54 protein-coding genes, 1 tRNA gene and 1 pseudogene (1 of these 56 only partly in view) are annotated in these 55,962 nt (G+C 60.4%); 33 read left to right on the top strand and 23 right to left on the bottom strand.

The window, feature by feature from the left end:
• A protein-coding gene (locus ACR0LZ_RS13100; RefSeq protein ID WP_480750255.1) for a Zn-dependent hydrolase crosses the window boundary here: on the top strand, nt 1-1,168 show its 3' portion. Its footprint begins 17 nt before the window's first position; only the last 1,168 of its 1,185 coding nucleotides appear in the window; its start codon lies beyond the left edge, outside the window; its stop codon occupies nt 1,166-1,168.
• A gap of 101 nt (nt 1,169-1,269) precedes the next feature.
• Here ACR0LZ_RS13100 and ACR0LZ_RS13095 read toward each other — a convergent pair whose 3' ends face one another.
• Together ACR0LZ_RS13095 and ACR0LZ_RS13090 are read right to left on the bottom strand one after the other, a co-directional pair.
• Complete coding sequence (locus tag ACR0LZ_RS13095) at nt 1,270-1,974, bottom strand: response regulator transcription factor (protein ID WP_480750254.1); 705 nt, start codon at nt 1,972-1,974, stop codon at nt 1,270-1,272.
• A complete protein-coding gene (locus ACR0LZ_RS13090; protein WP_480750437.1) occupies nt 1,971-3,839 on the bottom strand; it encodes a PAS-domain containing protein in 1,869 nt (622 codons plus the stop codon). Before ACR0LZ_RS13090 ends, ACR0LZ_RS13095 begins: the two co-directional genes overlap by 4 nt.
• 283 nt (nt 3,840-4,122) lie before the next feature.
• On the opposite strand from ACR0LZ_RS13090, the gene ACR0LZ_RS13085 reads away from it, so the two are divergent.
• From ACR0LZ_RS13085 to ACR0LZ_RS13055, 7 genes are all read left to right on the top strand, one after another.
• Nucleotides 4,123-6,096: an AMP-binding protein gene (locus ACR0LZ_RS13085; RefSeq protein ID WP_480750253.1), complete on the top strand. Its 1,974-nt coding sequence runs from the start codon at nt 4,123-4,125 to the stop codon at nt 6,094-6,096.
• An 80-nt stretch (nt 6,097-6,176) separates the two neighbouring features.
• A complete protein-coding gene (locus ACR0LZ_RS13080; RefSeq protein WP_480750252.1) occupies nt 6,177-6,995 on the top strand; it encodes an ABC transporter ATP-binding protein in 819 nt (272 codons plus the stop codon).
• 29 nt (nt 6,996-7,024) lie between these two features.
• Nucleotides 7,025-8,011: a branched-chain amino acid ABC transporter permease gene (locus tag ACR0LZ_RS13075; RefSeq protein WP_480750251.1), complete on the top strand. Its 987-nt coding sequence runs from the start codon at nt 7,025-7,027 to the stop codon at nt 8,009-8,011.
• 3 nt (nt 8,012-8,014) lie between these two features.
• Nucleotides 8,015-8,137: a hypothetical protein gene (locus tag ACR0LZ_RS13070; RefSeq protein WP_480750250.1), complete on the top strand. Its 123-nt coding sequence runs from the start codon at nt 8,015-8,017 to the stop codon at nt 8,135-8,137.
• 3 nt (nt 8,138-8,140) lie between these two features.
• Nucleotides 8,141-9,217 (top strand): branched-chain amino acid ABC transporter permease, encoded by a 1,077-nt coding sequence (locus ACR0LZ_RS13065; RefSeq protein ID WP_480750249.1) that lies wholly within the window; start codon nt 8,141-8,143, stop codon nt 9,215-9,217.
• A 93-nt stretch (nt 9,218-9,310) separates the two neighbouring features.
• Nucleotides 9,311-10,594, top strand: a complete 1,284-nt coding sequence (locus tag ACR0LZ_RS13060; RefSeq protein ID WP_480750248.1) for an ABC transporter substrate-binding protein — start codon at nt 9,311-9,313, stop codon at nt 10,592-10,594.
• A gap of 115 nt (nt 10,595-10,709) precedes the next feature.
• Nucleotides 10,710-11,543 (top strand): ABC transporter ATP-binding protein, encoded by an 834-nt coding sequence (locus ACR0LZ_RS13055; RefSeq protein ID WP_480750247.1) that lies wholly within the window; start codon nt 10,710-10,712, stop codon nt 11,541-11,543.
• Nucleotides 11,544-11,547: 4 nt separating this feature from the next.
• On the opposite strand, the gene ACR0LZ_RS13050 is transcribed toward ACR0LZ_RS13055, so the two are convergent.
• Nucleotides 11,548-12,378 carry a hypothetical protein gene (locus tag ACR0LZ_RS13050; RefSeq protein WP_480750246.1) on the bottom strand — a complete coding sequence of 277 codons (831 nt, stop codon included), beginning with the start codon at nt 12,376-12,378 and terminating at the stop codon, nt 11,548-11,550.
• A gap of 137 nt (nt 12,379-12,515) precedes the next feature.
• On the opposite strand from ACR0LZ_RS13050, the gene ACR0LZ_RS13045 reads away from it, so the two are divergent.
• Complete coding sequence (locus ACR0LZ_RS13045; RefSeq protein ID WP_480750245.1) at nt 12,516-13,736, top strand: phenylacetate--CoA ligase family protein; 1,221 nt, start codon at nt 12,516-12,518, stop codon at nt 13,734-13,736.
• A gap of 84 nt (nt 13,737-13,820) precedes the next feature.
• Nucleotides 13,821-15,488, top strand: coding sequence for an ABC transporter permease (locus tag ACR0LZ_RS13040; RefSeq protein WP_480750244.1), 1,668 nt, complete (start codon nt 13,821-13,823; stop codon nt 15,486-15,488).
• Nucleotides 15,489-15,569: 81 nt separating this feature from the next.
• Here ACR0LZ_RS13040 and ACR0LZ_RS13035 read toward each other — a convergent pair whose 3' ends face one another.
• The 8 genes from ACR0LZ_RS13035 to ACR0LZ_RS13000 all read right to left on the bottom strand — a co-directional run bounded on the left by ACR0LZ_RS13035 (nt 15,570) and on the right by ACR0LZ_RS13000 (nt 21,093).
• Nucleotides 15,570-15,914, bottom strand: a complete 345-nt coding sequence (locus tag ACR0LZ_RS13035) for a DMT family transporter (RefSeq protein ID WP_480750243.1) — start codon at nt 15,912-15,914, stop codon at nt 15,570-15,572.
• Nucleotides 15,911-16,426, bottom strand: coding sequence for an N-acetyltransferase family protein (locus ACR0LZ_RS13030; RefSeq protein WP_480750242.1), 516 nt, complete (start codon nt 16,424-16,426; stop codon nt 15,911-15,913). Before ACR0LZ_RS13030 ends, ACR0LZ_RS13035 begins: the two co-directional genes overlap by 4 nt.
• Nucleotides 16,423-16,977, bottom strand: a complete 555-nt coding sequence (locus ACR0LZ_RS13025) for a helix-turn-helix domain-containing protein (protein WP_480750241.1) — start codon at nt 16,975-16,977, stop codon at nt 16,423-16,425. The genes ACR0LZ_RS13030 and ACR0LZ_RS13025 overlap by 4 nt, the downstream gene beginning before the upstream one ends.
• A gap of 120 nt (nt 16,978-17,097) precedes the next feature.
• Nucleotides 17,098-18,114 carry a Fe(3+) ABC transporter substrate-binding protein gene (locus ACR0LZ_RS13020; protein ID WP_480750240.1) on the bottom strand — a complete coding sequence of 339 codons (1,017 nt, stop codon included), beginning with the start codon at nt 18,112-18,114 and terminating at the stop codon, nt 17,098-17,100.
• Between the two features lie 116 nt (nt 18,115-18,230).
• The gene (locus tag ACR0LZ_RS13015) at nt 18,231-19,838 is read right to left on the bottom strand and encodes an arylsulfatase (protein WP_480750239.1); all 1,608 of its coding nucleotides are present in this window, start codon (nt 19,836-19,838) and stop codon (nt 18,231-18,233) included.
• A 78-nt stretch (nt 19,839-19,916) separates the two neighbouring features.
• The gene (locus ACR0LZ_RS13010; protein ID WP_480750238.1) at nt 19,917-20,669 is read right to left on the bottom strand and encodes an SDR family NAD(P)-dependent oxidoreductase; all 753 of its coding nucleotides are present in this window, start codon (nt 20,667-20,669) and stop codon (nt 19,917-19,919) included.
• A gap of 131 nt (nt 20,670-20,800) precedes the next feature.
• Nucleotides 20,801-20,926 carry a type B 50S ribosomal protein L36 gene (gene ykgO / locus ACR0LZ_RS13005; protein WP_068338904.1) on the bottom strand — a complete coding sequence of 42 codons (126 nt, stop codon included), beginning with the start codon at nt 20,924-20,926 and terminating at the stop codon, nt 20,801-20,803.
• Between the two features lie 92 nt (nt 20,927-21,018).
• Nucleotides 21,019-21,093: transfer RNA gene (locus ACR0LZ_RS13000), tRNA-Val, on the bottom strand.
• A 148-nt stretch (nt 21,094-21,241) separates the two neighbouring features.
• Between ACR0LZ_RS13000 and ACR0LZ_RS12995 the strand changes: the two genes are divergently transcribed.
• Both ACR0LZ_RS12995 and ACR0LZ_RS12990 read left to right on the top strand, forming a co-directional pair.
• The gene (locus ACR0LZ_RS12995; RefSeq protein WP_480750237.1) at nt 21,242-22,102 is read left to right on the top strand and encodes an N-formylglutamate amidohydrolase; all 861 of its coding nucleotides are present in this window, start codon (nt 21,242-21,244) and stop codon (nt 22,100-22,102) included.
• A gap of 90 nt (nt 22,103-22,192) precedes the next feature.
• A complete protein-coding gene (locus ACR0LZ_RS12990; RefSeq protein WP_480750236.1) occupies nt 22,193-23,338 on the top strand; it encodes an adenylate/guanylate cyclase domain-containing protein in 1,146 nt (381 codons plus the stop codon).
• Here ACR0LZ_RS12990 and ACR0LZ_RS12985 read toward each other — a convergent pair.
• The gene (locus ACR0LZ_RS12985; protein WP_480750235.1) at nt 23,327-24,580 is read right to left on the bottom strand and encodes a DNA polymerase IV; all 1,254 of its coding nucleotides are present in this window, start codon (nt 24,578-24,580) and stop codon (nt 23,327-23,329) included. The two genes, ACR0LZ_RS12990 and ACR0LZ_RS12985, sit on opposite strands and share 12 nt — an antisense overlap.
• Nucleotides 24,581-24,947: 367 nt before the next feature.
• The gene (gene pyrF, locus ACR0LZ_RS12980) at nt 24,948-25,652 is read right to left on the bottom strand and encodes an orotidine-5'-phosphate decarboxylase (protein ID WP_480750234.1); all 705 of its coding nucleotides are present in this window, start codon (nt 25,650-25,652) and stop codon (nt 24,948-24,950) included.
• 152 nt (nt 25,653-25,804) lie between these two features.
• Between pyrF and ACR0LZ_RS12975 the strand changes: the two genes are divergently transcribed.
• Entirely contained in the window at nt 25,805-26,125 is a 321-nt protein-coding gene (locus ACR0LZ_RS12975; protein ID WP_480750233.1) for a hypothetical protein, read from the top strand.
• 125 nt (nt 26,126-26,250) lie between these two features.
• Entirely contained in the window at nt 26,251-28,869 is a 2,619-nt protein-coding gene (clpB, locus tag ACR0LZ_RS12970) for an ATP-dependent chaperone ClpB (protein WP_480750232.1), read from the top strand.
• Nucleotides 28,870-29,218: 349 nt separating this feature from the next.
• Here clpB and ACR0LZ_RS12965 read toward each other — a convergent pair whose 3' ends face one another.
• Complete coding sequence (locus ACR0LZ_RS12965; RefSeq protein ID WP_480750231.1) at nt 29,219-29,545, bottom strand: hypothetical protein; 327 nt, start codon at nt 29,543-29,545, stop codon at nt 29,219-29,221.
• 192 nt (nt 29,546-29,737) lie between these two features.
• On the opposite strand from ACR0LZ_RS12965, the gene ACR0LZ_RS12960 reads away from it, so the two are divergent.
• The 3 genes from ACR0LZ_RS12960 to ACR0LZ_RS12950 are packed head-to-tail and all read left to right on the top strand — an operon-like array spanning nt 29,738 to nt 32,789.
• Nucleotides 29,738-31,009, top strand: coding sequence for an alpha/beta hydrolase (locus ACR0LZ_RS12960; protein ID WP_480750230.1), 1,272 nt, complete (start codon nt 29,738-29,740; stop codon nt 31,007-31,009).
• 33 nt (nt 31,010-31,042) lie between these two features.
• Nucleotides 31,043-31,987 (top strand): ornithine cyclodeaminase family protein, encoded by a 945-nt coding sequence (locus ACR0LZ_RS12955; RefSeq protein WP_480750229.1) that lies wholly within the window; start codon nt 31,043-31,045, stop codon nt 31,985-31,987.
• Nucleotides 31,988-32,027: 40 nt separating this feature from the next.
• Nucleotides 32,028-32,789 (top strand): nuclear transport factor 2 family protein, encoded by a 762-nt coding sequence (locus ACR0LZ_RS12950; RefSeq protein ID WP_480750228.1) that lies wholly within the window; start codon nt 32,028-32,030, stop codon nt 32,787-32,789.
• 423 nt (nt 32,790-33,212) lie between these two features.
• On the opposite strand, the gene ACR0LZ_RS12945 is transcribed toward ACR0LZ_RS12950, so the two are convergent.
• A complete protein-coding gene (locus tag ACR0LZ_RS12945) occupies nt 33,213-34,160 on the bottom strand; it encodes a LysR substrate-binding domain-containing protein (RefSeq protein ID WP_480750436.1) in 948 nt (315 codons plus the stop codon).
• A gap of 144 nt (nt 34,161-34,304) precedes the next feature.
• Here ACR0LZ_RS12945 and ACR0LZ_RS12940 point away from each other — a divergent pair, with 144 nt between their 5' ends.
• From ACR0LZ_RS12940 to dacB, 7 genes are all read left to right on the top strand, one after another.
• Complete coding sequence (locus tag ACR0LZ_RS12940) at nt 34,305-34,790, top strand: TRAP transporter small permease (RefSeq protein ID WP_480750227.1); 486 nt, start codon at nt 34,305-34,307, stop codon at nt 34,788-34,790.
• Nucleotides 34,791-34,792: 2 nt separating this feature from the next.
• A complete protein-coding gene (locus tag ACR0LZ_RS12935) occupies nt 34,793-36,091 on the top strand; it encodes a TRAP transporter large permease (RefSeq protein WP_480750226.1) in 1,299 nt (432 codons plus the stop codon).
• A 37-nt stretch (nt 36,092-36,128) separates the two neighbouring features.
• Nucleotides 36,129-37,121 carry a TRAP transporter substrate-binding protein DctP gene (dctP, locus tag ACR0LZ_RS12930; RefSeq protein WP_480750225.1) on the top strand — a complete coding sequence of 331 codons (993 nt, stop codon included), beginning with the start codon at nt 36,129-36,131 and terminating at the stop codon, nt 37,119-37,121.
• Between the two features lie 76 nt (nt 37,122-37,197).
• Nucleotides 37,198-37,509, top strand: a complete 312-nt coding sequence (locus ACR0LZ_RS12925; RefSeq protein ID WP_480750224.1) for a (2Fe-2S)-binding protein — start codon at nt 37,198-37,200, stop codon at nt 37,507-37,509.
• Nucleotides 37,496-38,893: an FAD/NAD(P)-dependent oxidoreductase gene (locus tag ACR0LZ_RS12920; RefSeq protein ID WP_480750223.1), complete on the top strand. Its 1,398-nt coding sequence runs from the start codon at nt 37,496-37,498 to the stop codon at nt 38,891-38,893. The genes ACR0LZ_RS12925 and ACR0LZ_RS12920 overlap by 14 nt, the downstream gene beginning before the upstream one ends.
• Entirely contained in the window at nt 38,890-40,005 is a 1,116-nt protein-coding gene (locus ACR0LZ_RS12915; protein WP_480750222.1) for an NAD(P)/FAD-dependent oxidoreductase, read from the top strand. Before ACR0LZ_RS12920 ends, ACR0LZ_RS12915 begins: the two co-directional genes overlap by 4 nt.
• A 231-nt stretch (nt 40,006-40,236) precedes the next feature.
• Nucleotides 40,237-41,715 carry a D-alanyl-D-alanine carboxypeptidase/D-alanyl-D-alanine endopeptidase gene (gene dacB, locus ACR0LZ_RS12910; protein WP_480750221.1) on the top strand — a complete coding sequence of 493 codons (1,479 nt, stop codon included), beginning with the start codon at nt 40,237-40,239 and terminating at the stop codon, nt 41,713-41,715.
• A gap of 6 nt (nt 41,716-41,721) precedes the next feature.
• Here dacB and ACR0LZ_RS12905 read toward each other — a convergent pair whose 3' ends face one another.
• Nucleotides 41,722-42,144, bottom strand: a complete 423-nt coding sequence (locus ACR0LZ_RS12905; protein ID WP_480750220.1) for a tellurite resistance TerB family protein — start codon at nt 42,142-42,144, stop codon at nt 41,722-41,724.
• A 143-nt stretch (nt 42,145-42,287) separates the two neighbouring features.
• On the opposite strand from ACR0LZ_RS12905, the gene ACR0LZ_RS12900 reads away from it, so the two are divergent.
• The 5 genes from ACR0LZ_RS12900 (at nt 42,288) to ACR0LZ_RS12880 (ending at nt 48,480) form a co-directional block, all read left to right on the top strand.
• Nucleotides 42,288-43,664, top strand: coding sequence for a S8 family peptidase (locus tag ACR0LZ_RS12900; RefSeq protein WP_480750219.1), 1,377 nt, complete (start codon nt 42,288-42,290; stop codon nt 43,662-43,664).
• 7 nt (nt 43,665-43,671) lie between these two features.
• Nucleotides 43,672-43,896, top strand: coding sequence for a hypothetical protein (locus tag ACR0LZ_RS12895; RefSeq protein ID WP_480750218.1), 225 nt, complete (start codon nt 43,672-43,674; stop codon nt 43,894-43,896).
• 132 nt (nt 43,897-44,028) lie between these two features.
• Complete coding sequence (locus tag ACR0LZ_RS12890) at nt 44,029-45,603, top strand: lysine--tRNA ligase (protein ID WP_480750217.1); 1,575 nt, start codon at nt 44,029-44,031, stop codon at nt 45,601-45,603.
• Nucleotides 45,604-45,652: 49 nt separating this feature from the next.
• Nucleotides 45,653-46,054, top strand: coding sequence for a DUF4864 domain-containing protein (locus ACR0LZ_RS12885; protein WP_480750216.1), 402 nt, complete (start codon nt 45,653-45,655; stop codon nt 46,052-46,054).
• Nucleotides 46,055-46,194: 140 nt separating this feature from the next.
• Nucleotides 46,195-48,480, top strand: a complete 2,286-nt coding sequence (locus ACR0LZ_RS12880; RefSeq protein WP_480750215.1) for a glycosyl hydrolase family 28-related protein — start codon at nt 46,195-46,197, stop codon at nt 48,478-48,480.
• A gap of 35 nt (nt 48,481-48,515) precedes the next feature.
• On the opposite strand, the gene ACR0LZ_RS12875 is transcribed toward ACR0LZ_RS12880, so the two are convergent.
• Entirely contained in the window at nt 48,516-49,181 is a 666-nt protein-coding gene (locus ACR0LZ_RS12875) for a hypothetical protein (protein WP_480750214.1), read from the bottom strand.
• A 106-nt stretch (nt 49,182-49,287) separates the two neighbouring features.
• Nucleotides 49,288-51,027: an adenylate/guanylate cyclase domain-containing protein gene (locus ACR0LZ_RS12870; RefSeq protein ID WP_480750213.1), complete on the bottom strand. Its 1,740-nt coding sequence runs from the start codon at nt 51,025-51,027 to the stop codon at nt 49,288-49,290.
• A 230-nt stretch (nt 51,028-51,257) separates the two neighbouring features.
• Between ACR0LZ_RS12870 and ACR0LZ_RS12865 the strand changes: the two genes are divergently transcribed.
• Together ACR0LZ_RS12865 and ACR0LZ_RS12860 are read left to right on the top strand one after the other, a co-directional pair.
• The gene (locus ACR0LZ_RS12865; protein WP_480750212.1) at nt 51,258-51,578 is read left to right on the top strand and encodes an antibiotic biosynthesis monooxygenase family protein; all 321 of its coding nucleotides are present in this window, start codon (nt 51,258-51,260) and stop codon (nt 51,576-51,578) included.
• Between the two features lie 72 nt (nt 51,579-51,650).
• The gene (locus ACR0LZ_RS12860; protein WP_480750211.1) at nt 51,651-52,058 is read left to right on the top strand and encodes a universal stress protein; all 408 of its coding nucleotides are present in this window, start codon (nt 51,651-51,653) and stop codon (nt 52,056-52,058) included.
• Between the two features lie 47 nt (nt 52,059-52,105).
• Here the strand turns inward: ACR0LZ_RS12860 and ACR0LZ_RS12855 are convergent, their stop codons facing one another.
• Both ACR0LZ_RS12855 and ACR0LZ_RS12850 read right to left on the bottom strand, forming a co-directional pair.
• Nucleotides 52,106-52,576 carry an aminoacyl-tRNA deacylase gene (locus ACR0LZ_RS12855; RefSeq protein ID WP_480750210.1) on the bottom strand — a complete coding sequence of 157 codons (471 nt, stop codon included), beginning with the start codon at nt 52,574-52,576 and terminating at the stop codon, nt 52,106-52,108.
• Nucleotides 52,577-52,693: 117 nt separating this feature from the next.
• Nucleotides 52,694-53,320, bottom strand: coding sequence for a HugZ family pyridoxamine 5'-phosphate oxidase (locus ACR0LZ_RS12850; RefSeq protein WP_480750209.1), 627 nt, complete (start codon nt 53,318-53,320; stop codon nt 52,694-52,696).
• On the opposite strand from ACR0LZ_RS12850, the gene ACR0LZ_RS12845 reads away from it, so the two are divergent.
• A complete protein-coding gene (locus ACR0LZ_RS12845; RefSeq protein ID WP_480750208.1) occupies nt 53,313-53,645 on the top strand; it encodes an excalibur calcium-binding domain-containing protein in 333 nt (110 codons plus the stop codon). The two genes, ACR0LZ_RS12850 and ACR0LZ_RS12845, sit on opposite strands and share 8 nt — an antisense overlap.
• A 27-nt stretch (nt 53,646-53,672) precedes the next feature.
• On the opposite strand, the gene ACR0LZ_RS12840 is transcribed toward ACR0LZ_RS12845, so the two are convergent.
• Nucleotides 53,673-54,461, bottom strand: coding sequence for a formate/nitrite transporter family protein (locus ACR0LZ_RS12840; RefSeq protein ID WP_480750207.1), 789 nt, complete (start codon nt 54,459-54,461; stop codon nt 53,673-53,675).
• A 63-nt stretch (nt 54,462-54,524) separates the two neighbouring features.
• Complete coding sequence (locus ACR0LZ_RS12835; protein ID WP_480750206.1) at nt 54,525-55,055, bottom strand: ORF6N domain-containing protein; 531 nt, start codon at nt 55,053-55,055, stop codon at nt 54,525-54,527.
• 124 nt (nt 55,056-55,179) lie between these two features.
• Between ACR0LZ_RS12835 and tnpB the strand changes: the two are divergent.
• Nucleotides 55,180-55,317 (top strand): annotated as a pseudogene (tnpB, locus tag ACR0LZ_RS12830) (IS66 family insertion sequence element accessory protein TnpB); the annotation flags it as partial.
• 193 nt (nt 55,318-55,510) lie between these two features.
• Here tnpB and ACR0LZ_RS12825 read toward each other — a convergent pair.
• Nucleotides 55,511-55,962 (bottom strand): IS5 family transposase (locus ACR0LZ_RS12825; protein ID WP_480750205.1); only part of this gene is annotated, 452 nt, incomplete at its 5' end.

The following is a 55,962-nucleotide window of genomic DNA, read 5'->3' as shown; positions in this document are numbered from 1 at the left end:
GCGGTTTCTGACTGACCTTCACATGCTGCGCGGTTTCGGTGCGTCCGGCGTCGGCAAGGGCGTGGTGCGCCCGGCCTATTCCGAGGCCGACATCGCCGCCCGGAAGTGGCTTGCGTCCCGGATGGAAGAGGCCGGGCTGCAGGTGCAGGTCGACCCGGTGGGCAACCTGTTCGGTCTGGCCGAAGGCCCCTCGTTGTTGATGGGATCGCATTCCGACAGCCAGCCCGAGGGCGGCTGGCTGGACGGTGCACTGGGCGTGATCGCGGCGCTTGAGGTGGCGCGGGCGGTGGATCGCCCGGTCTCGGTCGTGAGTTTTCAGGATGAGGAGGGGCGGTTCGGCGTCACCACCGGTTCGGCCATCTGGTCGGGGCATCTGTCGCTGGATCGGGCCGACACGCTGACCGATCACTCTGGGATCGCCTTTGGCGCGGCGCGGGCGGCAATCGCCGATCTGGCCGGAGATTTCGTGGACCCGGAACGATTCACCGGTTTTGTCGAGATGCATATCGAGCAGGGGCCGACACTGGATGCCGAGGGCGAGCAGATCGGCGTCGTCACCGATATCGTGGGTATCCGCGACATGAAGATCACGTATCAAGGACAGCAGAACCACGCGGGCACCACGCCGATGCACTTGCGCCGCGACGCCTTTCAGGCGATGTCGCTGTTCAGCGCGCGGATCAACGACCGGTTCCGAAATGTGGTCACGCCGCGAACCGTCTGGACCATCGGGCATGTGTCGCTGCATCCCAATGCCTCGTCCATCGTGCCGGGCAGGGCCACCTTTTCGATGCAATGGCGCGACGGCGAGGCCGGACGGCTGGCGCGGATGGAGGAGATCATCCGGCAAACGGCGCAGGAAGTTGCAGGTGAAGCCGGTATGGAGTTGGAGTTTGGCCCCCTGCTGGGACTGGAACCGGTGCCGATGGATGGCCGCCTGCGTTCGGCGCTGGAGAGCGGGGCCGAGGCGGTTGCGCCGGGGCGCTGGCGGACGATGCCGTCGGGCGCGCTGCATGACGCCACCAATGTCTCGCGCCTGATGCCGGTGGCGATGCTGTTCGTGCCCTCCATCGGCGGCATCAGCCACGATTTTGCCGAGGATACCGATGAGGCCGATCTGGTTGCGGGCCTGCGGGTGCTGGAACAGGCGGTGTTGGCGCCGGACTGATCGACCGGAGAAGGCCGGCCCTGACCAGCCCGACTGACGGCCCAACGCTGTTCCTGTTTCGGACCAGAAAGAAGCAGCGGATGCTTTATGCGTGTTTTGGGTTATCGCCAGCTGACATCGCCCAGAAAGATGTACCCGGCCCCGTAGATCGTCTTGATCAGGCGCGGGTTCTTGGGGTCTTCGCCCAGTTTGGTGCGCAGACGCGAGATGCGCACATCCATCGCCCGGTCGAAGCTTTCACCGGCGCCGCCGCCCAGCATTTCCTGCATCTGGGCGCGGCTGATCAGGCGTTTGGGGCTTTCCAGGAACAGTCGCAGCACCTCGCCTTCGGCGTGGCTGAAGGGTGTTTGCGTGCCGTTGTCGTCCTCGAGGATGTAGCTGTCAAAATGGGCGGTCCAGCCGTTGAAAAGCGCGGTGTTGCCGCCCGTTTGTAAGGTGGCGCGCGGGGCGCGCAGGCGGGCGCGGATGCGGGCCACCACCTCGGCGGGGTCGAATGGTTTGGTGATATAGTCATCTGCCCCCAGTTCCAGCCCGGTCACCCGGTCCTGTACCTGGGCGCGGCCCGAGATGATGATCACCGCCGCGCCCTGTTCCAGCGCCAGCCGGTGCACCAGCGCCAGCCCGTCGGTGTCGGGCAGCGACAGGTCGACCAGGCAGACATCCGGAGTGACCCGTTTCAGCGAGGCTTCGAATTCGCGGGCGCGCGAGAAGCTTTGGGTGCGAAACCCGGCTTCTTCCAGCGCGTCGGTCAGGATCTGTCGGATCTCGGGTTCGTCGTCGAGAATGGTCACCAGCGGTTGTGTCATGGGGCGGCCTCGGGTCGGATCAGGGCAGAGAGTTGCGCCCGCGAAAAGGGTTTGCGCAGAACCGGGCCCAGCGCAAGGGCCTGGCGGTGCAGCGGATCGGTCAGCGGCAGCGAGGTCATCAGGATACAGGGCAATCCGGGTTGCAGGCGCTTGATCAGGTCGATGCCGGTGGCGGAACCTTCGAGTTTGATGTCGGAAAGTACCAGCGAGATATCCTCGATATCGGCGGTGAGCGCGCAGGCCTCGTCAACCGAGGTGGCCTCGATCACCGACAGGCCGAGATCGATCAGAAGGTCGCGGAACTGGCTGCGCAGGTCGTCGTTGTCCTCGACCAGCAGGGCCAGCCCGCCCTGCACCTGCGGGGCGGCGCGATAGGGCAGGCGCAGGATCACCGCCGCGCCCGAAGGCGAGTTGCGCAGCTGCAGGTCGCCGCCTGCCAATTTGACCATGTCATAGACCATTGGCAGGCCCAGCCCCGACCCTTCGCTGCCCTTGGTGGTAAAGAACGGGTTCAGTGCCTTGTCCAAGGCATCGGGCGAAAAGCCGGGGCCGGTGTCTGTAACAGTGATCTCGACCCAGATAGAGCCGATGGCGTGGGCGCTGATGGTGATTTGCCCGGTCGCACCACAGGCGTCGCGGGCATTCAGGACCAGGTTCAGCAGCGCATCCTGCAACATGCCGGGATCAAGCAGCAATGCCTCGTCGGGCAGGGTGTTCACCACTGACAGACCCATTCCGCGCGGCAGCGAGGGAGAGGCGAGGATCTTCATGTCTTCCAGCAGTCCGCGCATGTCGGTGGCCTGCGGATGCAGGGTGCGGTTGCCGGTCATGTCGGCGATCCGGTTCAGCAACTGCCCGCCCCGGCGCGCGGTCTGCTGGGTGGCGGCGACCAGTTCGGCGGCCTCTTCGGGCAGGGCCATCTTTTCCAGCTTGCCCTGCATGCCGAGGATGATGGTCAGCAGGTTCGAGAAGTCATGCGCCAGCCCGCTGGTCATTTGCGCCGCCATCGCCCGCCGGCGCGATTGCTGCAGCGCGACGCGGGCCTGGGTTTCCTCGGTCACGTCCATCGACAGGATATAGACGCCGCCTTCTTCGTCCGGCGTGAACGAGACACGGATGCGGCGCTGGTCGTGATCCTCGGTGAATTCGAAGACGGACGTGCGCCCGCCATAGGCCTTTTGCAGATGTGGCGCGACGCGGGCAAAGGCGGAGGGGCCGAGCGCCTCGGAGATGTGCAGGCCCAGGATTTCCGAAGGCCGTCCCGGCATCACCGAACTGAGGCGGCGATTGGAATAGGTATAGTGCCCTTTGGCATCGACATGCGCGATATGGGCGGGCATCATTTCGGTGGTCAGGCGGGTGCGCGATTCGATTTCGGTCAGCTGCCGCTTGGCCTCTTCCAGCGCGGTTATGGTGGCGGCGAGTTCGCGGTTGGTGGCCGAGAGTTCCTCGGCATGGGTCAGCAACTGATCGGACAGCTCCTCGGACCGCGAGCGCAGCATCTCTTCGACCCGCTTGGTGCGGGAAATGTCGGTATAGACCGCCACCCAACCGCCCTGCGGCAGCGGCGCGCCCTCGACCGAGATGACCTGACCGTTGGGGCGGATGCGTTCGATATAGTGCGGCGCGAACGCCAGCGCCTGTTCGACGCGGCTGCGGATGATGTCCTCGATATTCTCTTCGGGCGCGTATTCGCCGTTTTCGGCCAGATGGCGGATCGTGTCGGCGAAGGACGCGCCGGGCTCGACCAGACGATCGGGCAGTTCGAACATTTCCTGGAAACGGCGGTTGCTCAGCACCAGTTTCAAGTTGCTGTCGTAGATCGACAGCGCCTGTCCGATCAGGTTCAGACCGGCGGTCGTCATTGCCTTGATGCGCTGATCGGAATTGCCCAATGCCTTCCTCCTTGCAGCCCATGCCTATCACCGGACGGATGCAGGGTGTAGAGCCTTTGCCGCCGTTCCCGCCGGTGTGGCCAAATGTAACAAGGCATACCCGGATTTTCGCAACTTGTTACAATTCGTAAGATTTGGGAAAACATCAGGAAAAAGTTACCGATCAACCTTTGAAGGTCCCACATCGGGACAGATTCGCAGCCGCGGACGTTTCCGGCCATTAGACGGGTCGGGATGGGGAGGAGAAAAGACATTGGCTCAGACGCAGTCTGGCGCTGAAGGGTATGTATCCCTTCCGGCGCTGCTTCATCGCAACGCAACCCAAATCGGGGATGCCCCGGCCTATCGCGAAAAGGAATTCGGGATCTGGCAATGCTGGACCTGGGCCCAGGCTGCCAAGGAAATCAGGGCCATGGCGCTTGGCTTCATGGAGATCGGCGTTGAAAAAGGCGACCATATCGCGGTGATTGGACGCAACCGTCCGGCGCATTACTGGTCGATGGTTGCGGCCCAGATGGTGGGCGCGGTGCCGGTGCCGCTCTATCAGGATTCGGTGGCCGAAGAGATGACCTATGTGATGGAGCATTGCGGCGCGAAATACGTCGTCTGCGGCGATCAGGAGCAGGTCGACAAGGTCATCGAGATCCAGGAGACGGTGCACCAGATCAAGCACATCCTGTATACCGACAAGCGCGGCATGCGGAAATACGACCACAGCCAGATGAACGCGCTGGACGATATCAAGGCCGAGGGCCGCGCCGGTCATCAGCGTTTCGACGCGGAACTGGATCAGCGCATCGCGGATATCACTTATGACGACACCTGCGTGATGCTGTATACCTCGGGCACCACGGGCAAGCCCAAGGGCGTTGTGCTGTCGAACCGCAACGTGATCGAAAGCGCCAAGAATTCGGCCGATTTCGATCATCTGACGCGCGGCGAGGACATTCTGTCTTATCTGCCAATGGCCTGGGTAGGCGATTTCATCTTTTCCATCGGTCAGGCCTATTGGTGCGGGTTCTGCGTGAACTGCCCCGAAAGCGCCGACACGATGATGACCGATCTACGCGAGATCGGGCCGACCTATTTCTTTGCTCCGCCGCGTGTGTTCGAGACCCAGCTGACCAACGTGATGATCCGGATGGAGGATGCGGGCAAGCTGAAGAAGCGGATGTTCGATTACTTCATGGCCCACGCCAAGAAGGTCGGCGGCCGCATTCTGGACGGCAAACCAGTCAGCTTTGGCGACCGTTTCAAATATGCGCTGGGCAATGTTCTGGTCTATGGCCCGCTCAAGGATACGCTGGGCTATAGCCGGTTCCGCGTCGGATACACTGCGGGTGAGGCGATCGGACCCGAGATTTTCGACTTCTACCGCTCGCTCGGCATCAACCTGAAACAGCTTTACGGCCAGACCGAGGCGACGGTGTTCATCACCGTGCAGCCCGATGGCGAGGTGCGCGCGGATACAGTTGGCGTTCCGGCGCCGGATGTCGAGATCAAGATCGACGAGAAGGGCGAGATCCACTATCGCTCGCCCGGCGTTTTCGTCGAGTATTACAAGAACCCCGAATCCACTGCGTCGACCAAGGATGCCGAGGGCTGGGTCGCGACTGGCGATGCGGGCTTCATCGAGGAAGGTTCGGGCCACCTGCGGATCATCGACCGGGCCAAGGATGTGGGCAAGATGGCCGACGGGTCGATGTTCGCGCCCAAATATGTCGAGAACAAGCTCAAGTTCTATCCCGATATTCTGGAGGTCGTTCTGTTCGGCAATGGCAAGGACCGTTGCGTCGCCTTCATCAACATCGACCTGACGGCGGTGGGCAACTGGGCGGAACGCAACAACGTGGCCTATGCGTCTTATCAGGAACTGGCGGGTCATCCGCGTGTGTTAGAGACGATAAAGGCCCATGTGGAAGAGGTGAACAAGTCAGTGGCGGCAGATGAAATGCTGTCGGGCTGCCAGGTGCATCGCTTTGTTGTTCTGCATAAGGAACTGGACGCCGATGATGGCGAGATGACCCGCACGCGGAAGGTGCGGCGCGGGTTTGTCGAAGAGAAGTTCCACGACATCATCACCGCGCTATACGACGGGTCGGACACGATCTCGACCAAGACCGAGGTGACCTATGAGGACGGGCGCAAGGGATCGATCAGCGCAACGCTGAAGATCATAGACGCGCCGGTTGTCCCGGTGGCGCAGCACAAGGTGGCGGCGGAATGAGGGCCGCGCGTGCGCCGCTCGCCCGTTCCGGGCATCGCCCCGCCCGCCGCCCCGTAACCGCGAAGTTCAGGGAGTAGCCGATGCTGGATGCATCCGAAGGATATGTCACCGAGGACGGCCGCAAGATCGGCGGCGTGGTGATGGAAATGAAGAACATCACCCTGCGCTTTGGAGGCGTGGTGGCGATCAAGGATATCTCGTTCGACATCCGCGAGGGCGAAATTCGCGCCATTATCGGACCGAACGGCGCCGGCAAGTCGTCGATGCTGAACGTGATCTCGGGCTTTTACGTTCCGCAGGAGGGCGAGGTTTGGTTCCATGGAGCCAAACGTCCGGCCATGCGCCCCTATGAGGTGGCACGCCAGGGCATCGCCCGCACCTTCCAGAACATCGCGTTGTTCGAAGGCATGAGCGTGCTGGACAACGTGATGACAGGCCGTCTGAACTACATGAAGACCAACCTGATCCAGCAGGCGCTGTGGAAGGGCAAGGCCGAGGCGGAAGAAACCAAGAACCGCGAGGCGGTCGAAAAGATCATCGACTTCCTCGAGATCCAGCACATTCGCAAGACCCCGGTGGCGCGCCTGCCTTATGGCCTGAAAAAGCGGGTGGAACTGGCCCGTGCACTGGCGGCCGAGCCCAAGCTGCTGCTGCTGGACGAGCCGATGGCAGGCATGAATGTCGAAGAGAAGGAAGACATGAGCCGTTTCATCCTCGACGTGAATGACGAGTTCGGAACCACCATCGCCCTGATCGAACATGACATGGGCGTGGTGATGGACCTGAGCGACCGGGTGGTCGTGATGGATTACGGCAAGAAGATCGGCGACGGCACCCCCGACGAGGTGCGCAACAACCAGGAAGTCATCGACGCCTATCTGGGCGTGGCACATGACTGACCGCCTGACAAAGATGAGGGGAGGCATACATGCCTGATCAGTTGATTTTTGCGATGGAGGTCATCCTGAACGGCCTGATGGCCGGGGTGCTCTATGCGCTGGTGGCCCTGGGGTTCGTGTTGATCTACAAGGCGTCCGGCATTTTCAACTATGCGCAGGGCGTCATGGCGCTGTTTGCGGCGATGACGCTGGTCGGGATCATGAACGGGCAGGTTCCGTTCGCACACCTGATCAATGCGATCTTTGGCGGGCACATTACCCATTTCGGCTGGAACATCCCCGGTGCGCTGGCGATCTTGCTGACCATGGCGGTCATGGTGCTGCTGGCGTGGTGCGTGCAACGTTTCGTCATGCGCCACCTGGTCGGGCAGGAGCCGATCATCCTGTTCATGGCGACCATCGGCCTGGCCTATTTCCTTGAAGGTGTGGCCGACCTGATGTGGGGTTCCGAAATCAAGACGCTGGATGTGGGCCTGCCGCAGGGCATCAACCTGTGGATCGATGAGGCGACGTTCAACATTTTCGGCTATGGCTTTTTCATCGACAACCTCGACATTGTGGCGACCGTGATTGCGGCGCTTCTGGTGGCGGCGCTGGTGGCCTTCAGCCAATACACCAAGCAGGGCCGGGCCATGCGCGCGGTGGCCGACGACCATCAGGCAGCGCTGTCGGTGGGTATTTCGCTGAACTTCATCTGGGTTATGGTCTGGTCGGTTGCAGGCTTTGTCGCGCTGGTCGCAGGCATCATGTGGGGCACCAAGTCGGGCGTGCAGTTCTCGCTGAGCCTGATCGCGCTCAAGGCGCTGCCGGTGCTGATGCTGGGTGGCTTCACCTCGATCCCCGGCGCCATTGTCGGCGGGCTTATCATCGGCGTGGGCGAGAAGCTGTTCGAATTCTCGATTGGCCCGCTGGTGGGTGGCGCGACCGAGAACTGGTTCGCCTATGTGCTGGCGCTGATCTTCCTGGTGTTCCGTCCGCAGGGGCTGTTCGGCGAGAAGATCATCGAAAGGGTGTGATCCGTGCAAGAGCTGGTCGCCATCAACAAACTGGTGCGTTTATCCGAGGCAACCGGCTACGCCAGATCATCGAAACAACTGGATGCCGCGACCCGCAAACGGGCGCAGGAAGAATGGGGAAAGTGAGCCATGTTCTATCGTGAAGCCGGGGATTTCAAAGTCTCCTATCAGGACGACAGCCAGACCTTTCCGATCAAGTTCGACCGCTATCGGTACTATGTCGTTCTGGCGGTGGCCTTTGGCATCATCCCCTTCGTCATCAACGACTATTGGGCCAACGCGCTGCTGCTGCCGTTCCTGATCTACGCTATTGCGGCGATCGGGCTGAATATCCTTGTGGGATATTGCGGTCAAGTTTCGCTGGGGACCGGCGGTTTCATGGCGGTGGGGGCCTATTCCTGCTACAAGCTGATGACTGCCTTCCCCGAGGTGTCCATGTTCATTCATGTGCTCCTTGCGGGCGGCATCACCGCCTTTGTCGGTGTCCTGTTCGGCCTGCCGAGCTTGCGTATCAAGGGGTTCTATCTGGCAGTTGCGACGCTGGCGGCGCAGTTCTTCCTTGTGTGGCTCTTCAACCGGGTGCCGTGGTTCTACAACTACTCGGCCTCGGGCCAGATCAACGCGCCGGAACGTGACGTGTTCGGCATCATCATCACCGGCCCGAACGCACCGGCCTGGGCGACCTATCTGTTCTGCCTGATCTTTCTGGCCGTTTCGGCGCTGATCGCGCGCAACCTGACGCGCGGCACCACGGGCCGGACCTGGATGGCGATCCGCGACATGGATATCGCGGCGGAAATCATCGGAGTGAACCCGCTCAAGGCCAAGATGAGCGCCTTTGCCGTCTCGTCATTCTTTGTCGGAATCTCGGGTGCGCTGTTCTTTTCGGTCTATCTCGGCGCGGTCGAGGTCGGCGAGGCATTCGGCATCCAGAAATCGTTCCTGGTGCTGTTCATGGTCATCATCGGCGGTCTTGGCTCGATCTTTGGCTCTTTCGCCGGCGCCGCCTTCCTGGTGTTGTTGCCAGTGGTGCTGAAGGTTCTGGGCGTCGATGTACTGGGCTGGCCCACCGATATCGTGGCGCACCTGCAGCTGGTGATCGTGGGCGCGCTGATCATCATGTTCCTGATCCTCGAACCGCACGGGCTGGCCCAGCTCTGGCGCGTTGCGAAGGAGAAACTGAGACTTTGGCCCTTCCCCTATTGACGAAGGGCCGGGCGGGGCGACCCGCCCTACGGATGGCCCCGGCCGGATTTGCGGGGTGGATACATCGGTCAAAACCAAGGGAGGACTAACCCGATGAAGACAAAACTGGCAACCCTGGCGCTGGGCGCCATGATGGCCGCAGGCCCGGCGATGGCAGACCTCGTGTTTCCGTCGCTCAGCTATCGGACCGGCCCCTATGCGGCGGGTGGCATTCCGTTCGCCGATGGTTATGCGGATTATTTCACCCTGCTGAACGAGCGCGACGGCGGCATCGGTGGCGTACCGGCCAAGGTGATCGAATGCGAGACCGGCTATAACACCGAGAAGGGTGTGGAATGCTATGAATCGACCAAGGGCCAGGGCGCGCTGGTGTATCAGCCGCTGTCGACTGGTATCACCTATCAGCTGATCCCCAAAACCACTGCAGACGATATCCCGATGCACACCATGGGCTATGGCCGCACCTCGGCCAAGAACGGCAAGGTGTTCAGCCATACCTTCAACTATCCTGCAAACTACTGGGATGGTGCGTCGGGCGCGATCAACTATCTGCTGGATGAAAACGGTGGCGATCTGAACGGCAAGAAGATCGCGCTGGTCTATCACAACTCGGCCTATGGTAAGGAACCGATCCGCACGCTGGAAGAGCTGTCCAAGAAGCACGGGTATGAACTCATCGCCCTACCGGTCGACCATCCGGGTCAGGAGCAGAAGTCTCAGTGGCTGCAAATCCGTCGCGACCGTCCCGACTATGTCCTGATGTGGGGCTGGGGCGTGATGAATCAGGTTGCGGTTCAGGAAGCTGCCAACATCCGCTTCCCGATGGAAAATTTCATCGGCATCTGGTGGTCGGGCGCAGAGCATGACGTCATGCCTGCAGGCGAGGCCGCCAACGGCTATAAGGCGCTGACCTTCCACAACGTGGGCTCTGATTATCCGCTATACGACGATCTGCAGAAATATGTGATCGATGCAGGTAAGGCCGCCGGTGCTGGCGATCAGGTTGGTTCGGTGCTCTATAACCGCGGTCTTTATGCTGCCATGCTGGCTGCTGAAGCGGCCAAGAAGGCTCAAGAGATTTCGGGTAATGCGGACATCACCTCGTCCGACATGCGCGCGGGCATGGAAGCTCTGGAAATGAGCCAGGAGAAGATGACCGAACTGGGTCTTCCGAACTTTGGCCCGGCCTTCTCGGTCAACTGCGAAAACCATGGTGGCGACGCCTTGGTAGGTGTGACCCAGTGGGATGCGGCCAACAAGACCTGGTCTCTGATCTCGGACTTCAAACCGACCGATGGCGAAGTGATCGGCGCGCTGATCGAGGAAGACTCGGGCGCTTACGCTTCGGAAAACAACATCGAAGCGGGCTGCAACTAAGCCGAACGTGCCCCGGCATGGGCCGGGGCGCGGATCAACAGGGGGCGGCGGCTGGCCCGCCGCTCCGTACCGGACAAGTCTCGCGTTCGCGGGACAGGCATGAGGACAAGCGCTGATGCTGGATGCGGCAACACCCACCGAAGTGCAGGCTGATACCCTGCTTGAGGTCAATAATATCGAGGTGATCTATAATCACGTGATCCTCGTGCTCAAAGGCGTCAGCCTCACCGTTCCCAAGGGCGGCATCACAGCGCTGCTGGGCGGCAACGGCGCAGGCAAGACGACCACGCTCAAGGCGGTGTCGAACCTGCTCCATTCCGAGCGCGGCGAGGTCACCAAAGGGTCGATCAAATACCGCGGCGAGAGCATCCACGAAAGCGACCCGGCCGATCTGGTGGAAAAGGGCGTGATTCAGGTGATGGAAGGGCGTCATTGTTTCGAACACCTGACGGTCGAGGAAAACCTGTTGACCGGCGCTTATACCCGCAAGGACGGCAAGGGCAAGATTCAGCAGGATCTTGAGCTGGTCTACAACTATTTCCCCCGCCTCAAGGAACGCCGCCGCAGCCAGGCGGGTTATACATCAGGCGGTGAACAACAGATGGTGGCGATGGGCCGGGCGCTGATGTCGCGACCCGAAACGATCCTGCTGGACGAGCCCTCGATGGGCCTGGCGCCGCAGTTGGTCGAAGAGATTTTCGAAATCGTCAGGGATCTGAACCAGAAGGAAGGCGTGTCTTTCCTGCTGGCGGAACAGAACACCAACGTGGCGCTTCGGTTTGCCCACTACGGCTATATCCTGGAGTCGGGCCGTGTGGTGATGGACGGCCCCGCCGCCGATCTGCGTGAGAACCCCGATGTGAAGGAGTTCTATCTGGGTATGTCCGACGAGGGCCGAAAAAGTTTTCGCGACGTGCGTTCGTACCGTCGCCGCAAGCGGTGGCTGTGAGGGGTCAGGCGTGTTCGCTTTCCGCTTTCATCTCGGCAATCCGCTCCAGCGCCTCGTCGCGCGTGTTGCGGATGTTGGGGCGAAATCCCTGGGTTTCGGCACGCAGACGGATGTCGGCCTCGGTCTCGGACCCCGCGGCGAAGCGGACCGATCCAAGGGAATGCGCGGTGTTCAGCTTTTTGCCCCGATGGGCATATTGCACCCACGCCGCAGGCAGGATTTCGCAACCGTTGAGGTCGACCAGAAAGTACCATTTGCGACCGGTCTCGGCGATGCGTTCCTCGATATAGTCGTAAAACTCGTTCACGTCGCGCGAGTGATGAAAGACAAAATGAGAAAAATTCACGTCCATGATCCCGGCGTCAGCGTCGAACGAAAGTCTGCGCACGAAATCGCTCAGAACATAGTTCGGATCGTGCTGCACCCGCTTGCGGCGCGTGCTGGGCAACTGGGTGATTCGGTCCAGCGCTTCGTCACGGCTGGCAAACAGGTTTGGGTCGAAGTATTCGGTGTTGGCCGCGCGCTCGATCTGGGTCCGCGTTTCGTCCGAGGGATCATAGCGGACCGAGCCCATGGAATGCGCCAGGTTCAACGCCTTGCCCCGGCGGGAATAGGCCAGCCAGGCCTCGGGATCGATCCGGGTTCCGTGCAGGTTGACCAGAAAAAACCATTTCTCTTCACCGGTTTGCGCGATGCGCTCTTCCAGCCGGTCGTAAAATCGGTTGACGGTTTCCGAAGTGTCGAAGTGAAAGCCCGAAAAATCCGCCTCCATGGTTTGCAGCGTGTCGTGAAAGGCGATCCTGCTGTCCAGGTCTGCGGTGTCGAAATCGGTCACGTCGGTCTCCTCTCTCAGTCGTCTCAATGTGGTCGGGTCAAATTGTATGCGATGGCATGCAGTCAATTGCCCCAACGTCAATACAATCTCAATCAGGCAAGCTGTCGCGCCCCGCGCGGCGCATGGAGGGCTTATCCATGACACAGCATTTCGATGCTCTCGAAACCCGGTCCGCCGACGAGCGCGCGGCCGATCTCTCCAAAGCGTTGCCGCAACAGATCGCCCGCGCGCAGGGCGCTGCCGGGTTTTCTGCCTCGCTGGCTGGCATCGATGCCGACGCGGTCACGTCGCCCGAGGCGCTGGCGAATTTGCCCGTTCTGCGCAAGTCCGAGTTGAGCCGCGCACAGGCTGAGCATCCGCCCTTTGGCGGCTTCACGGTCAAGCCTGCACATGGCTTTGCCCATATTTTTCAGTCGCCGGGTCCGATCTATGAACCGGGCGGTGTCGATCACGACTGGTGGCGTATGGGACGGTTCCTGCATGCTGCCGGGATCGGGCAAGGCGACATCGTGCAGAACTGTTTCGGCTATCACCTGACGCCCGCTGGCATGATCTTTGAAAACGGCGCCCGCGCCGTGGGCGCGGCGGTGCTGCCTGCCGGGACGGGGCAAACCGAATTGCAGGTGACCGCCGCCCGCGACGTGGGGTGCACCGCCTATGCCGGGACGCCGGATTACCTCAAGGTGATTCTCGACAAGGCCGACGAGATGGGCGTCAGCCTGAAGTTTACCAAGGCCGCCGTCGGCGGCGGCGCGTTGTTCCCCAGCCTGCGCCAGGAGTATGCCGATCGGGGGATCACCTGCCTGCAAAGTTATGCAACCGCGGATCTGGGCAATATCGCCTATGAAAGTTCCGCGATGGAGGGGATGATCGTCGACGAGCATGTGATCGTCGAGATCGTCACTCCGGGCACCGGAATGCCGGTGGCGCCGGGCGAGGTGGGCGAGGTCGTTGTCACCTCCCTGAACCCAGACTATCCGCTCATCCGCTTTGCCACCGGTGACCTGTCCGCCATCCTGCCGGGGCAGTCGCCCTGTGGCCGCACCAACCTGCGGATCAAGGGATGGATGGGCCGCGCCGACCAGACCACCAAGATCAAGGGCATGTTCGTTCGGCCCGAACAGGTGGCGGCGCTTGTTGAAAAACACTCCGAGATCGTCAAGGCGCGCGTCATCGCCGCGCGGGATGGGGAAATGGACACGATGACCGTGCGCATCGAAAGCCCCTGCCAGGACAGTTCCGCCTATGCCCGGTCGGTGGTTGAGGTGCTCAAGCTGAAAGGTGCGGTCGAGATCGTCGCACCCGGCACCCTTCCCAAGGATGGTTTGGTGATCGAGGATCAGCGGGTTTACGACTGAGCATTGCCTCTGGTAATTCCGACTGAATTGGTCGAATAAGGGCGGGGCGCGTCACGACGCCCCGCTTTGCTGTTTTTTGGGACCATGGCTCAGATCGAATACGCAGAACACGGTACACGGCACCGCAACGCGCTGGGCACGCGCGTACTGGGCGGGCTTGCCTACGCTATCGCGCTGGCCTGTCTGCTGCCGATGGTCGCGGTCGCGCTGGCGGCGCTGACAGGCGGCACAGACACGATCACCCACCTGATCCAGACGGTTTTGCCACGCTATCTGGGAACGACCGCCGTTCTGGTGGCGTTGGTCGCGGGCGGTACCTTTTGTCTGGGCGTCGGTGCCGCGTGGCTGGTCACGATGACCCGCTTTCCCGGTGTGCGCCTGATGGAGATCGCGCTGGTGCTGCCGCTGGCCTTTCCGGCCTATGTTCTGGCCTATGCCTATACATTCGTGCTGGATCACCCCGGCATCGTACAGGCGACCCTCAGACAAGTGACGGGCTGGGGGCCGCGCGATTACTGGTTCCCGGAAATCCGCTCGACCGAGGGCGCGGCAGTAATGTTGATCCTTGTTCTGTATCCCTACGTTTACCTGCTGGCTCGCGCCGCGTTCCTGCAGCAAAGCGCCACCGCCTTTCTGGCGGCCCGCGCGCTGGGTTCAAGCCCCTGGGCTGCGTTCTGGCGGGTGTCGCTGCCAATGGCGCGCCCGGCAATTGCTGGAGGCGTCCTGCTGGCGGTGATGGAAACTATCGCCGATTTCGGAACGGTCGCCTATTTTGGGGTGCAGACTTTTGCTACCGGCATCTATACCAGCTGGTTCTCGATGGGCGACCGTGCGGCGGCGGCGCAAATGGCGCTGTGCCTGCTGGGGATTGCATTGGTCATGGCCGTGGCCGAACGTACTCAGCGCGGCAAGGCGAAGTACTATCAGGCCGGCAAACGTCACGCGACGATGCCCGCGGCAGAGCTCAAGGGATGGCAGTCGGTCGCCGCCTTTGTGCTGTGTGCGATACCGGTGCTTCTGGGCTTTATGTTGCCGGTCGTGATCCTGATCCAGATGGGGCTGGAATCGGAACAGGACCTGCTTTCAAGACGCTACGTCGGGTTCATCCGCAACTCGCTGACTCTGGCTGGAACGGCGGCTTTCGTTACGGTCAGCGCCGCAATTTGCGTGGGCTTTTTCCAGCGCCTGAAACCGGGACGCAAGGCGGCCGGGGCGGCCTATCTGGCGCGGCTGGGTTATGCGGTTCCAGGCGGCGTGATCGCGGTCGGGCTGATGGTGCCCTTTGCCGCCTTCGACAATGCGCTGGACGCCTGGATGCGCGAGACCTTCGGGATCTCAACCGGGCTTTTGGTCACCGGTTCCATCTGGCTTTTGGTCGCGGCCTATATGGTGCGGTTCCTGGCCGCCGCGCTCAGCGCCTATGAGGGTGGCCAGAGCATGGTGCATGCCAATATGGATGCGGCGGCCCGGTCGTTGGGCCAGACGCCGCTGGGCACCCTGCGGCGGGTGCACCTGCCGATCCTGACGCCCTCGCTGCTGACCGCGCTGCTGATCGTGTTTGTCGACGTGATGAAGGAATTGCCCGCAACGCTGATCATGCGGCCCTTCAATTTCGACACTCTGGCGGTGCAGGCCTATCGGCTGGCTTCGGATGAGCGGCTGGAGGGCGCGGCGGTGCCGTCGCTGGTGATCCTCGCCGTGGGCCTGCTGCCGGTGATCCTGATCTGCCGTCAGGTCGGACGCAACCGTTAGGTGTTGGCGAAAAAAGCGGTTGAAAATGCCTTGAAGCGGTTTGGGAACCGCTTAAGCCGCTTGCAAGCGGCTTTGCCCGCCTCACTGCCAGATCACCAAAACGGCCCCGGCGCCAACCATCGCCAGCCCCGCCAGATTGGCCACCGAGAACTCTCGCGCCGCCATGCCGAAGGCGCCGACCCGGTCATAGGCGTAGCTTGCCGCAAGCTGCCCCAGGATCACGCAAACCATGTATGACGCCACGCCCAACCGCGGCCCGCCAAGGCCCGCGAGCAAGGCCAGCAACGCCACCGCGCCCAAGGCAAAGGCCAGCACCGCCGCCTGCACCGGCCCGCCCAGCATCCCGGCCATCCGTGTATAGATCGGCCCCTGCGCCGCGATCAGCGCGCCGCCCGCGATCACGGCCAGCACCAGAACCCCGATCATGCCAGCACCTTGTAGAGATAGGTGGTCGGTTCGTAGACCTCCTCGAACGGGTTGCGACAATAGTTCGGGATCTCTCCGGCCACTTCGAACCCCAGCCCCTGATACAGCACCTGCGAAGGATCGCCGCTGCGCGTGTCCAGCACCAGCAACGTCCTGCCTAGCGCCCGCGCCCGCGCCTCCAGCGCCTGCATCAGAGCCCGGCCCAGCCCCTGCCGCCGTGCGTCGGGATGTACCAGCAGCTTGGCCACATCTGCCCGATGCGGCTGGTTCGGCATCGCCGCCAGGGCCAGATGCACCGTTCCCACGATCCGTGTTCCGTCACGGGCAGCAAACAGCTCGACCCCGCGCCCCACCGACGGAAACACCCGATCCGCCCAATAGGTCCGCGCCTCGGATGCCGGGAAGGGCAGGATGAACCCCAAGCTGGCGCCCGCCTGCACGCAATCCCGCAACAGGCCGGTCAGATCCTCCAGCGCCCCGGGCAGCGCCGCGCGCTCCAGCCGCCCGATCAAATCAGCACCAGCATGTACCGCGCCCCGCGCGCCGGAGCTGTGACGAACTCGCTGGCACCAGACAGATGATAGCGCAGGCAGTCGCCGCCGTTCAGCGCATGCGGCACGCCGTCCACGGTCAGGGTCAGCGCCCCGTCAAGCATGATCAGATGATGTTCCTGCCCCGGTTTCGGCGGCGCGTCATAGGTGATCCGCGTGCCCGGCGGCAGATGGCATTCCAGCACCTCGCCACTCAGCCCCCTGGCGGGCGGCGACACCGAGCGGCGGGTATAGCCGGTCTCGGGATCGGTCCACTCGGTCTGCCGCTCATAGGGCACCTTGGGCGCAAAGGTTTCCTCGACCATCATCAGCAGCCGTGACATCGGCAGGCCAAAGGCCGCGCACAATCGGCCCAGACTCTCGGCGGTGGGGCTCACCTCACCCTTTTCCATCCGCGACAGGGTCGCCCGGCTCAGCCCGCTCTGCGCGGCAAGCTGATCCAGCGACCAGCCGCGCCCCCGCCGCAGCTCTCTCAGGTGCTGTGAAAGGCGGTGAGACAGGTCGTCCAGCATATCTCATTTCCGAAATATTCTCTCATTTTCGGAAATTCTGCACTGAACATGAAAGGAAAGTAAACAGAAAACGGCGCAGAGAACCCCTCTGCGCCCCATTCGGCCCGATTTTCGGGCAGATTACTTCCAACCGACCTCGTTAAAGATCTTTTGCGCCTCTGGAATGTTCTTTGCAACCTCCGACAGGTTCACCTCATCGGCTTTGAATTCGCCAAGCGCCGCCACGTTTTCAGCCAGCGGGACACCTGCCACCGCGGGGAATTCGTCATTGCCGCGCGAGAAGTAGACCTGTGCCGAGTCGCTGGAGAGATATTCCAGGAACCTGATGGCATTGTCCTTGTTCGGAGCATGAATTGCGACGCCGGCGCCGCTGAGGTTCATATGTGCCCCTTGCGCGTCCTGCGCCGGGAACTGGATGCCGATCATGTCGATATCGGCTGTCAGTCCTTTGATATCCTTGCGCAGGGCGCGGGCGAAGTAATAGGAGTTCGACACGGCGATCTCGCATTCACCCGAGATGATGCCGCGCAACTGGTCGGTATCGCCGCCTTGCGGGTCGCGGGCCATGTTGTCAACGACACCGGCCGCCCATTCACGGGCTACGTCTGCGCCGTGGTTGGTGATGATCGAGGCCAGCAGGGTCTGGTTGTAGGTGTTGGTCGACGAACGGATGCAGACCAGGCCTTTGTATTCCGGTTTGGCCAGATCCAGATAGGTGACGGGCGGATTGGCGACCTCGGCCTTGTCGAAAAAGATGATGCGCGCGCGCTGCGAGAAACCGAACCATTGGTTGTCTGCGTCTTGCAGGTTGGCGGGAATGCGCTCTTCCAGAACCGCGCTGTCGACCGATTGCAGAATGCCGGCCTCCTTGGCGCGGGCCAGACGCGAGGTGTCGACGGTCAGGAAGATGTCGGCAGGCGAATTCGCGCCTTCGGCCTGCATCCGGGCCATCAGCTCGTCGGCATTGCCCTCGATCCTGTTGACTGTGATACCTGTGGCCTCTTCGAATTCGGAATAGAGCTGTTCGTCGGTGTCGTAATGGCGCGAGGAGTAGATGTTCAGCTCTCCCTCGGCCGCAGCCGAAGTGGCAACAAGGGCTGTCAGCGCAGCGGCGATACAGGTGGACGACTTGATCATGACGGGTTCCAACATGGTTCGGGTGAATTTTATCTGACTGATTTTATCAATTACCAGAGTCGGCGGGCGATGCAAGGTATTCCGACTGAATTAGTCGGAATAAATCGTCGCAGGCTTCACCCTTCGGGATTGTCCATGTCCCAGGCTGCCAGAAGCCGGGGCAGGGCGATGTTCCAGTCCAGAACGCCTGCCTTGTCTGCCCAGTCCTGATATTGCCGGGTCAGGTCGCGCGCGCGCCGGGCTTCGCCGTGTATCAGGTCGTTGAGCTCGGTACGGTCGCTTTCCATATCGTAAAGCTCCCAATCGTGCCCATGCAGGCGCACCAGCTTGAACTGACCCAGCCGGATTGCGGAGTTGCCCTCGTGCTCGAAATAGATCGGCTGCTGGCGTTCCCACGCCTTGCCGCTCAACAGCGCGAGCAGGCTTTCGCCCTGACAGGGCTGGATCTGATGCCCGCCCAGATCAGACAGATACTGCGCCCCGGTGACTTCGAGAATGGTGGGCAGGATATCGACCACATGACAGGGTGCATGCACCGGCTGCCGCGCCCCGATCCGGTTGGGCCAATGTGCCACCAGCGGGGTCGAGATGCCGCCCTCGTGTACATAGTGCTTGAACAACCGGAATGGCGCATTCGAGACATTGGCCCAGGGCTTGTCATAGCTTTGATAGGTCAATGCGTCGCCCGGCATTACATCGGGCCGGTTGCCCATCGCGATCCTGCGCCCGTCATGGGTGGTGTCGGGAAAGAATTTGGCCCAACCGTCCTCGGCCATGAATTCGGCGCAGCCGCCATTGTCGCTGAGAAAAAGGATCAAGGTATCTTCGAACTGACCCAGCCGCTTCAGGGCTGCGATCAACGTGCCGATAGACTGATCCATCCGGTCCACCATCGCGGCATAGGTTGCCATCTTGCGTGCTTCCCAGTCGTGGTTCTGTTCGGCGTCCCACGGGATCACGTCCGGGTCGCGGGGGCTGATCTGCCAGTTGGTTTGAAACAGCCCCATCGCGTTCATTGTTTCATGCCGCGTCGTGCGGGTGGCATCCCAGCCTTTTTCATAAACCCCGTCATAACGGGCGATATCCTCGGGGTGGGCATGCAGCGGCCAATGCGGCGCGGTATGGGCGAGGTACAGGAAGAACGGCTGCTCCATCGCCACCGATTCCTCGATCATACCGATGGCTTTTTCGGTAATCGCATCGGTGAAGTAGAAATCATCGGGAAAGGTTTCGACGCGGCTGTCATCTTCCAGCATGAAATGCGGTGAAAAGAAATGGGTCACGCCATCGACGATGCCATAGAAGCGGTCGAACCCGCGCTGGCGCGGGGTAGGGTGGTCGATGTCGCCCACCCGCCAACTGTCGACCTCGCGCGCCATGAAATCTCCGCCCACGTGCCACTTGCCCGACATGCAGGTGCGATAACCTGCGGCGCGCAAATGCTCGGCGATGGTGGCGGCGTCGTTGCGCAGGAATCCCCGATAGGCGGGCGTGCCCAGATCGGCCCCCATATGTCCGATCCCGGCATTGTGCGGGTATAGTCCGGTCAGCAACGAGGCGCGCGTCGGGCAGCAGCGGGCGCAGTTGTACATCGCCGTAAGCAATGCCCCGTTCGCGGCCAGTGCGTCGATATTCGGGGTGCGGATCTCCGACCCTGTGCAGCCAAGATCGGCAAAACCCATATCGTCGGCGAGGATCAGGATCACATTTGGTCGGATTGACATGGCGGTCTCCAATGTGCTGGGCACAGGAAAGCGCGATGCGGCAAAGCGAGCAAGAGCCTTGCGCTTATTCCTGGTATGTCATTTTAGCAAAAGCCCGCCATCGACCGGCATGTCGATCCCCGTGACATAGGATGCGCCATCCGACAGCAGGAACACCGCGACATTCGCCAGTTCCTCGGGCGTGCCGACCCGGCCCATCGGTACATAGCCGCCTGCTTCGCCCACCTTTTCATCGCTATCCCAGCGCGCCTGCAACGGCGTCAGGGTAAGCCCCGGATATATCGCATTCGAGCGGATGTTCTCGGCCGCCAGTTGCATCGCCAGCGAGCGCGACAACGCCCCGACGCCGGCCTTTGAGGTCGAATAGGCGTCCTGCGGTTTCGGATCGCCGCGCAGGCATTGCGTGGTGGCGAAATGCACCATCGCGCCCCCACCAGTGCGCCGCATATGCGGCACCGCAGCCCGCGCGGTGTGCACCATGGATTTGAGGTTGATGGCAAAGACCCGGTCCCAGACCGCAAGGTCCATGTCGAGAAGCGAGGCGTCGCGGTCGAACCACAACACGCCCGCGACATTGGCCAGATAGTCGATTCGCCCGAACCGTTCGGCGCCGGCGTCGATGGTCCGGGTGACGAAATCGGCATCGGTCAGATCGCCTTGGGCATACAGGCGGTTGCCGGTGTCGCCTTCCAGCCCTTTGGGTTCGGGTTTGACGTCGATGAGGATGGCGCGGCCGCCCGCCCTCAGGATCCGGTTGGCGATACTCAACCCCATGCCGCCGCCCGCGCCGGTCACGACCGCCACGCGGCCCGAAAAGTCAAAGGTGATCATTTGCCGGCACTCCTTTCCCGATACTTGTATGCGTCGGAGCAATTGAAAGGAGGTTTCCGGCCATGGGCAAGCCGCAAAAGAAAAACCGCGCCCGAGAGCGCGATTTTCAGAAAAACAGATGTGCGAAATTCTCAGCCCTGGCGAGCTTTGAACTTGCGCTGCGTCTTGTTGATCACATAGACGCGGCCTTTGCGACGCACGACCCGGCAGTCACGGTGCCGGTTCTTCAGCGAGCGGAGCGAGTTCCTGACCTTCATGGTCTGTCTCCAATCTGCGGCGCCTTCATCAAGGACGTGGCCAGCGCCTGGGTTAGCGGGTGCCTCGGGTCGGACCCGAAACAGTGAATAGATGGTGGGCGGTACAAGGATCGAACTTGTGACCCCTTCGATGTCAACGAAGTGCTCTACCGCTGAGCTAACCGCCCACTTTCCCTTTGCGTGACCTGCCCCATAACGAAATGGGGCGCGGAACCCCGCGCCGGTGGAGGGGTCTATAAAAGGAGTCGCAGGGGGGATCAAGGGGTTTGGCGGAACAATTTTCCGGTCTATGTTCGTTCCTGACAAGGAGAATCCATGCAGAACGTCGCCTATCATCTCAGCACCCCTGCGAATCGCACCTCTTGCGTGGTGTTTTCCTCGCCGCACAGTGGTCGCAGCTATCCCCGGGAGCTGCTGCGGCGTTCGGTTCTGGACCGCCATGTGATTCGCTCGTCCGAGGATGCGTTTGTCGATCTGTTGTTCGAACCGGCGGTGGAGTTCGGCGCGCCGCTTATCAAGGGGGCCGTTCCGCGTGCCTTTCTGGACCTCAACCGCAGCGCCGAAGAGCTTGACCCGGCGGTGATCGAAGGTGCCCGCCAGTACGGGCATAATCCGCGTGTGGCCTCGGGCTTGGGTGTGATCCCGCGCGTTGTGGCCAACGGGCGCGCGATCTATCGCGGTAAGCTTACAATGAACGAGGCGCGGCATCGGATCGACGCTTTCTGGCGGCCCTACCATGCCCGCTTGCAATCGCTGTTGGACGAGTCGCATCGCGCCTTTGGGCAGGCAATCCTGATCGACTGCCATTCCATGCCTCACGAGGCGGTGGCGAATATCGATCGCAAGTATTCAGGCCGCCCCGAAATCGTTCTGGGTGACCGTTTCGGTGCGTCGGCCGCGAACGAAGTGGTGGATCAGATCGAATCTGCTTTTGCCGAGGCTGGCTTCAGGGTGATGCGCAATACGCCGTTTGCAGGGGCCTATGTGACCCAGTCCTATGGTCGCCCCTCCCGTCAGCAGCACGCAGTCCAGATCGAGATCGACCGCTCGCTTTATATCGACGAAAAACAGATCGTGCCGAACGAGCATTACCGTGATTTCCGCAAAAGGCTGCGCGGGGTCATCGCGCAGATCGCCGCCATCGGTCAGGAATCCGTGCCTCTGGCCGCCGAGTAATTCCAGAAAGTTCGGGCCAGCGCCGATCCTGAGTTTTGACCCATTTCAAAAACCCGCCTAGTCTGATCGAAAAGGACGGGCTGTACGGTCATGACACATCGCGATTTACCGGGCATCACGGTTTCGACACTCGCGCGTTCCGCCCTATCGCTCGGTGGGGCGGCAACGATGGCGGCCTTTGCCTCGCTGATCGCGTGCTATGTCGGCTTTGTGCTCGAAGCCCTGTTCAGCCTGCCGGAGGTGCCGTTCAACCCGCATGTGCAGGCCGTGCTCATGTGGGGGTTGGCGCTGGTCGCCACCTATTTCGTGTGGTGCGATTACGAGCGCCACCACCGGACCCTGCCACTGGTCTTTGCCGTCGCAGCCGTCGTCATCCTGATCGCCACGCTCTACATCAGCTATGACCACCGGGTCGAAGCGCTGGCCTATGTGCTTTTGGTTATTGCGACCTTGCTGAACCAGAACTTTCTGCTCGCCGATCTCAACCGAACCGTCCAATCGCAGACGTCGGAAATTTCGGCCCTGAACGCCCAGCTGGAATCCCGCGTCGAACAGCAGGCGGGAGAAATCGGGCGTCTGGAACGGCTCAAGGAATTCCTCGCCCCCCAGATCGCCGAAGCCGTGGTCGAGGGCGGGCGCGAGGACCTGTTGCAGATCCACCGCCGGTACATCGCCTGCCTGTTCTGTGACATCCGCAACTTTACCGCCCTGTCCGAGGCGCTGGAACCCGAGGATGTGATCGACATTCTGCGCCGGTTCCATGACCGCGCAGGCGCATTGGTGGCCGAACGCGGCGGCACCATCGGCTATCGCTCAGGCGACGGGCTGATGGTTTTCTTCAACGACCCGGTTCCCTGCGACCAGCCGGTGCATCAGGTGGTGTTGCTGGCCCTGGATATCCGCGATGCGTTTTCCGACATCTGCGCCCCCTGGCGGCGCATGGGGCACAGCGTCGGCCTTGGGGCCGGCATCGACAGCGGCCACGCGACCATGGGGCTGGTCGGGCAAAAGGGCCGCGCCGATTACACCGCAATTGGCGGTGTCGTGAATATCGCGGCTCGGCTGTGCGACGCGGCGGGCGAGGATCAGATCCTCATTGGCCAGCGCGCCTATCTGGAGGTCGAAGACCAGGTAGCTGCCCAATCCATCGGTGCGCTGAATTTGAAAGGGTTGTCCAACCCTGTTGAAGCCTTCAGCATAACCGGATGGAACGGTGCGGGCGGACTATCTCAGTGACCGCCCCTTGACGATGGCGTCGCTGCCGAACCGTTTGCGGATTTCATCGGTGGCGCGTTCGGCCTTTGACCGACGCGCTGCGTCCGGATCCAGCAGATCGCCTGACATGTCCGCCTGTTCCGCGTCGCACAGGTCGGACAGACCGCAGCCCAGTAGCCGGTAAGGCCCCTGGTCTCCGACCTGATCGAACAGCCCGCGCGCGGTGCGATAGATCCGGTCGGCCATCTGGGTTGCATCCCTCAACGACACGCGTCGGGTCAGGATCTTGTGATTGGCCTTTTTCAGCTTCAACGTCACCACCCGCCCCGCCAGACCCTTGGCCTTGGCACGGTCGGCCACCTTTTCCGCCATCCGCCACAGGTGTCCGTCCAGAATATCGGCGTTGGCGGTGTCTTCGAAAAACGTGGTCTCGTTGCTGATCGACTTCATCGGCTCGTGCGCCGAGACGCGACGCTTGTCCTGTCCTCGCGCCAGATGCCACAGCCGATATCCCATCGAACCGAACCGCGCGGTCAACGCCTCCTGATCCCAGCGCAGCAAATCGGCAAAGGTCCGGATGCCTGCCCGTTCCAGCGATTCCTGCGCCGCTGGGCCAATACCCCAGATCAACCGCACCGGTTTGTTTCGCAGAAACGCTGCCGTCTCGGTCTGGCCGATCACCGAAAAACCTCGCGGCTTGTCGAGGTCTGAGGCGACCTTGGCCAAAAATTTGTTGTGACTTAATCCAATTGAGCCGGTCAGCCCCAGTTCGTCCTTCATCCGCCTGACCAGCCGCGCCAGCATTATCGCGGGCGGCGCACCATGCAGCCGCTCGGTGCCGGACAGATCCATGAACGCCTCGTCCAGTGACAGGGGTTCCACCACCGGGGTTAACTCGTCCATCATCGCGCGGATATGTTTCGACACCTCGGCATAGAGAGACATGCGCGGTTTGATCACCACCGCGTCGGGGCAGAGTTTTAGCGCCTGAAACATCGGCATGGCCGAGCGCACGCCGCGAATCCGGGCCACGTAGCAGGCGGTTGACACTACGCCGCGCTTGCCGCCGCCGATGATCACCGGCTTGTCCGCCAGTTCGGGATTGTCGCGCTTTTCCACCGAAGCATAGAATGCATCACAATCCATATGCGCGATGGTCAGATCGAAAAGCTCGGGATGCAGCCTGACCCTCGGGCTGCCGCAGGACGGGCAACGCCGGGCGTCCTCGAAACGGCTCAGGCAGTCGCGGCACAGGCCCGGCATCCTAGATCCTCAGGCTGGTTTGTTTCTGGAATGTCCAGTGCTGACTATACCACAAGCGGAACCAATCAAAGTCCCGGATTGCGGCAGAAGGGCTCTGTTAGAAAAAGAAATCCCCCCGCGAAGCTGAAGCGGGGGGAGAGGTAACGAACTTCAGGAAGAGAGAGTTCGTTGGGGAGTGTCTCGAGCTTAGAATCGCTCAAAACTTGACGTAGGGGCAAGCTTGCGCGAGCAGTTGTGAAAACTTGAGGGTTTCATGTGTTTTTGCGGGCACAGAGACAATATGGCGCGACAAGCCGCGAAAAAGGCCGCTGTTCAAACGTTTACGCTGCTATTTTGTGCGTTCCGGGACGGATTCCGTGCGATAAGTTCAATGCACACGCAACGCGCTCAACTCGTTTAGCACCGCTTCGGCGGCCGCCTTGGGGTTGGCGGCACGATAGATCGGGCGGCCAACCACGATGTGATCGGCGCCGTCGCCGACAGCGCTGGCCGGGGTGGCTACCCGTTTCTGGTCACCCAGATCGGCGCCGGCAGGGCGCACACCGGGGGTCACGATCAACCGCCCCTCGGACTGCGGCAGAGCGCGGATCAACGCCGCTTCCTGCGGGCTGGAAATGACGCCGTCGGCGCCGGCTTCGAACGCTTTGGCCGCGCGTTCCACGACCAGATCCTGTACATTGCCCGGCTTGATCAGCGCTGCATCCAGATCGGAGCGTTCCAGCGAGGTCAGGATGGTCACCGCCAGAATCTTCAGGTCCTTGCCCGCCGCACCTTCTTTCGCGGCCCTCACAACATGCGGATCGCCATGTACGGTCAGGAAATCCAGATCGAACTGCGCCAGCCCGCGCACGGCGTTTTCCACCGTGTTGCCGATATCGAACAGCTTCATGTCCAGAAAGATGCGCTTGCCGTAATCGTGCTTCAGCTCATTGGCCAGCGCCAGCCCGCCACCCGTCAGCATGCCCAATCCGATCTTGTAGAAATTCACCGCATCGCCCAGCTTTTGCGACAGGGCAAGACCTTCGAGAGCGTTGGGGACATCGAGGGCAACAATCAGGCGGTCGTCGGACATCGGGAAGGCTCCTTTTCGCAAGCGCCTGCGTCCTAGCGGGTTTGCGACGGTCTGTCCATGATCGGCGTAACTGGTCAAATGTCACAGAGCGGAAACCGGGCTATGTTATCGTATCCGCAATCACACCGAACAAAATGACAGTGGGACAGAAGATGAAGAAACGGTTTGCATTTGGATTTCTCGCAACAATTGCGGCATGTGGTGAATTACCGCAAGGTGGTGCGTCCGATGTCGGTGTTGCCCCGGCCCCGACCAATGACGATCTGCGGCTGGTGCGCGGTTACAGGTCTGAGGATGACTGGTGTCAGTTGACCGGCGAGACCGCCTTTACCGTCGATTTCCTCGATCACACTGCCGATCTTGTTTCGTGCCCCTCGGGCAGTGAGGCGGTTCGGTCGCTGGTCGACACGTTCGATGCGCGGCTGGTGGCCCAGACCGGCGGCTATTCCGTTTATACGATCCCGCGCGGATAAAACGGATTTCTGGTCTTTAGCTCTTGAAGCCACAGCGATATTCCCCAGATTGAATGCGAGGCCCAGACCAAAGCGTGCCGCCGAGCGGGCGCAAATATCCCGGGCGCTTGGAAAAGGAGAGAATGATGGACTTGTCGAAGTTCACTGAGCGGGCACGAGGCTTCGTGCAGGCAGCGCAGACAATTGCACTGCGCGAGGGGCACCAGAGACTGGCTCCCGAGCATATTCTGAAAGCACTGATGGACGACGAGCAGGGGCTGGCAAGCAACCTGATCAGCCGCGCCGGCGGCGCGCCGGCCCGCGTGGTCGAAGCGCTGGACGCAGCGTTGTCCAAGATCCCAAAGGTCAGCGGCGATGCGGGTCAGGTCTATCTTGATGGCCAGACCGCCAAGGTACTGGACGAGGCCGCCAAGATTGCCAAAAAGGCGGGCGACAGTTTCGTCCCGGTCGAGCGTATTCTGATGGCGCTCTGCATGGTGAAATCCAACGCCAAGGAGGCGCTGGAGGCCGGTGCCGTATCCGCGCAGAAGCTGAATGAGGCGATCAACGACATCCGCAAGGGCCGCACCGCCGACAGCGCCAGTGCCGAAGAGGGCTATGACGCACTGAAGAAATATGCGCGTGACCTGACCGAGGCTGCGGCTGCAGGAAAGATCGACCCGATCATCGGGAGGGACGAGGAAATTCGCCGCTCGATGCAGGTTCTGTCGCGTCGGACCAAGAACAACCCGGTTCTGATCGGTGAACCAGGTGTCGGCAAAACCGCGATTGCCGAAGGTATGGCCCTGCGCATCGTCAATGGTGACGTGCCAGAGTCGCTGAAGGACAAGAAGCTGCTGGCGCTTGACATGGGCGCACTGATTGCCGGTGCCAAATATCGTGGCGAGTTCGAAGAGCGGCTCAAGGCCGTGCTGACCGAGGTGACCGAGGCGGCAGGCGAGATTATCCTGTTTATTGACGAGATGCACACGCTGGTCGGTGCTGGCAAGTCCGAAGGGGCGATGGATGCCGCCAACCTGATCAAACCGGCGTTGGCGCGCGGCGAGTTGCACTGTATCGGTGCCACAACACTGGACGAGTACCGCAAGTATGTCGAAAAGGACGCGGCCCTTGCCCGCCGGTTCCAGCCAGTATTGATCGCTGAGCCGACGGTCGAGGACACGATTTCGATCCTGCGGGGCATCAAGGAAAAGTACGAGTTGCATCACGGCGTTCGCATTTCGGACAGCGCGCTGGTGGCGGCCTCGACGCTCAGCCACCGCTACATCACCGACCGGTTCTTGCCGGACAAGGCGATCGACCTGATGGACGAGGCCGCCAGCCGCCTGCGTATGGAGGTGGACAGCAAACCCGAAGAGCTGGATCAGCTGGACCGCAACATCCTGCAGATGCAGATCGAGGAAGAAGCGCTCAAGCTTGAGGATGACGCCGCCTCCAAGGATCGGCTTGCCACCCTGCAAAAGGACCTGGCCGAATTGCAGGAACGCAGCGCCGAGATGACCGCGCAATGGCAGGCCGAGCGTGACAAGCTGGCCAGCGCCCGCGATCTCAAGGAACAGCTCGACCGTGCCCGCGCCGAGCTGGACATCGCCAAGCGCGAGGGCAATCTCGCCAAGGCAGGCGAGCTGAGCTATGGCATCATCCCTGAGCTCGAGAAAAAACTGACGGTGGCGGAAACGCAGGAAGACAGCGGCCTGATGGCCGAGGAGACCGTGCGCCCCGAACAGATCGCCGCGGTGGTTGAACGCTGGACAGGCATCCCGACCGCCAAGATGCTGGAAGGCGAGCGTGAAAAGCTGCTGAGGATGGAAAAGGACCTGCATAAACGGGTCATCGGCCAGAACGCCGCCGTCAACGCGGTGGCCAATGCCGTACGCCGTGCGCGTGCCGGTCTGAACGACGAGAACCGCCCGCTGGGCTCGTTCCTGTTCCTCGGCCCCACCGGTGTCGGCAAAACCGAACTGACCAAGGCCGTGGCCGAGTTTCTGTTCGACGATGATGCCGCGATGGTGCGCATCGACATGTCCGAGTTCATGGAAAAACACTCGGTCGCCCGTCTGATCGGTGCGCCTCCGGGCTATGTCGGCTATGACGAGGGAGGGGTGCTGACCGAAGCTGTGCGCCGCCGCCCCTATCAGGTAGTGTTGTTCGACGAGGTTGAAAAGGCGCATCCGGATGTGTTCAACGTGTTGTTGCAGGTGCTTGACGACGGCGTTCTGACCGACGGTCAGGGCCACCATGTCGACTTCAAGCAGACGCTGATCGTGCTGACCTCGAACCTCGGTTCACAGGCGCTCAGCCAGTTGCCCGAGGGTGCCGACAGCGCGCAGGCGCGACGCGACGTGATGGATGCGGTGCGGGCACATTTCCGCCCCGAATTCCTGAACCGGCTGGACGAGACGATCATATTTGACCGGCTCAAGCGCGAGGATATGGACGGTATTGTCGATATCCAGCTTGCCCGCCTGAAGAAACGTCTGGCCAGCCGCAAGATCGAGCTTGCGCTGGACGAGGACGCACGGGAATGGCTGGCCAACGAAGGCTATGATCCGGTGTTTGGCGCACGGCCTTTGAAACGGGTGATTCAGCGCGCGCTGCAAAACCCGCTGGCCGAGGCGTTGCTGGGTGGCGAGATCAAGGATGGCGAAACCGTCCCGGTGACCGTCGGACCCGAGGGCCTGATCATCGGCGACCGGATCGGCACATCAGATCGCCCCCGTCCGGACGACGCGGTCGTGCATTAAAGGGCAGGTGACTGTCTTGAAGACTTCAAAGCCCGCCGGACATGGCGGGCTTTTTCGTAACAGCACGCGGGAAGCCTTTAGTTCAATAGATGCGTTTTGCACCTGCGCAATCTGAACTTGGGTGAAACCTTTGCCTTCTTAAGCGCCCGCACCAACCGATCGCTCAGGAAAAAGATGTTTTCTTTGAAATCCGGATCAATCCAAATGTCAGGGCCTGAAGACGCAGAGGGCAGAACCATCAACTCATCATCCTGCAGAACTGGGCTTGCAAACCAGAGATTGGCCACTTCAAGATACTTCAAACCCGACGAAATCTCCGGAAGCGCAGTTTTTTTCGTGTTCCCGATATTCAGGCAAAATACTCGCCTTCAACGGGCGTTTTCCGGTCGAACTGAAACAGCCGCGTGGGATACAGCCCCCCCTGCCCAAGGTCGAATTGCCACAAGACATCAGCACATTGCGAAGAGACAACCCAAAAAGCGTTAATACGAAACAGGTGCGGCTGCCGCTTGTAAATTGTGTCATTGTAGTCGCCGTACATCTCCTTGGCGAAGTTTTCCGGGGGCAGGGGTTCGCCTCGGTTGATACGATGCAGGATGTCAAACGAAAGCTTCTCATCGCGCAGCTTGATGTCGCTGGTAAAGGACTTGTAGATGCACGAATCGAACCCCGCCAAGCTCGCCCAGATACTTGAATTCTCTTCTGACACTAATTTTCCATGCGATTACTAAAACGAACTCTGCCCGACGATAGTTCAATCAAATCCGTCATTCAAACCAGACAATTCGTCTGATCCGACCACTACGTCAACGCGCGCTTTTTTCGACCCGGCAAATGTGCTGTAGTCCCTCACATGATCGGGGGAGATATGCGGCGCAGCAAGGGTATCAACAGATGGTTCACCGGCCTCTGCCTCACCTTGGCGTTGGGGGCCTGTGGAGAGAAATCCTATAACGAAATTGCCATCATGCCGCCGCCAACGGTTTATGAGGGCGGCACGCTTGATCCTTTCACCACCGCCACCGCGCGTCAAAAGGCCGAGCGGGCCAAGCTGTTCTATGCCACCGACCGCCGCGTCGCCGGACCCGATGACGCCTCGGATCATTATGCCAACGACCGTGGGATCGTGCTGCGCACCGGGACGGTGGATGTGGCGATGACCCCGCCTGCGGGCGATTGGGAGACCCTGCGCCGGATCTCGACCGGGCAGGACGACACCCAACGCACGCTTTCCGTCGTTTCGGCGCAGGAATTCGGGCCGATGTCGTTTTCCATCTCGGACGATACGGGGGAGGAGATCGACCCGGCCGAGGCCGCCCGCGCCGCGCGCGATTTTGCCCGCGCCATCAATCGGCAACTGTCGCTGTCGGGCAGTCGCGATGTGGTGATTTATGTGCACGGCTATAACGTCGATTTCGAATACCCCACGCTGGTGGCGCGCGAGTTGCAGCACTATCTGGGCTATCGTGGCGCTTTTCTCAGCTACAACTGGCCCGCCACGCCCAACCGTCTGGCCTATTTCCGCGACCTTGAGACCGCCAGCGCCACGCGTCGAAACCTGCGCGAACTGATCGAGTTCCTGACCACCCAAACGCAGGCGCGGCGGGTGCACCTGATCGGCTACAGCGCCGGATCGCGGCTGGTGTTCGAAGCCGCCTATCAGATCGCCCTATTGGATGACGGGCGCGCCCGGCTGGGGCAGGTGGTGCTGATCGGCAGCGACCTCGACCGGCTCTATTTTACCAACGCATTGGCCGACGGCCTGCTTGACGGCATGGACCAGTTGTCCATTTACATGTCCGGCAGCGATGCGGCATTGGGCATGTCCGAGTTCGTCTTTGGTCGGAATCGCCTTGGGCAAACGGCAGGGAACGAGGCTATGCCAGACTGGCTGAGGCAGAAACTGCTTGCCGAAAACCGCCTTGCCCTGATCAACGCTTCTGACGCTCCGGGGGCGGACGCGGGTAACGGGCACTGGTATTTCCGCTCGGCCCCCTGGGCCAGCAGCGATATCCTGCTAACCCTCAGCAGCGGCGCGCTGCCGGCATCACGCGGCCTTGTCCGGCCACGAGGCAGCGCGGTCTGGCAATTCCCGCAGGACTACCCCGACCGGCTACGCGCCCTACCGCTCCTCAACTGACACGCATCCGGACTTCAAGAGAGACCATCCGCCATGTCTGATACGCCGCTACCTTTTGACTATCTGTCCGACGCACACCTTGCCACCCTGAACATTCCCGCAAACGAGATTGCGGACTGTATCGAACAGGCCTTGCGGGATCAGGCCAAGGGGCAACTGTGGACCGCGCCCAAGGCGGCGATTATTCCCGGCGACGGGCGTTACGTGATGGCGACGCTGGCCGTCGCGGACGCACCGCCGGTCATTGCCGTCAAGGCGGTGATGGTCAGCCCGGACAATCCCGGGCGCGGCCTGCCTGCGATCAACGGCTCTATCATGCTGCTCGACAGCCAGACCGGTGCGTTGCGGGCGGTGACTGATGCGGGATGGGTGACGGCGGTGCGTACAGCAGGTCTTAGCGCCGTGGTGGCGCGCCGATTGGCCAACCCCGCCTCGAAAACCGTGGCCTTTGTCGGCGTCGGGGTGCAGGCGCGCAGCCACATCGACGCCTTTGCCGAGCTGTTTCCGCTGGCCGAGGTGCGCGCCTTTGGCCGCACCCCGGCCAACGTCGAGGCGTTCTGCGACTACGCCCGCGGCAAGGGCCTGACTGCACAGGTCGCCACCAACCCGCGCAAGGCGTTGGAGGGGGCGGATATCGTCGTCACATCGGTTACCCTGAACTACGAGATCGAACCCTTTCTTGATGCGAACTGGCTCAAGCCCGGCGCCTTTGCGGCTGTCACCGACCTGGCCTTGCCGTGGCAACCCAGTGGGATGTCCGCCTTTGGCGCGATCTATGTCGATGACCAGCAGCAAGAGGCGGCGATGGAAAAACCGATGGTTGCACCCGGCCTGATCTCGGGAGATCTGTCTTCGCTGGTTGCAGGCATTACTTCGGACGGCTTCGATCCGGCGCGCCGGACCGCATTCGTGTTTCGCGGATTGGCCATAGGCGATCTGGCCGTGGCCGCATTCGCGTATCAATGCGCGGCGCCCTAAAACGCCTGAAATCGCGAGACCAGCCGATGGGGAACACACTATGACCTTCAGCAACAAGGACAAGATCCGCGCTCTGCTCAAAAGCATCAAAACCGGCGATCCCGGACCTGTCGCCGTGGTGAACGAGAAGAAATACATCCAGCACAACCCGCAGACCCACGAAGGCAGCGAAGGGCTTGCAGCACTGTTCAAGCGGCTTTCCGAAACTTCGCCCCGCGTCAATGTCGTGCGCGCATTCGAGGACGGGGATTTTGTGTTCGGGCACACCGAATACGACTTCGCCACCTCCCGGGTCGGGTTCGAGGTGTTCCGCTTTGAGAGCGGCCAGGCGGTCGAGCATTGGGACAATATCCAGCCACGGCAAGGTCCCAACCGATCTGGCCGCAGCATGGTGGACGGCCCGGTCGAGGCCACGGATATCGATCGGACCGAGGCCAACCGCGATCTGGTCCGGCGCTTTGTCGATCATATCCTTATTGGCCGCAATCTCGCTGATCTGGTGGATTATGTCGATAACGCGTTGATCCAGCACAGCCCGGTGATGGATGATGGCTCAGCAGCCCTGCGCGCCGCACTGAACGAGCGCGCAGACGGCGCGCTTGCAATCCAATACTTCCGTAATCACCGCCTGCTCGCCGAAGGCAATTTCGTCCTGTCTGTCTGCGAAGGTTATTTCCGGGGCGAGCATACGTCTTTCTATGATCTGTTCCGGGTCGAAACGGGCAAGATTGCCGAGCATTGGGACACTATTGAAACCGTTCCACCCCGCGAGGCCTGGAAGAACGACAACGGCAAATGGTGAGTGTTAGAGGTTTTGACTGTCTATAGAAAACTGGTCTGACGGAGGGCCTGAGATTGTATTGATGACAAGACACGCTGTCATTGCCGCGTTTCCGGCGTTTCTCGCACCTCGCGCTCGGCCTGCACACGTGCTTTGAACTTGCCCAAGATGACGTCCAATATGCGGAGCCGCAGACGGCCCGGTGATGCGCCCCTCCTTGAGTTGCCTGATCCGCACTGTGCTTATTGACGGAAATCGCAAATGCCTATGCGTCTCATGACTGGATAGGTTTTCACCCGTTTTTTGTTGCTGGCTTGGGAGTAAAAAGCGACAGCGGATTGCCAGTGATCCGCCGCCTTGTACGTGTGTCACAATTCAGCCGACCGGGGACCCTTGGAAACAAGTTTCCACGCCATCGCTCAGACTGCGTGCCAAACTTGGCCATCATGGTTTTGCGGCACATTCCAGGTCGCGGTCGGAAAGCATATTTCCTATTTGTTGCAGTTCTGTGGCTAGCTGGTCGACAAACGCTGCCGCCAATGCCGAAGGCGGCCGGTGGGCGGGTTGCAGAATTGAAACTGCCAATGAAACTCGTGGACGAAAAGGCCGGAATACAACTGGCCTGACGACGGGGTGAGCAAGAAAATAACCGGCGGCTGTTATCGGATCACATACACAATAGCACAAACCCTTCTCAACAAGGGCGAACGCAGGGTTGAATGTTCGCAGTTCGAAACGGTGCACAAACTCCGCCTTTTGCGACTTGAAAGCAGATTGAGTGGCCAGCAGGTTCGGGTGCCCTTGCTGAAGCGCGGCCATCGGTTTGCCCGACAGCGCCCGGGCTTCAATTGCTGGCATGCGTGCCAACGGGTTGTCCGCCGGTAAGGCACAAACGCATTCGAGATCGAAATCCCGTGTAATCAGGGCAGGCGAAGGTGAAGGTGTTTCCGCCAGGCCAATGTCGTATTGCTGCGAGGATATCCACTCTTCAATGACGGAGGAAGCGCGCATCATCAGTGACGCGCTCACATCGGGCTTGTCGGCCAGAAACCGGGCGAGCAATTGGGGCATCAAAAGGCTGGAAGCCGCCGGCATGCAGGCAATGTTAAGACGGCCCTTTGTCAAAGCACCGATTTCACGCATTGTTCGTGTGGACAATGCCAGTCGGTCCAAAATGGCTTCGGCCTCGTCAGTGAAGTATCGAGCCTCGGGTGTTGGAACCATCTTGCCCCGCTGTCTGTGAAACAGGGCGATTTGCATTTCAGCCTCCAGATTCGCGATCAAGGCGCTAACGGCGGGTTGTGTGCGCCCCATCGTCCGCGCTGCTTCGGTGACAGAACCGCTGCGCATGACTTCTCGAAAGGCCTGAAGCTGGCGAAAGCTGATATTCATGGGCGTTGATTTTCCTGATATTTGCTTGAAGATATAAAGTAACTTTATTCTATTATCAATTTTATCGTTTTGACTTGATGATCTGTACTCGCAAGGTTCGCCCCCACGGAAGCACAGAATGCGCTTCGCGTTACGGAGGGGGAGATGGACCGTTTTTCGAGTATAGTTCTGACAGCGCTGATCTGTCTGGTGGCTCTTGGTCAATTCGTGCAGGTGATCACCCGTTATGTGCTGGAAATTCCAGTGATGGGGCTGGAAGAAAGCCTGCTTTATCCGACGCTCTGGCTTTATATGCTTGGGGCGGTCAACGCGTCACGCGAGAACACACATATCCGGGCCAATGTGCTTGAGATCTTCCTCAAGACCGAACGCCAGCACAAGATTCTCGCCATCGTAGGCGAGATCATCAGCCTGATCGTGGGGCTGTGGCTGACCATGTGGGCGTGGGACTATGCAAAATACTCGATTCGAGTCTGGCGCGAAAGCCCAACGCTGTATTTGCCGACCTTCTATGTCGATATCGCTCTGTTTGCAGGGATGGTGTTGATGATGCTGTTCACAGTCTGGCACCTGGCGATGCATCTCAAGGCTGTCCTTTCGCCCGATTTCACTCCGCAAAAGGACTCCTGAACATGATTGAGATTGCTCTTTTTGCGGTGCTGGTTCTGGTCATTCTGCTGACACTCGGTGTACCGCTGCCTTACTGCTTTGGTGCCGGGTTGATGGTGATGTATTACGCCGGCGATGTGGTGATGAAAGGCAATATGCTTTGGGGATTCCAGCAACTGGGCAACCCTGTTCTGTTGGCCATCCCGTTGTTTGTACTGGCCGGAACGATCATGAGCGTATCTGGTATCGCTGCCAGCTTGCTGAACTTCGTGAACATCTTCATCGGTCACCTGCGTGGTGGTCTGGGCGTCGTTGCAACCGTGTCTTGCGCGCTGATCGGGGCGATTTCCGGCTCGGGCTTGACCGGCGTTGCCGCCATCGGCCCGCTGCTGATCCCCGAGATGGAAAAACAGGGCTATCCTCGCGCATACGCAACCGCCTTGATCGCCAACGCGTCTCTTTTGGGTCTGTTGATCCCGCCTTCGGTGACAATGATCGTTTATGGCTGGGTCACGGACACCTCGATCCTTGCCTGCTTTCTGGCTACGCTGGGCCCCGGCCTGCTAATCATGACGAGCTTTTCGATCGTCAACATTCGCATGGCGCGCAAGTTTCCGTTGCAACTGAACGAACCGCTGAAAGGGCAGGAGTTCGTTTCCGAGGCCACGCAGCGCGGCCTGAAAGCCACACCTGCGCTACTGATGCCAATTATCATTCTTGGTGGCATCTATGGCGGCATAATGACCCCGACCGAAGCTGCTGCGGTAGCTGTAATCTATGCGATACCTGTGGGTTTCCTGATCTATAAAGGACTGGATATGCGTACCTTTTTGGGTGCGGGCAGGGAAGCCGCCACATCCGTCGGCGCCATCATGCTGATGATCCTGTTCTCGATGATCCTCAGCCAGATGTTCGTTCTGGAAAGCGTGCCGCAGGCGATTGTGCAGGCGATCTTCTCGATCACTGAAAACAAGGCGCTTCTGCTGATCCTGATCAATATCCTGTTGTTTCTGGTCGGCATGGTCGTCAATGACGTCACCGCCATCATCCTGATCGCGCCACTGCTTCTGCCGTTGATGCAGGCCATCGGCGTCAGTCCGATCCAGTTCGCGGCGATCATGGGCGTCAACACGGCCATGGGCGGCGTGACGCCACCCTATGCTTCGATCCTCTACCTTGGTGCACGTATCGGACAGGTCCCTGTGACCCGCGTGATCCGTCCTGCCATGACTCTCATCCTGCTGGGCTATCTGCCGGTGGTGTTCCTGACCAGTTTCTGGCCGGACCTGTCGATGTGGCTGCCCCGCTTCTTTGGCTACTAAGCCGCAAATTTCATCACTCACGGAGGAGCAAAACCCAATGATGAATTTCCTGAAGTCCACGGCGATGGTCGCCGCCGTACTGGCCACCGCCGGCATCGCCGCCGCCGATACTCTGAAGGTCAGCCATATTCGACCTCAAGGTGCGACTATCGACAACGAACTGCGCGCTTTCGCCGAAGAGTTGAAGACGGCGACCGACGGTTCGCTGGAACTCAATCTGTTCCCGGCCTCGGCGCTTGGCGACTATACCTCTGTTCAGGAACGGATTTCAGTTGGCGCCATCGACATGGCGGTGCAGCCTGCCGCGACTGCCGTCGATCGCCGCATGCAGATTTCGGCCTTTCCATATGTCGCTGCAAACTGGGCCGAAGCGAAAAATATCTACGGGCCCGGCGGCGCGATCTATGACGCGATGAAAGAGCTCTATGCCAAGCAGGACATCACCATGCTGGCCGCCTATCCGGTGTATTTCGGCGGTGTCGCGCTGAACACCGAAGCGGTCGATCCCGGCAACCCGACCTCGGCCAAGGGTATCAAGGTGCGTGTGCCCGGTATCAAGAGCTTCCAGCTGACCGCCGACGCGCTTGGCTACATCTCCTCGCCGATCCCCTTCTCCGAGGCCTTCACCGCCGTGCAGACCGGTGTGGTTGACGGCGTCGTCGGTTCGGGTGCCGAAGGCTACTATGCCTCGTTCCGCGATGTGACCACCACCTATGTGCCGGTGAACACCCACTTCGAGGTCTGGTATATGATCATCAACACGGAAGCCCTGGCCAACCTCAGCGACGCAGACCGTGCAGCGTTGGAGAGTGGTGCCAAGGAATTCGAAGCGAAACGCTGGGAAACCGCCGAGGCCGACCAGTCTGCGTTTGAGCAGACGCTGGCCGACAATGGCGCCACCATCGTCAAATTGAGCGATGAAGAACTGGCCGCAACCGCCGCTCATGTGCGCGAAGCGGTCTGGCCGCAGGTCCTGGAAGACGTTGGTCAGGAATGGGGCCAGTCCATTCTGGACAAGATCGGCAACTAGGGGCCCTCAGTCGCTCGTCGGGAAAAGGGCCGTCTCCCAGCCCTTTTCCCTTTTCATGCATAAAACGGAGCCTCCCATGTTTCAGTCGCTGCGTCAGCCCGATGGCGTACGGGTCCGAATTGTTGTGAACGGGCGTGAGGTCGAGGCCGTGCCGGGACAGTCGGTCTGGTCGGCCATGGCTCTGGACGGCCAGACCGTGACACGGCATGCCGCATTGTCCGGTGAAATGCGCAGCGCCTATTGCGCCATGGGTGTGTGTTTTGAATGCATGGTCGAAATTGACGGTCTTCCCAATCAGCAGGCCTGCTTGCGGCAGGTGGCCGAGGGGATGGTGGTGACAACGCAAAATATTACCGAAGAGTCCGAGGTCGGCGATGCGGGCGTTTGATTGCGCGATCATCGGTGCTGGTCCTGCTGGCATGGCAGCAGCCATTCGACTGGCGGAAAGCGGTGCCAATGTTGCTGTTTTAGATCGCGCATCGCGGCCTGGCGGCCAGATCTATCGGTCCGTCGCCGATAGCCCGTTACCGGAAGCAAGCCTGTTGGGCGCGGACTATACTGACGGGGCTGGCCTTGTCGCCGCGTTCGAGCGCAGTTCCGTCACTTATTGCGCGAGGGCGGATGTCTGGCACGCGGGCGATGACGGTCGAATTCTGTTTTCACAAGAAGGCAAAACCAAGGAACTGAATTGCCGCGAGATGTTGCTTTGCCCCGGAGCGATGGAACGACCGATGCCAATTCCCGGATGGACCCTGCCAGGTGTAATGACCGCAGGTGCTGCACAGGTGATGCTGAAATCGGATGCAATGGTGGCCAATGGCGCAATCTTCGCGGGTTCCGGCCCGCTACTTTATCTGATCGTCGCGCAATATCTGCGGCTTGGTGTGCCGGTGGTGGCATTGGTCGATACCACGCCACGCGATCATTTCCTTGAGGCACTTCCACGTTTGCCTCGGGCCTTGCGCAGCTTTCCAATGCTGCAAAAGGGGATTGGGCTGCTGCGCGAGATACGGCGTAGCGGTATCCGAACATTTCGCGGTGCGCGTGATCTTTGCGTACTGGGTGATCAGCGGGCATCGGGCCTGCGTTTCTCCAGCGGAGGAGGTAGCCGCGAGATTGCCGCCGGCACCGTTTTTCTGCACCACGGAGTGCAGCCGAACCTGAACATAACCCTCGCGATGGGATTGAAACATCGCTGGAATTCCGACCAGCTTTGTTGGCAGGTCGATACAGATGCCTTTGGCCAAAGTTCGGTGCCACATGTTTCCGTTGCAGGCGACGGCGCGGGCATCATTGGCGCCGACGGCGCGCGTCTGGCGGGTCGTCTGGCGGCGCTCAACATCCTGTGCCGGTTGGGTCTGTTGTCGGAGCCGCAAAGAGACCGCGCGGCAGCTCCGGATCTGGCCGCGTTGGCCGTACTGCGCCCCTTCCGTGCCTTCATTGACAAGCTTTATCGCCCGTCGAACGCGTTGCGCCTGCCACAGGACCCGGACACACTTGTCTGTCGGTGCGAAGAGCAAAGCCTCGCCCAACTCCGGGCGGGGTTTGATCTGGGCGCGCGTGACCCCAATGCCTTGAAATCATTAACTCGATGCGGGATGGGGCCGTGCCAGGGCCGTCAATGCGGTCATACCGTGGCGGGGCTGCTGGCAGAATGGCGCGGGGCGCCACCGGAAGACGTGGGTTACTATCGTTTGCGCAGCCCGCTGCGTTTGCTGACCCTCGACGAACTCAGCCATTTTGGCACTCTTCAGGCGAAGGGCAGCAAATGAAAGCGGATGTTCTGATTGTTGGGGGTGGCATTCAGGGGTGCGCTACCGCTTTTCATCTTGCCCGTTCCGGCGTGTCTGTCATCGTCGTTGAAAAGGACTATGTCGGTCGGCATGCATCTGGCGTGAATGCGGGCGGTGTCCGGCTATTGGGTCGCGACATGGCCGAAGTGCCGCTGTCCATAGCCTCGATGATGATGTGGCAGACATTGGATGAGGAACTTGGCCATGACACCGGGTTTCGCCGCCAGGGCCTGATCAACATTGCGGCGGACGACGCCGACATGACCAAGCTTCGCATTCGTGAAGACAAAATGCGCGCGGCGGGTTTTAGACACGAGCGGATCATTTCCCGCCAGGAGTTGATGGATCGTTTGCCGAACGTAAACCCGGATTGTGTCGGAGGGGCGACGTCAGATTTTGACGGTTACGCCATCCCTTACAAGGCGACCAGCGGTTTCCGTTTGCGCGCGGAACACCTTGGTGTCCGATTTGTCGAAGAAGAAGAATTGCTTGGCTTGCGTCGTGTCGGTGACGTCTGGCTGGCGCAAGGGTCAACCATTCGATTCGAAGCCGATACTGTCGTCAATTGTGCCGGAGCATGGGCCGACCGTATCGCTTTGATGATTGGCGACAACGTTCCGCTTAGCCATGCCGCGCCGATGCTGATGATCACGGCGCGTATGCCGCAATTCGCCAAGCCGGTTGTTGGGGCGGTCAGTAGACAGTTGAGTTTCAAACAGTTTGAAAACGGCACCGTCCTGATCGGGGGTGGGGCTAAGGGGTTTGCCGACCGTTCTGCAAACCGCACTCGTCTAGATTATTCCAAACTGGCCGAGGCTGCCCGAACCACGGCGGAGTTCTTTCCGATCATGCGCCGCGCCGCGATCAACCGCATGTGGGCTGGGTTGGAAGCGTATATGCCAGATAACTTGCCGGTAATTGGAGCTGCGGTGAATGCTGATCGCGCGTTCCACGCCTTTGGGTTTTCGGCCCATGGATTTCAGCTGGGTCCCGTGATCGGCAAGGTCATGTCGGATCTGGTTCAGACAGGCAAATCGGAGTTTCCGCTCGATGCTTTCCGAATCGACCGTTTTGACCGAAAGGTCTTGTGAGGTGGTTTCGAATTCTGCATCTTGCGCCACGCGATCATGGCGGTGCTAAAGCCACGCGATAGTCATGCCGACGTGCTGAATAACAACATCATTCTGTCACAACCATACAATGCCGTCGCAAGCGAAAAATGAGTGGCGCCCCTTAGAAACCTGTCGACAAATTTACCCGAGCGCGAGAAAATCTGTATGGGGCTTCTTGTCTGGCGGCTAACTCTGCGATTCAATTGAGACATGTTTGATCAGATTTCTCGTCGTGCATTTCTGACCGGTTTGGGGGCGGCGCTGAGTCCGGTTGCCGGGTGGGCAAAGGCTCCGGAAGCATCTCTCAGGCCGCAGGTGCGAACAGGTGTGGTGAGTGAGTCCGAGCGGATCATCCGAGCGGCTGGGTTGCCTGGGGATGTGGTCTTTGCCGTGGCCGATGTGAAAACCGGCAGACATCTGGAAGCAGTGGGCGCAGGCAACGGACTGCCGCCGGCGAGTGTGGCCAAGGCATTGACCGCGCTTTACGCGCTGGACGTGTTGGGGGCGGAGCATCGGTTCGAGACACGGCTGATCGCGGACGGGCCGATGGAAAACGGCATCCTCAAGGGGGATCTGATTCTAGTTGGCGGCGGAGACCCCTTGCTGGACACTGAGGCGCTTGCAAACCTGGCGGTGAACTTGCGGGAGGCCGGGCTGCGGGAAGTGCGCGGGGCTTTCAGGGTATATGACGGCGCGTTGCCCTTTGTGCATACCATTGATCCAGAACAGCCCGATCATGTCGGATACAGCCCGGCGGTGAGCGGCATCGCGCTGAACTTTAACCGCGTGCATTTCGAGTGGAAACGTGGCGCCAAAAGCTATGACGTGACCATGGATGCCCGCACCGCCAATTACCAGCCGCGCGTGGAAATGGCAAAGATGTCCGTCGCCGATCGGAACCTGCCCGTTTACACCTATGAACCCGGCGTGCGGGTCGACAACTGGACGGTGGCCAAGGGCGCTCTGGGCAAAGGTGGCGCGCGGTGGCTGCCGGTGCGCAAGCCGGCATTGTATGCGGGCGAAGTGTTTCAGACATTGGCGCGGGTCAACGGACTTGTTCTGGGCCGGGCGGAAGTTGTCCGTACCGTGCCCGAGGGTACAGTTCTGGCCACGCATCAGAGTGCGCCACTGCAAAAAATCCTGCGGGGAATGCTTAAATACTCGAACAACCTGACCGCCGAGATGGTAGGGATGGCTGCCACGGTGGCGCGGGGCGTTACGCCCGGTGACCTGCAGGATTCTGCGTCAGAGATGAACCAGTGGGCAATCGGGAAATACGGCGCCTTCCGGACGCAGATGGTGGATCACTCCGGTTTGGGAGGCGCTTCTCGCATGGCGCCGGGAGATCTGGTGCGGGCCCTTGTGGCTGCGCGCAAAAGCAATCTGTTGCGGCCCTTGCTCAAGCAGTTCGCCCTGAAGGACAGCAAGGGACGCCCAATCAAGGGGCATCCCGTCAGGGTCGATGCCAAGACAGGCACGCTGAATTTCGTGTCTGGTCTGGGCGGCTTCGTGACAACTGCGGGCGGCACTGAACTGGCATTTGCCATTTTCACCGCCGACATCGCGCGGCGGGCGCAGATCCGCCGTGAGGATCGGGAGCGTCCGCCGGGCGCGCGGTCATGGAACCGGCAGTCGAGAAAGTTGCAACAAGCCTTGCTGGAGCGGTGGGGCAACCTTTACGGTAGTTGAGCGCGCTCAGACCAGATGCCGCGCCCGCGCGCCGCGTTCGATGGCGGCGGCATGCAAGCGGTCGATATTGAGCTCGTACCGTATTTCTTCGAGCAGGCGCAGTTCGGTTTCCGCCAACGTGCCGTCGGCGGCGGCCACGTCACAGGCCAGGGCATAGGCGGTTTCATTCAGCCGTTCCGGCAGGTTGTCGCGGATCAGGCCGAACAGCGCATCCAGCCCGTCCTCTTGTTCGAATAGGTCGAACACGGTTTGCGAAACCCGCTGCATGCGGTCGATATCGTATTCGGCAAAGATCGGCAGCATGTTTACGGCGGTTTGGATCTTGACCAGCTCGGCAGTGCGGATGTTTTCGTCGGAGGCGGACACCGCGACCATGATCGCCACGAGGCAGTCCTGCGGGGTCATCGGGTGGGGGGCTTGCTCGGTCATGGTGTCGTCCTGCTGAAATCCTTGGTTTCAGCGCAAGATACGGAGAGCGCCGATGCTATTCAACTCTTGCGCGCCGATATTTCGAAGAACACGTTTTTGGTGTATTATCGAAGTGTTTTTTTCAGGAAATTTGGAGGTAAGTCATGACTGGTGTGAATGTGTTATTGGAAATCGCCTCGGAGCGTCCGGACGCCTTGGAAATGCACGGTGCGGCAATGGATGCACCCAACGAGGCGGAGCGGCAGGCGGCTGAGCTTTTGGCAGATATCGGCGGCGCCGGAATCGAGTTTGAGGAAGGGTTCACGCCGGTGCCGATGTTTTCGCGCATCGACGAGGCAGTAAGCGCCGATTTCGTGGAGTCCGTGCAACCGACCCACAGGGAACTGGCGCCGACAAGTCGGACGGTGGTGCTGCCTGCGCAGATGAGCCGGGAGCGTCTGAGCGAGTTGCAGGGAAATCCGAACGTCAAGATCTGGCCCAATTCGCAACTGACGCTATATTCCGCGCGGGAGGCGATTGACGAGGCGCGCTCGGACAGTGGTGTGGATTGCCGGCCTTTCCGCAGCGCGGTGGAAATTGCCGTTTTGCGCGACCTGCTGGGGACAGACACGTTGTGGAGCAGCGGTTTTCGTGGGCAGAACATCATCGTCGGCATCATCGACGAGGGTGTGAACGGAGATGAGTATCCGGTTGTCGGAGGATTTGCCCGCCCCGGGGCCGGATTGCAACCCGGCGCGGCGGCGATCAGCAGTCATGGCTCGATGTGCGCAGCGGATGTTCTGGTGGCGGCGCCGGCGGCGCGGATCTATGACTATCCGTTCCTCGGTGTTCCAAACTCGGGTGGTGCGTTGCAGATGTTCCAGGCGGTTCTGGATCAGTGGAATAATGATGGAACGCCGCAGATCACCAACAACTCTTACGGGTTTACCGGCGTGCCGAACCCGGCGCATTTTCCCAATCACGAAGTGCACGACATCAATCACCCGGTGCACCGCAAGGTGCGCGAGGTGGTGTCGGCAGGCGTGGCCTGTTTCTTTGCGGCGGGAAATTGCGGGCAGAATTGCCCAAGCGGCAATTGCCATTCCTCGGGTGTCGGGCCGGGCGTGTCGATACATGCATCCAACAGTCTGGCCGAAGTCATTACCGTCGCCGCCGTCAACAGCAGGCACGAGCGGATCGGGTATTCCAGCCAGGGGCCGGGCATGTTCGAGCCGCAAAAGCCGGATATCGCCAGTTATTCGCATTTCTTCGGCAACTTCGGATCAGGGCGCCCGGCGGGGGCTGGTGGAACGCCGTTTGACAACGGAACGTCGGCGGCAACACCGGTTGCGGCGGGTGTCGGTGCGGCGCTGTTGTCGGCCAATCCCGGACTGACCCCGGCCGAGTTGAAATTCCTGCTGATGGAATCGGCCACCAGCCTCGGCGGCGGGCGTGGCTGGAATGCCGATCACGGCACCGGTGTGATCAACGCGGCAGCGGCGCTAAGCTCTATGCGGACGCGGGTACCGTTGGTAGGCTGAGGCCCGGATGGATTGGTTGGTAACATATTGCGGATCCGAAACGGACGAGGAAGTCCGCCAGCGCCTGCGCGAGGCGGGGGCGTCGGTTAATCCGGATGTCACGGCCATACCGTTGGGGGAATCCGAGAGGGTTTTCGAAATCAGTGCGTCGGGTGTCGTGGCCTCGAAATTGACCGCCTTGCCTGGCGTCAGAGGCGTATATCCGCATTCCGAACCGACAGCATACCGTTAGGGTGCAATAATCCCTTGTTTGAGCTGGGTTGATGCCGCCCGACGATTGACTCTTGCTGCACCAGCACAATAGGAGAAGCGGGCCGGTCGCGCGGTGCGGCGGGTCCCGTTTTCCGATGGAGAAAGAAGCGAAATGTCTGAACTGCGCGATACCGCCCTTGCGTCCAAGGCCTGGCCCTTTGAAGAAGCGCGCCAGGTGCTAAAACGCTATCAGAAAGCTCCTCCGGAGAAGGGGTATGTCCTGTTCGAGACCGGCTATGGCCCCTCGGGCCTGCCGCATATTGGCACTTTTGGCGAGGTGGCACGCACGACGATGATCCGCCGTGCCTTCGAAGAGATCAGTGAAATTCCCACCAAGCTGATCTGTTTCTCGGACGATATGGACGGTATGCGCAAGGTGCCGGGTAATGTCCCCAATCAGGAAATGCTGAAGGAGCATCTGCAGAAGCCGCTGACCGCTGTGCCGGATCCGTTCGGCACGCATGAGAGCTTTGGCCATCACAACAACGCGATGCTGCGGCGGTTTCTGGATACGTTCGGGTTCGAGTATGAGTTCATCAGCGCGACGGATTTCTACAAGTCGGGCCAGTTCGACGCTATCCTGCTGCGGGCGGCCGAGCGTTACGACGAGGTCATGAAGATCATGCTCAAGTCGCTGCGCGAAGAGCGTCAGCAGACCTATTCGATCTTTCTGCCGATCCATCCCGATACAGGGCGGGTTCTATACGTGCCAATGAAGGAGGTGAATGCCAAGGACGGCACTATCACTTTCGACGACGAAGATGGCAAGGAATGGACGCTTCCGGTCACTGGCGGCAACGTCAAGCTGCAGTGGAAACCGGACTTTGGTGCGCGCTGGGCGGCGCTGGGCGTCGATTTCGAAATGTACGGAAAAGACCATTCCACCAACACGCCTATCTATGACGGCATTTGCCGGGTACTGGGAGAACGCGCACCCGAACATTTCACGTATGAGTTGTTCTTGGATGAGAATGGCCAGAAGATTTCGAAATCGTCGGGCAACGGGGTGTCAATCGACGAATGGCTGAACTATGCGCCGACCGAAAGTCTTGCCTATTTCATGTACCAAAAGCCCAAGACCGCCAAACGGATGCATTTCGATGTGATACCGAAAGCCTATGATGAGTATCACCAGCAACTCAGGGCCTATCCGGGACAGGACCTGAAGGCGCAATTGAATAATCCGGTGTGGCATATCCACGGTGGCCGTGTTCCCGAGTCGACGCTGATTGTTCCGTTTGCGATGCTGCTGAACCTGGCCTCGGTCTCGGCGGCCGAGGACAAGGACACGCTGTGGGGTTTCATCCGCCGTTACGCGCCCGAGGCCAGCGCCGAGAGCCATCCCGACCTGGATCAGGCCGCCGGGTTCGCCGTGCGGTATTTCAACGATTTCGTCAAACCGACTCGCCAATTTCGCGCGCCGACAGAACAGGAGCGCGAGGCGCTGGAGGCGCTCAAGGCCGAGCTGGAGGTTTATGACGGGCCGATCGAGGACGAGGCGCTGCAATCTGTGGTGTATTCCATCGGGCGTGAGCGGTTTGATCCGATGCGCGACTGGTTCATCGCGCTTTACGAAGTGCTTCTGGGGGCGTCGCAAGGGCCGCGTTTTGGCGGGTTTGTCGCGCTTTACGGCGTGCCCGAAACCATCGCGCTGATCGATCGGGCGCTGGCGGGCGAACTGGTCTGATTTGACGAACAGGGACATGGGGCTATCCTCCGGTCAGGAGGGTAGCCCCATGCGCCACATTCTTTTGGCATTGCCGGTCTGGGTTTGGATGAGTGTGTCGACCCAAGCGCAAAGCACCGAGATCGAGGCCAATATCCGCGCCCAGATCGACGCCTTTCTGGTGGATGATTTTACCACCGCATTCACCTTTGCGAGCCCGGGCATTCAGAACCTGTTTCGGACGCCCGACGAATTCGGCGCGATGGTGCGCAACGGCTATCCGATGGTTTGGCGGCCTGCGGATGTGAGGTTCCTTGAGTTGCGTGAGGTCGGTGGTGATTTGTGGCAGAAAGTCATGATCGTTGATGACAACGGGCATGTGCATCTGCTGGATTACCAGATGATCCGGCAGGGTGATGCGTGGAAAATCAACGGCGTGCAACTCCTTGGTCCGAGCGATCCGGCGGCGTGATGCAACGGCACCGTCACGGTGGTGCCAGTCCGGTTTAAACTTTTTCCCATACTTCGGTTTCTCGCATTCGGGGGCACCCGAAATCGGGAATGAAGCGTTCGTGGCGATTTGTTCGCGGCGCATTTGGGAAAGGGATACGAATGAACAAGGCGATCACCGACGGTATCGAGTTCATGCCGCCTGCGTTCAATAACGGGCTGGATGTCTGGTCAAGCGGCAATGGCACGCCCGGGTCGGACACATATGACGGGTCGGGAAGCGCGGCCTTTGTGCCAGCGGATGCCGATTTTGGCGGCTGTCTGGAAGTGCTGAAAACGAGCTCGCCACAAAAGATCCGGTACATGGGGCAGACTCCGATCCTGCCGGGGTGCTACTTGCAGATCAGGGCGCGGGTCAAGGCGGTAAGCGGGCCGCTGCCCACGGTCCGGATTGCCGGTTGGGCTGGTGGCGCAGGTTACGTGCATGTGCCGGGTGTGATCGAGGTAGGACCGGCGACAACGCTTACCTCGTATGGCAATGTTGTGGAGATTTCCGCCATTGTTGGCACCGGGTTTCGTGATGGTGTCGACATGTCCTGGGGCGTAAATGCGTTGTACGGTCATTTCGGGCTGAATATCGAGGGACCGAACGGTGCGGTTCTGCGGGTGGACGATATCGAGATCGAGGATGTCACTGGCGTGTTCCTGCGCGATCTGATCGGGTTGGTCGATGTCCGTGATTTTGGTGCCAGAGGGGACGGATCAACCGACGACTCTACCGCCTTCGAAGCGGCCGATCAGGCGGCCGGCGGACGACAGGTTCTGGTACCCGAAGGCAGCTACTATCTCGGCCAGACCACCAGCATGAATGCGCGCGTCGAGTTTGAAGGCACGGTGACGATGCCGTCGAGTGAGATGTTGCTTTTGACAAAGGATTTCGACCTGCCGACCTATATATCCGCATTCGGCGACGAAACGCTGGGCTTCAAGAAGGCATTTCAGGCGCTTCTGAACAACTCGGATCATGAATCGTTGGATATGGGCGGGCGCAAGGTTTCGGTGTCAGAGCCGATCGACATGCAGGCCGCAGTTCCGAACCGGACCAGTTATGCCACCCGCCGGGTGATTCGGAACGGTCAGTTGGACGTTCAGGCCAACTCGGCCTGGGATACTCAGACCTTCACCTCGCAAGCGACCTATAGTTCGAGCACCCCATTTACGCTGAAAAACGTATTGAACGCAGCCAACATTCCTGTGGGCGCATTGGTGAAAGGCAACGGAGTGGGGCGCGAGATCTATGTGCGCTCGAAAAACGTGGGCGCGCAGGAAATCACGCTTAGCAATCCGTTGTATGATGCAGACGGCACACAAAATTTCACCTTTGTTGAGTTCAAGTACCTGCTGGATTTCAGCGGCTTCAGTTCGCTGCAAAAATTCGGGATGGAGGATATCGAGTTTCAGTGTAACGGCCGGTGCAGCGCCATCCGGCTCGCGCCTGCGGGCAACACGTTTTCGCTGAAGAACTGTTTTGTCAGCCGTCCGTTGGACCGCGGTATCACCTCAACCGGCGGCGGGTGTCAGGGGATGCTGATCGACGGGTGCCAGTTCCTGTCGACCGAGGAAAGCCTGAATGTGCCCGACCGAAGCTCGATCGCCCTCAATACCAACAACAACGACGTCAAGCTGCGCCACAACCGCGCGACCCGATTCAAGCATTTTGCGGTGCTGGGCGGTGACAACAACATGGTGCTGGGCAACCATTTCTTTCAGGGTGATGACGTGGCCAATGGCAGCCGTACAGCCGGGTTGGTCATAATTGGCACCTATTCCAGTTCGACCATCGCCGAAAACTATGTGGATAACTGTTTCATCGAGTGGACGAACGAACATGATCCCAATCCCGATTTCGTCTCTGGATTTTCGTTCAGTTCGATGAGCATCACCGACAACATATTCTTGTCGAGCGATGTGGCGCCATGGTTCAGTTACGTCGTGATCCGACCCTATGGAACCGGGCATTTCCTGAACGGACTGACGGTGACCGGCAACAAGTTCCGTTCGATCAATGGCAATATCGACCGGGCCGAGCGGGTGGATACGACATTTGCCGATTTGAACTATAGCCGGTTTGTGGACGTTTTCTTTGACGGCAACATGTTCCACGGGGTGAGTGCGAAAAGCGCCAATCCCCTGCGGTTGCGTCATTCTCAGAACACGGCAGTGCAAACCTGGGTGGTTGATCCGGGGCAAGACCTGGCCTTTGGCGGCTGGGCGCGTGGTTGCGACGGCGTATTGGCGGTGGACGCGTTGCAGACGGGGGGCAACGCGGTTCGCTATGCTGCACCTTATGTCAGAGTGCAGCAGGGTTCAGGCAATGACCGGATACACATCGTCTGGCCCGAACCCCTGAAGGGAACGGTAGCGACCTCGATCCGCATCGACACATAGGACCAGCGGGCGGGCGCAATGCGCCCGTCTTTCCCTTAGAAGGTGCGCCAAATGGCCAGCTTAAGACCGGGGCGGGAGGTGGCCGAGTTCTTCTCGACCCCCAGAACCCACGTGGCTGTCCACTTCCGGGGCCGGATCATGATCGAAGGGGTCACGCTCCAATAAAGCGGGGCGTCGCTGATTGCCGAGGTTTCGATCTGCAGCAGCGGATTGAAGCGCCGACCCGAAAACAGGCCCGCCGTGATATCGAGCTTTCGGATGGTGCTGCGCCCTTTTAGAAAGTCAGCAGCGGCGTCGACAGCCAGCCAGCCGTAAGCGTTCCGGATGCTGAACTCGCGCCCATAGGACAGTTTTAACCGGGTCATGGTGCGCGATTCAGTTTGCCTATGATAGGCGCCGATCCCAATCTCGGCGGCAAAGCGCCCCATCCGGTCCGAGGTCAGCAGTGGTATTCGGGCAAACAGCAACGCATGGCCGGCGATTCCTTGGTATTCATGCGCGTCGAAGCCGACGGTCAGCCGATCCCGAAGGCCCCATTCCAGATAAATCGAGTATTTGTTTCCGATCTGACCGCTGTCTTCGAGGTGGGTGGTGCTGGAGATCGAGGAAAACCCAACGCCCTTGTCGCGCATCCATGCTCCGGCCTGCGCGGGTCCCGCGGCCAGTAGACATAGAATTATGGCGATCAGATATTGGCGCACGAATTGTCCTCGTGCGGCGATCCTTCGCTAATCTAGGTTAACGGACGGTTACGCACAGATCGCGCGTGATGAAGTTTCACGAATTTTCGGGGGCGAATTCGAGGTATCAGCCCGGCAAGCCTGCCATGCGCAGACCGGAAATCAAATGATCGAGATCCTCGGGATTGCGCCACATATTTCGAAATCCGCTGGTCAGGGTCTCTATGGTGGCGTTGCCAAAGTCGAGGTTTCGGCTGTTCAATTCTTCGCGGCGGTGTTGAACGAAGGCCTGAAGTTCCAGGTGCGCTTCATCCAGCTTGCCCGACAGTGCATAGGCGGACACGAGAAACGCGTGGCCGACAGAGTTGAGCAGCGCTTCGCCGATAAGGGCGCCCACCGCCTCGTCATAGCGGCCCATAAAGAAATAGACTTGGCCTAGAATCCAATCGAGCGCCGGAGGGTGAAGCGGGTCGAGCCGCATGGCTTCGGTCACGATTTCAAGCGCCTTCGCATGGTGTCCCAAAAGCAGAAATCCGTATCCGCACCACGCCATCGATTCAGCTTCGTTGACGATCTGGGACAGGGTCTTGTCGAATTGTATTTCCGCTTGTTGCCAAAGCCGGGCACAAAGATACGCGTAACCGAGCTGATCCTGAATATAGACGTCGCGATTGTCCAGCGAGGCGCCCCTTCGGGCAATTTCAAGGGCCTTCCCGGGCGCGTCTTCATCGGCCAGACCAAGCCACAGGTCGACCACATAAGTATCCGCCAGGTACATGTAGACACGGGCGTATTCGGGGTCGAGTTCCACGGCCTTTTCCAGCAACTGACGCGCTTTGGCGGTGTCTTGCGCATTCAGACCATCGCGCAGCGCTTTTGCTTTCAGAAGAAGCTCATAGGCCTTCATGCTGTCCGTCGGCTTGTACGATATCCGATCGGCCACATCATGTTGCACGCGCCCGGGGAGCACGGCAATGATGCTGCGCGCGACTTCGTCCTGTACGTCGAAGACATCTTCGAGTTCGCGGTCGTACCTGTCGGCCCAGATGTGCTTGCCGGTTTCGGCCTCGACCAGCTGAGCAGTGACTCGCAGCCTTTTCCCCGCCCGGCGTACGCTGCCTTCGAGAAGGTATTGAACTCCGAGCCGTGCGCCGATTTCGCTTGCGGTCAGGTCCTTGCCCTTGAGGCTGAACGACGAGTTGCGCGCAATCACGAACAGTGTTCGGAAACGGGACAGGCCAGTGATTATATCTTCGGATATGCCATCGCTGAAGAATTCCTGCTCAGTATCACCGCTCATGTTGACAAACGGCATGACGGCAATCGATGGTTTGTCGCGTGCAGCCATTGCCGGTGCCGAAGTTGCAATGTGAGAAGGGGACCATTTGAAGATGTGGATCGGCCGGGTAAGGTTCTTGAGTTGGCGCAAACCGTGATCCACGAAAAAGGCGTCGATCTTGCTGGCAATGCTGTCATGCACCACCGAGGAAATGCAGATGCCGCCGATATCGGCTTCAGCTTCGAGGCGCGCAGCCACGTTTATTCCGTCACCATAAATTTCATCGCCGTCAAGAATGACGTCGCCAAGATTTATCCCGATACGTAGCCGGATTGGTGACGGTTGGGCGGCCATTCGTTGTTGAATGTCAATGGCGCAGCGCACGGCATCGACGACCGAATTGAACTCGACCAGCGCGCCGTCTCCTGTCAGCTTGTTGAGGTGTCCGTTGAAACGGCGGACGGCCGGGTCGAATTCGGTTTCGCGATGCAGCTTCAACCGGACCAGGGCGTCCTCTTCGTCGCGGGCCATCATCTTTGAATACCCTACGACATCGGCAGACAGTATCGCGCTGAGCCTTCTTTGCACCGGCTATCCTCCTGATTTGGAAGGGTACTGGTCTTTGATTTACTTTGCATAGTGTTTTCGGGTGCCGGGCGTTTGATGGCGAAGTGCGGTCGCTTGTTGCAAGTTCGGTTTTCATGGGTGCGCGTTCAGATAAAAGACCTTTCCAATTCCAGAAGTTACTGGATTAATGCCAGAAATCGGAAGCATTCCGAAAAACCTGTGCTAGGCTGGGATAAAAGAGGAGGAGCACGATGCCTAAAATTTCCAAGGACGCATCCATTCAGACCGTCATCACCACGTTCGAAATGACGCCGGGCACCTGTCAGGATCTGCTCGAGGCGCTGACCGACGCCTATTCCAACTTCATCTCGAAGCAACCTGGCTTCGTCGCGGCCGGATTGCATGTGAATGACGCGCAGACACGGATCGCCAACTATTCCCAGTGGCAACGGCGCGAGGATTTTCTGGCCATGCTGCGCACCGATGAAATGCGGGCGCGAAATCGTCAGATCAACGAACTGTGCAAAAGCTTTGAGCCGGTCATGTACGACGTGGCCGAGACGTTTGGGTGACCTGATTTGAATCAAGGCCGGACCGGCCGGGAAAGCGCAGACTCAGTCTATCTCAACAGGAGGCGCAAGCCCATGTACCACAACATTCTTGTTCCGATTTCCTTTGATTCCGAACGGGACGTCTCGGGCCCGCTGAAGCTGGCCGAGAAACTGGCGACCCCGGATGCGAAGATCACGTTGATGCACGTGGTCGAACACATTCCGGACTATGCCATCTCGTACATGCCCGCCGAGTATCTGACCGAGGCGCGCAAGGCCATCCAGGGCGAACTGGACGCATTGGCCGCCAAGCTGCCAAATGCGCGGGCCGAGGTAGTCGAGGGGCATTCGGGCCGAACAATTCTGGACTGGGCCGAGACCAACAAGCCCGATCTGATCATTCTGGCGTCGCACCGTCCAGGTATGCAGGACATCTTTCTGGGTTCCACCGCGACGCATGTGGTGCGCCACGCACAATGTGCGGTGCATGTGGTCCGGTAACTGCCGGTTCCGGCCCCGCGACAGGGGGCCGGATGCCTGCCGCGTCATCAATGGGTGCAGCAGAAAGAGCCGTGCTGGGCATCCTTCATCAGGCGGTCGAAGTCGCTGCCTTTCATTTCGATCAGGGTCTTGTGGTCCCCGGCCTCGAACCAAACGCGGTCAAGCCCGGTCAGGCTGTCATCGATGATGGTCGGCACGTCATAGGCAGATCCTATCGGCGGTGCCGCCCCCAGGTCGCAATCGTCAAAGACCTCTTCGACCTGCTCTTCGGGGGCCAGCCCGATGCGGCGCGACAGGATGGCTTGCAGGTTGGTCAGATCAACATGGTGGTTTGACGGAACGACGGCCAATATCGGTCCTTCCTCCATATGGATCAGGACGGATTTCGCCAGATGGTCGCCGGGTACATGCGCGGCTTCGGCGCATTCGGCGGCCGTGGGCGCATAAGGGTGCGGGATCATGTCAAACGGCAGTCCCCGGGCTTCGAGGTGGTGTTTAAGGCGCGTGGCAATGGTCATGGTGTCCTCCATGGAGCCATCGGCAACCCGGCCTTGCGCATCTGGCGCGCCAGGCGCCGAGTGTGGTGTGCGAGAAACCCAGTCTGCGCCCATCGTCCGAGTCGGGCAAGTCAGTCGCTACAGATCGGATGCGGACAGGTGGTATGCCTTGCCGAATCCGGCGTTGAGTAGACCGTCGGTCACATCGAATCTGACAAAGCGGAAATCGGAGAAATCTGCATAAAGCCCGGCCTTGGGGCGCAGCGACAGGTAGCGGCTGCGCATGCGGTCATGTTCCAAAGTGCCGCGTGGGATCAGCGCCGCCGTGCAATGCAGCGTCAGACGTGGATGGGTCAGCGGGTCGCCCTTGGGGCCAGGTTCCCCGATCAGCAGGGCACAGGCGGGGTTGGCGTCAAGCGCCTGCGTGTGGCCAGAGAGGGACGAGATCAACGAAATCGGTTGCCCGCAGCCGCTTGTGGCAAGCGCGACGCGGGTGACCGAGGGTAGGGCGGTATCCGGCTGCAGCACTGCCAGGGCCGCGTGGGTTGCGCCCTGTACAAGGTCACGGGCCAGTGTGCGGGCGGTGTCATCGGCGGGCTGAAAGAGGTCGGTGCGGGTCATCGTGATGCCATAATCGAATTTTATCTCGGCATTCATGGCACAAGAGGCAATGTCGAGCGAAGAGATTATCCCAACCCCCCGGTCCCGCCAGCGCCACCGGCGGGCCGAGGCGTTGCGCAGAAAGGCGCTTTCGCCGGTGCGCATTCTGACCATGATCCTGGCGCTGCCGATTACGATCGCCTGTATCTCGTTTGGGGTCTACATGCGTACCAGCCCCTATGAACCGGACGAAGCCCTGTTGCATATCGTGGCACTGGCAGGCTGTGACGCGGCGAGGGCCGTGGGTGTGGCCCCCAGCTATCGCGGGATGGTGGGATATCACACGCGCAATGATCCGGATGGGGACGGGGTGGCCTGTGACGAGCCTCGCCCGGTGGCGGCCGGAACCCCAGCCGCGTCGGCTGCCAAAGCACCAGTGCGGCAGGTAAAAGAACGGACAGTCGGCGGCGCAAAATTCGTGCGCCCCTGAGCGCCGAGTCTTTGTTGGCTGAGCAGGCTACGCCTCTGCTGGGCGATAGGCAAACCGATAGGCCAGCGCCACGCCGCCCGCGCCGCCGGCGATGTTGCCAAGTGTGACCCAGAACAGGTTGCCGAACGCAGCCGCCCAACCGATCCCTTCTCCCGCCAGTGCGCCCTGCGGTAGCAGGTACATGTTGGCGACCGAGTGTTCGAGGCCGAGCAGAACGAAACCCGCAATTGGCCAGAGGATCGCAAGAATCTTGCCCGCCGCTGTACGCGCGGCGAAGGTCAACCAGACGGCCAGACAGACCAGCGCGTTGCAAAGCGCGCCGCGGGCGAAGGCCTCGACCGGCGACAGCATCGCCTTGCCCCGGGCGATGGCCTGGGCCGTCTCGCCCATCGGGCCGTCCAGCAGGCCGGTCAGCGCAAAGGCTAGGGCTAGCCCGGCAGCGCCCGCAAGATTACCGGCATAGACCACCCCCCAGTTGCGCATGAGCGCGCGCAGGGTGATCCGCCTGTCAACTGCCGCCATGGTCATCAGTGCGTTGCCGGTGAACAACTCAGCCCCACCCACCACTACAAGGATCAGGCCCAGCGAAAATACCACGCCGCCCAGAAATCGGGCCGGGCCAAACCCGGCATCCACGCCGGTCATCACCATGGTATAGGCTGCACCGCCAAAGCCGATGAAGGCCCCGGCCAGCAGGGCCAGTGTCAGGGTCTGGCCGGTGGCAAGGCGCGCCTTGGTCACTCCGGCGGTTTCGACCAGCCGGGCGATTTCGGCAGGCTTATAGGCGTCAAGGCCGGTGGGGTTTGCTTGTGTCATGGGCGCAGCATGACCGGATCGCCGCGTAAGCGTATTGATCGGGATCAAGGTGCGTCGGCCCAGTCAGCCCTTCATCGCGTGCAGCAGGTCAAGCAGGCGTTTGCGGCCCTGGCCGTCGGAATAACCGCCGATGGCAAGGCGTTCTGCAACGTGCAGGCGCAGGCGCTCGTGCTGGGTCCGCACTTCCTCACCGGCGGTCTCGGCCAGTGCCTTCATGATCGCCGCAACCGCCTGCTTGCGCTTGGTGGTGGGGTTGGCAATGTAGTCGACAAGGCTCTGCTGACCGGAATCAGGAATATTTTCGGCCAGCGCGCGCAACTGGTCGCCGTTCGGTAAAAGCGGCGCGGGTGCGGTTTCAGGGGGCAGGATTTCCGGCAGGCTGCGCGGGGCTTCGCCCAGCACGTTGGCACCGTCGACAAAGGCTTCGGTGATCATTCGGGTTATTTTTATGGCGCGCGGATCGCGAAACAGGGCCGAAGCAATCGCCACGCCATAATCGGTATAGACCCACGGATTGACCCGACGCCCGCCGCGACCTCCGGGCCTTGAGATCACATTTCGTGATTGCAACGCTGTCACTTCGTCGTCAGACATCCGGAACATCGAAAGACGCCGCTGACAAGCTGGTCAGGGGTATCAAAAGGAAGACCCGCAAGCACTACTCGGCCGAGGAGAAGATCAGGATCGTCCAGGCTGGTCTTCGCGGCAAAGAGGCGATCTACTCAAGATCATCTGGTGGGATCAACAAGGCGCGTGTCTGTTCAGCAAACGCCTTGAGAATGGGCGGTTCGTTTTGGCCCGCTGCAAAGGACGGCAAGATCAACGTCACGCCTGCACAGCTTTCGATGTTTCTTGAAGGCATTGACTGGGGATGCCGCAGAAGACTTGGCGGCCATTGCAGACCGGATAGGTCGCGTGGGTTTCAACTCACTCTGCCTCGAGTTGAACGATATCGCGCCACGCATCCATGGTGGCAACACAGAGCTTAGGAAAATCTGCGGATGCCATCTCGTGGCGGGGAAGGTGAAACAGGCATGCAATCAGCAGGGCTATCGACTCGCTAGGGTCAGGATGCATAACCAATAGATAACGGTCGCGGCCAGAGCGATGGCTGAGAGGAAGACCTTGGGGCAGCGATCATATCGTGTAGCCACGCGCCGCCAGTCCTTGAGCCTGCCGAACATGATCTCGATGCGGTTGCGTCGTTTGTATCGGCGCTTGTCGTATTTGCCCGGGGTCTTGCGCTGCTTTCTGCCGGGGATGCAGGGTTTTATCCCTTTGTCTTTCAACGCGTTCCTGAACCAATCGGCGTCATAGCCACGATCCCCGAGCAACCAGTCGACCTTTGGCAAGCTGCTGAGCAGCGCCCGCGCGCCGATGTAATCGCTGACTGAGGCTCCCCATTTGAATGGGTCCACCGTTAAGATTAGGAAACGGAGGATCAGAAATGGCAAACAAGCGACCGAAGCCTGAAGAAATTGTCTCGAAGTTGCGGCAGGTT

The organism is Ruegeria sp. CI1 (assembly GCF_056536925.1).
This window is presented reverse-complemented; position numbering and strand designations above follow the sequence as displayed.

Coding starts and splice junctions, on each gene's coding strand:
- ACR0LZ_RS13095 (WP_480750254.1), bottom strand. CDS start 1,974: ATGACACAACCGCTGGTGACCATTCTCGACGACGAACCCGAGATCCGA.
- ACR0LZ_RS13090 (WP_480750437.1), bottom strand. CDS start 3,839: ATGACGACCGCCGGTCTGAACCTGATCGGACAGGCGCTGTCGATCTAC.
- ACR0LZ_RS13080 (WP_480750252.1), top strand. CDS start 6,177: ATGCTGGATGCATCCGAAGGATATGTCACCGAGGACGGCCGCAAGATC.
- ACR0LZ_RS13075 (WP_480750251.1), top strand. CDS start 7,025: ATGCCTGATCAGTTGATTTTTGCGATGGAGGTCATCCTGAACGGCCTG.
- ACR0LZ_RS13065 (WP_480750249.1), top strand. CDS start 8,141: ATGTTCTATCGTGAAGCCGGGGATTTCAAAGTCTCCTATCAGGACGAC.
- ACR0LZ_RS13060 (WP_480750248.1), top strand. CDS start 9,311: ATGAAGACAAAACTGGCAACCCTGGCGCTGGGCGCCATGATGGCCGCA.
- ACR0LZ_RS13055 (WP_480750247.1), top strand. CDS start 10,710: ATGCTGGATGCGGCAACACCCACCGAAGTGCAGGCTGATACCCTGCTT.
- ACR0LZ_RS13045 (WP_480750245.1), top strand. CDS start 12,516: ATGACACAGCATTTCGATGCTCTCGAAACCCGGTCCGCCGACGAGCGC.
- ACR0LZ_RS13040 (WP_480750244.1), top strand. CDS start 13,821: ATGGCTCAGATCGAATACGCAGAACACGGTACACGGCACCGCAACGCG.
- ACR0LZ_RS13035 (WP_480750243.1), bottom strand. CDS start 15,914: ATGATCGGGGTTCTGGTGCTGGCCGTGATCGCGGGCGGCGCGCTGATC.
- ACR0LZ_RS13025 (WP_480750241.1), bottom strand. CDS start 16,977: ATGCTGGACGACCTGTCTCACCGCCTTTCACAGCACCTGAGAGAGCTG.
- ACR0LZ_RS13020 (WP_480750240.1), bottom strand. CDS start 18,114: ATGATCAAGTCGTCCACCTGTATCGCCGCTGCGCTGACAGCCCTTGTT.
- ACR0LZ_RS13015 (WP_480750239.1), bottom strand. CDS start 19,838: ATGTCAATCCGACCAAATGTGATCCTGATCCTCGCCGACGATATGGGT.
- ACR0LZ_RS13010 (WP_480750238.1), bottom strand. CDS start 20,669: ATGATCACCTTTGACTTTTCGGGCCGCGTGGCGGTCGTGACCGGCGCG.
- ykgO (WP_068338904.1), bottom strand. CDS start 20,926: ATGAAGGTCAGGAACTCGCTCCGCTCGCTGAAGAACCGGCACCGTGAC.
- ACR0LZ_RS12995 (WP_480750237.1), top strand. CDS start 21,242: ATGCAGAACGTCGCCTATCATCTCAGCACCCCTGCGAATCGCACCTCT.
- ACR0LZ_RS12990 (WP_480750236.1), top strand. CDS start 22,193: ATGACACATCGCGATTTACCGGGCATCACGGTTTCGACACTCGCGCGT.
- ACR0LZ_RS12985 (WP_480750235.1), bottom strand. CDS start 24,580: ATGCCGGGCCTGTGCCGCGACTGCCTGAGCCGTTTCGAGGACGCCCGG.
- pyrF (WP_480750234.1), bottom strand. CDS start 25,652: ATGTCCGACGACCGCCTGATTGTTGCCCTCGATGTCCCCAACGCTCTC.
- ACR0LZ_RS12975 (WP_480750233.1), top strand. CDS start 25,805: ATGAAGAAACGGTTTGCATTTGGATTTCTCGCAACAATTGCGGCATGT.
- clpB (WP_480750232.1), top strand. CDS start 26,251: ATGGACTTGTCGAAGTTCACTGAGCGGGCACGAGGCTTCGTGCAGGCA.
- ACR0LZ_RS12960 (WP_480750230.1), top strand. CDS start 29,738: ATGCGGCGCAGCAAGGGTATCAACAGATGGTTCACCGGCCTCTGCCTC.
- ACR0LZ_RS12955 (WP_480750229.1), top strand. CDS start 31,043: ATGTCTGATACGCCGCTACCTTTTGACTATCTGTCCGACGCACACCTT.
- ACR0LZ_RS12950 (WP_480750228.1), top strand. CDS start 32,028: ATGACCTTCAGCAACAAGGACAAGATCCGCGCTCTGCTCAAAAGCATC.
- ACR0LZ_RS12945 (WP_480750436.1), bottom strand. CDS start 34,160: ATGAATATCAGCTTTCGCCAGCTTCAGGCCTTTCGAGAAGTCATGCGC.
- ACR0LZ_RS12940 (WP_480750227.1), top strand. CDS start 34,305: ATGGACCGTTTTTCGAGTATAGTTCTGACAGCGCTGATCTGTCTGGTG.
- ACR0LZ_RS12935 (WP_480750226.1), top strand. CDS start 34,793: ATGATTGAGATTGCTCTTTTTGCGGTGCTGGTTCTGGTCATTCTGCTG.
- dctP (WP_480750225.1), top strand. CDS start 36,129: ATGATGAATTTCCTGAAGTCCACGGCGATGGTCGCCGCCGTACTGGCC.
- ACR0LZ_RS12925 (WP_480750224.1), top strand. CDS start 37,198: ATGTTTCAGTCGCTGCGTCAGCCCGATGGCGTACGGGTCCGAATTGTT.
- ACR0LZ_RS12920 (WP_480750223.1), top strand. CDS start 37,496: ATGCGGGCGTTTGATTGCGCGATCATCGGTGCTGGTCCTGCTGGCATG.
- ACR0LZ_RS12915 (WP_480750222.1), top strand. CDS start 38,890: ATGAAAGCGGATGTTCTGATTGTTGGGGGTGGCATTCAGGGGTGCGCT.
- dacB (WP_480750221.1), top strand. CDS start 40,237: ATGTTTGATCAGATTTCTCGTCGTGCATTTCTGACCGGTTTGGGGGCG.
- ACR0LZ_RS12905 (WP_480750220.1), bottom strand. CDS start 42,144: ATGACCGAGCAAGCCCCCCACCCGATGACCCCGCAGGACTGCCTCGTG.
- ACR0LZ_RS12900 (WP_480750219.1), top strand. CDS start 42,288: ATGACTGGTGTGAATGTGTTATTGGAAATCGCCTCGGAGCGTCCGGAC.
- ACR0LZ_RS12895 (WP_480750218.1), top strand. CDS start 43,672: ATGGATTGGTTGGTAACATATTGCGGATCCGAAACGGACGAGGAAGTC.
- ACR0LZ_RS12890 (WP_480750217.1), top strand. CDS start 44,029: ATGTCTGAACTGCGCGATACCGCCCTTGCGTCCAAGGCCTGGCCCTTT.
- ACR0LZ_RS12885 (WP_480750216.1), top strand. CDS start 45,653: ATGCGCCACATTCTTTTGGCATTGCCGGTCTGGGTTTGGATGAGTGTG.
- ACR0LZ_RS12880 (WP_480750215.1), top strand. CDS start 46,195: ATGAACAAGGCGATCACCGACGGTATCGAGTTCATGCCGCCTGCGTTC.
- ACR0LZ_RS12865 (WP_480750212.1), top strand. CDS start 51,258: ATGCCTAAAATTTCCAAGGACGCATCCATTCAGACCGTCATCACCACG.
- ACR0LZ_RS12860 (WP_480750211.1), top strand. CDS start 51,651: ATGTACCACAACATTCTTGTTCCGATTTCCTTTGATTCCGAACGGGAC.
- ACR0LZ_RS12855 (WP_480750210.1), bottom strand. CDS start 52,576: ATGACCATTGCCACGCGCCTTAAACACCACCTCGAAGCCCGGGGACTG.
- ACR0LZ_RS12850 (WP_480750209.1), bottom strand. CDS start 53,320: ATGCGCACCGGCGAAAGCGCCTTTCTGCGCAACGCCTCGGCCCGCCGG.
- ACR0LZ_RS12840 (WP_480750207.1), bottom strand. CDS start 54,461: ATGACACAAGCAAACCCCACCGGCCTTGACGCCTATAAGCCTGCCGAA.
- ACR0LZ_RS12835 (WP_480750206.1), bottom strand. CDS start 55,055: ATGTCTGACGACGAAGTGACAGCGTTGCAATCACGAAATGTGATCTCA.